Origin of the sequence: Streptomyces sp. NPDC090108, from assembly GCF_044747185.1 — a bacterium.
Classification (GTDB): Bacteria; Actinomycetota; Actinomycetes; order Streptomycetales; family Streptomycetaceae; genus Streptomyces.
In genome coordinates this window covers 259,461-317,131 of the sequence record NZ_JBIVDQ010000004.1, presented here as the reverse complement: position 1 = coordinate 317,131, position 57,671 = coordinate 259,461, and the positions used below count along the sequence as shown (strand labels likewise).

33 protein-coding genes (1 of these 33 only partly in view) are annotated in these 57,671 nt (G+C 74.8%); 12 read left to right on the top strand and 21 right to left on the bottom strand.

Annotated elements, in window-relative coordinates:
• From ACIPRD_RS16370 to ACIPRD_RS16345, 6 genes are all read right to left on the bottom strand, one after another.
• Window positions 1–1,002 carry the 5' portion of a hypothetical protein gene (locus ACIPRD_RS16370; RefSeq protein WP_401563558.1) on the bottom strand. It extends 348 nt beyond the left edge of the window, so the window shows 1,002 of its 1,350 coding nt (coding positions 1–1,002); its start codon is at window positions 1,000–1,002; the stop codon falls past the left edge of the window.
• Between the two features lie 169 nt (window positions 1,003–1,171).
• Window positions 1,172–3,460: a lantibiotic dehydratase gene (locus ACIPRD_RS16365; RefSeq protein ID WP_401563556.1), complete on the bottom strand. Its 2,289-nt coding sequence runs from the start codon at window positions 3,458–3,460 to the stop codon at window positions 1,172–1,174.
• A 102-nt stretch (window positions 3,461–3,562) separates the two neighbouring features.
• The gene (locus ACIPRD_RS16360; protein ID WP_401563553.1) at window positions 3,563–3,847 is read right to left on the bottom strand and encodes an acyl carrier protein; all 285 of its coding nucleotides are present in this window, start codon (window positions 3,845–3,847) and stop codon (window positions 3,563–3,565) included.
• A gap of 190 nt (window positions 3,848–4,037) precedes the next feature.
• The gene (locus ACIPRD_RS16355; protein ID WP_401563550.1) at window positions 4,038–5,039 is read right to left on the bottom strand and encodes a threonine/serine dehydratase; all 1,002 of its coding nucleotides are present in this window, start codon (window positions 5,037–5,039) and stop codon (window positions 4,038–4,040) included.
• Complete coding sequence (locus tag ACIPRD_RS16350; RefSeq protein WP_401563547.1) at window positions 5,036–6,595, bottom strand: amino acid adenylation domain-containing protein; 1,560 nt, start codon at window positions 6,593–6,595, stop codon at window positions 5,036–5,038. The genes ACIPRD_RS16355 and ACIPRD_RS16350 overlap by 4 nt, the downstream gene beginning before the upstream one ends.
• On the bottom strand, window positions 6,595–9,045 hold the full coding sequence (locus ACIPRD_RS16345; RefSeq protein WP_401563544.1) for a lantibiotic dehydratase: 2,451 nt from the start codon (window positions 9,043–9,045) through the stop codon (window positions 6,595–6,597). The genes ACIPRD_RS16350 and ACIPRD_RS16345 overlap by 1 nt, the downstream gene beginning before the upstream one ends.
• Before the next feature lie 269 nt (window positions 9,046–9,314).
• On the opposite strand from ACIPRD_RS16345, the gene ACIPRD_RS16340 reads away from it, so the two are divergent.
• The 3 genes from ACIPRD_RS16340 (at window position 9,315) to ACIPRD_RS16330 (ending at window position 11,550) form a co-directional block, all read left to right on the top strand.
• Window positions 9,315–9,566, top strand: coding sequence for an MbtH family NRPS accessory protein (locus ACIPRD_RS16340; protein WP_356405931.1), 252 nt, complete (start codon window positions 9,315–9,317; stop codon window positions 9,564–9,566).
• Window positions 9,559–10,335 (top strand): 4'-phosphopantetheinyl transferase family protein, encoded by a 777-nt coding sequence (locus ACIPRD_RS16335; RefSeq protein ID WP_401563541.1) that lies wholly within the window; start codon window positions 9,559–9,561, stop codon window positions 10,333–10,335. Before ACIPRD_RS16340 ends, ACIPRD_RS16335 begins: the two co-directional genes overlap by 8 nt.
• Window positions 10,336–10,809: 474 nt before the next feature.
• On the top strand, window positions 10,810–11,550 hold the full coding sequence (locus tag ACIPRD_RS16330) for a Type 1 glutamine amidotransferase-like domain-containing protein (protein WP_401563538.1): 741 nt from the start codon (window positions 10,810–10,812) through the stop codon (window positions 11,548–11,550).
• Window positions 11,551–11,587: 37 nt separating this feature from the next.
• Here ACIPRD_RS16330 and ACIPRD_RS16325 read toward each other — a convergent pair whose 3' ends face one another.
• Window positions 11,588–12,325 carry a LuxR C-terminal-related transcriptional regulator gene (locus ACIPRD_RS16325; RefSeq protein ID WP_401563535.1) on the bottom strand — a complete coding sequence of 246 codons (738 nt, stop codon included), beginning with the start codon at window positions 12,323–12,325 and terminating at the stop codon, window positions 11,588–11,590.
• Window positions 12,322–12,933: a LuxR C-terminal-related transcriptional regulator gene (locus ACIPRD_RS16320; protein ID WP_401563532.1), complete on the bottom strand. Its 612-nt coding sequence runs from the start codon at window positions 12,931–12,933 to the stop codon at window positions 12,322–12,324. The genes ACIPRD_RS16325 and ACIPRD_RS16320 overlap by 4 nt, the downstream gene beginning before the upstream one ends.
• Window positions 12,934–13,552: 619 nt before the next feature.
• Here ACIPRD_RS16320 and ACIPRD_RS16315 point away from each other — a divergent pair.
• The 3 genes from ACIPRD_RS16315 (at window position 13,553) to ACIPRD_RS16305 (ending at window position 20,379) form a co-directional block, all read left to right on the top strand.
• Window positions 13,553–16,789 carry a type 2 lanthipeptide synthetase LanM family protein gene (locus tag ACIPRD_RS16315; RefSeq protein WP_401563529.1) on the top strand — a complete coding sequence of 1,079 codons (3,237 nt, stop codon included), beginning with the start codon at window positions 13,553–13,555 and terminating at the stop codon, window positions 16,787–16,789.
• A gap of 181 nt (window positions 16,790–16,970) precedes the next feature.
• The gene (locus ACIPRD_RS16310) at window positions 16,971–17,186 is read left to right on the top strand and encodes a hypothetical protein (protein ID WP_401563526.1); all 216 of its coding nucleotides are present in this window, start codon (window positions 16,971–16,973) and stop codon (window positions 17,184–17,186) included.
• A 277-nt stretch (window positions 17,187–17,463) separates the two neighbouring features.
• A complete protein-coding gene (locus ACIPRD_RS16305) occupies window positions 17,464–20,379 on the top strand; it encodes an AAA family ATPase (protein WP_401563523.1) in 2,916 nt (971 codons plus the stop codon).
• 34 nt (window positions 20,380–20,413) lie between these two features.
• Here ACIPRD_RS16305 and ACIPRD_RS16300 read toward each other — a convergent pair whose 3' ends face one another.
• From ACIPRD_RS16300 to ACIPRD_RS16280, 5 genes are all read right to left on the bottom strand, one after another.
• Window positions 20,414–21,688 carry an MFS transporter gene (locus ACIPRD_RS16300; protein WP_401563521.1) on the bottom strand — a complete coding sequence of 425 codons (1,275 nt, stop codon included), beginning with the start codon at window positions 21,686–21,688 and terminating at the stop codon, window positions 20,414–20,416.
• A 74-nt stretch (window positions 21,689–21,762) separates the two neighbouring features.
• Window positions 21,763–23,319, bottom strand: a complete 1,557-nt coding sequence (locus tag ACIPRD_RS16295) for a cytochrome P450 (RefSeq protein ID WP_401563518.1) — start codon at window positions 23,317–23,319, stop codon at window positions 21,763–21,765.
• The gene (locus ACIPRD_RS16290) at window positions 23,316–30,785 is read right to left on the bottom strand and encodes an amino acid adenylation domain-containing protein (protein ID WP_401563516.1); all 7,470 of its coding nucleotides are present in this window, start codon (window positions 30,783–30,785) and stop codon (window positions 23,316–23,318) included. Before ACIPRD_RS16290 ends, ACIPRD_RS16295 begins: the two co-directional genes overlap by 4 nt.
• Before the next feature lie 176 nt (window positions 30,786–30,961).
• Entirely contained in the window at window positions 30,962–37,315 is a 6,354-nt protein-coding gene (locus tag ACIPRD_RS16285; protein ID WP_401563515.1) for an amino acid adenylation domain-containing protein, read from the bottom strand.
• Window positions 37,316–37,649: 334 nt separating this feature from the next.
• Window positions 37,650–38,807, bottom strand: coding sequence for an agmatine deiminase family protein (locus tag ACIPRD_RS16280; RefSeq protein ID WP_401563512.1), 1,158 nt, complete (start codon window positions 38,805–38,807; stop codon window positions 37,650–37,652).
• Window positions 38,808–39,241: 434 nt separating this feature from the next.
• Here ACIPRD_RS16280 and ACIPRD_RS16275 point away from each other — a divergent pair, with 434 nt between their 5' ends.
• Window positions 39,242–39,823 carry a helix-turn-helix domain-containing protein gene (locus ACIPRD_RS16275; protein WP_356405960.1) on the top strand — a complete coding sequence of 194 codons (582 nt, stop codon included), beginning with the start codon at window positions 39,242–39,244 and terminating at the stop codon, window positions 39,821–39,823.
• A gap of 69 nt (window positions 39,824–39,892) precedes the next feature.
• Here ACIPRD_RS16275 and ACIPRD_RS16270 read toward each other — a convergent pair whose 3' ends face one another.
• Window positions 39,893–40,510: a TOPRIM nucleotidyl transferase/hydrolase domain-containing protein gene (locus ACIPRD_RS16270; RefSeq protein WP_356405962.1), complete on the bottom strand. Its 618-nt coding sequence runs from the start codon at window positions 40,508–40,510 to the stop codon at window positions 39,893–39,895.
• A 277-nt stretch (window positions 40,511–40,787) separates the two neighbouring features.
• Here ACIPRD_RS16270 and ACIPRD_RS16265 point away from each other — a divergent pair, with 277 nt between their 5' ends.
• Both ACIPRD_RS16265 and ACIPRD_RS16260 read left to right on the top strand, forming a co-directional pair.
• On the top strand, window positions 40,788–41,528 hold the full coding sequence (locus tag ACIPRD_RS16265; RefSeq protein ID WP_401563509.1) for a DUF3293 domain-containing protein: 741 nt from the start codon (window positions 40,788–40,790) through the stop codon (window positions 41,526–41,528).
• A gap of 91 nt (window positions 41,529–41,619) precedes the next feature.
• Window positions 41,620–43,464, top strand: a complete 1,845-nt coding sequence (locus ACIPRD_RS16260) for a glycoside hydrolase family 76 protein (RefSeq protein WP_401563506.1) — start codon at window positions 41,620–41,622, stop codon at window positions 43,462–43,464.
• An 83-nt stretch (window positions 43,465–43,547) separates the two neighbouring features.
• Here ACIPRD_RS16260 and ACIPRD_RS16255 read toward each other — a convergent pair whose 3' ends face one another.
• The 5 genes from ACIPRD_RS16255 to ACIPRD_RS16235 all read right to left on the bottom strand — a co-directional run bounded on the left by ACIPRD_RS16255 (window position 43,548) and on the right by ACIPRD_RS16235 (window position 49,429).
• Window positions 43,548–44,489 carry an ABC transporter permease gene (locus ACIPRD_RS16255; protein ID WP_356406046.1) on the bottom strand — a complete coding sequence of 314 codons (942 nt, stop codon included), beginning with the start codon at window positions 44,487–44,489 and terminating at the stop codon, window positions 43,548–43,550.
• 77 nt (window positions 44,490–44,566) lie between these two features.
• Entirely contained in the window at window positions 44,567–45,532 is a 966-nt protein-coding gene (locus tag ACIPRD_RS16250) for an ABC transporter permease (protein WP_401563503.1), read from the bottom strand.
• The gene (locus ACIPRD_RS16245) at window positions 45,525–47,087 is read right to left on the bottom strand and encodes a sugar ABC transporter ATP-binding protein (protein ID WP_401563500.1); all 1,563 of its coding nucleotides are present in this window, start codon (window positions 47,085–47,087) and stop codon (window positions 45,525–45,527) included. The genes ACIPRD_RS16250 and ACIPRD_RS16245 overlap by 8 nt, the downstream gene beginning before the upstream one ends.
• 62 nt (window positions 47,088–47,149) lie before the next feature.
• Window positions 47,150–48,232: an ABC transporter substrate-binding protein gene (locus ACIPRD_RS16240; protein ID WP_401563498.1), complete on the bottom strand. Its 1,083-nt coding sequence runs from the start codon at window positions 48,230–48,232 to the stop codon at window positions 47,150–47,152.
• Window positions 48,233–48,391: 159 nt separating this feature from the next.
• On the bottom strand, window positions 48,392–49,429 hold the full coding sequence (locus ACIPRD_RS16235; protein WP_401563495.1) for a LacI family DNA-binding transcriptional regulator: 1,038 nt from the start codon (window positions 49,427–49,429) through the stop codon (window positions 48,392–48,394).
• Between the two features lie 205 nt (window positions 49,430–49,634).
• On the opposite strand from ACIPRD_RS16235, the gene ACIPRD_RS16230 reads away from it, so the two are divergent.
• Window positions 49,635–52,232, top strand: coding sequence for a PA14 domain-containing protein (locus tag ACIPRD_RS16230; protein ID WP_401564178.1), 2,598 nt, complete (start codon window positions 49,635–49,637; stop codon window positions 52,230–52,232).
• Between the two features lie 105 nt (window positions 52,233–52,337).
• Entirely contained in the window at window positions 52,338–54,746 is a 2,409-nt protein-coding gene (locus ACIPRD_RS16225) for a beta-L-arabinofuranosidase domain-containing protein (RefSeq protein WP_401563493.1), read from the top strand.
• A 72-nt stretch (window positions 54,747–54,818) separates the two neighbouring features.
• Here the strand turns inward: ACIPRD_RS16225 and ACIPRD_RS16220 are convergent, their stop codons facing one another.
• Both ACIPRD_RS16220 and ACIPRD_RS16215 read right to left on the bottom strand, forming a co-directional pair.
• Window positions 54,819–55,991, bottom strand: a complete 1,173-nt coding sequence (locus ACIPRD_RS16220) for an alpha-lytic protease prodomain-containing protein (RefSeq protein WP_401563490.1) — start codon at window positions 55,989–55,991, stop codon at window positions 54,819–54,821.
• Between the two features lie 819 nt (window positions 55,992–56,810).
• Window positions 56,811–57,236 carry a DUF6299 family protein gene (locus tag ACIPRD_RS16215; protein WP_401563487.1) on the bottom strand — a complete coding sequence of 142 codons (426 nt, stop codon included), beginning with the start codon at window positions 57,234–57,236 and terminating at the stop codon, window positions 56,811–56,813.
• A 236-nt stretch (window positions 57,237–57,472) separates the two neighbouring features.
• Between ACIPRD_RS16215 and ACIPRD_RS16210 the strand changes: the two genes are divergently transcribed.
• Window positions 57,473–57,667, top strand: a complete 195-nt coding sequence (locus tag ACIPRD_RS16210; RefSeq protein WP_401563485.1) for a DUF5999 family protein — start codon at window positions 57,473–57,475, stop codon at window positions 57,665–57,667.
• The last annotated feature ends 4 nt before the right edge of the window (window positions 57,668–57,671 follow it).

Here is a 57,671-nt window from a genome sequence, read left to right as displayed (position 1 = left end):
CTGGAAGGCGGCGGTGACGGTGTCGCCGGCCGCGCCGCTCACCTCGGTGCCGGTCACGGCGAAGTCCGCGGTGTTGTCGGCGTCGATGTGCCAGGAGCCGCCGTTGTCCGAGCTGTCGAGGTCGGTGGTGTCACCGCCGGGCTCGACCTCGTAGTCGAACCGCTCGTACAGCGCGTGGCCGGTGACGGCGAGCCGCAGCGGCTCCGGCAGCTCCACGGTCGCACCGGGAGCCACGTCGGTGTCGAAGGAGCAGGTCACGTACGTCATGGGCGAGTACTCGCCGCTCTCGTCCGGCCCCCGGTAGGTGCACTCGGGGTAGCGGGTGGTGACGTCGAGGCCGTACGTCGCCCACATCTTCACGCTGAAGCCGTGGGCGGTCCGGTCGCCGGTGTTGGTGACGGAGAACGGCATGGTGAGGTCGCTGCCGGGCGCGATGCCGTCGACGTCGTGCGAAGGGGCGATGCCGAGGTCCGGACCGGAGCCGACGGTGACGGAGGTCGCCCAGGAGTCCTTCGGTGCGACGAGCGTCCCGTCGGGGCCGCCGGTCGCCTCGGCGGAGTACGCGATCGTCCCCTGCTCCCCCACGGCGGCGCCGGCGACCGCCCGCACCTTCAGCAGCACCTGCGCGCTGTAGCGGGTCGGCACGTCCCCGGTGTCGCACACGGCGACGGTGCCGGCGGCGTCCGGGGCGCAGTTGTCGGGCCACGCCACCTCGGCGACCCCGGCCAGCCCGGAGACGTCGACGGTCAGCCGCCCGCCCGTCACGGTGAAGTTGCCGTTGTCGTGGTAGAGGCCGAGCGCCAGCGACCGGTACTGCGCCGCGCCGCCGTCCGGGGCGACGGTGACCGTCCGGTCGTACGGCGCCTGGATCCACAGCTGGTCGGTCTGTGCCGGGTCGTCGGCGAAGGCGACTCCGCTCCCGAGACCGGCGACGGCCAGCGCGCCCACGACTCCGGCACGGGCCCCGCGCCGCAGCAGATGTCCGACAGGGACAGAACTCATGAACTCTCCAGATGGGACGGCAGACACCCTGGCGCATGATCGACACCAGGCCCGGGTTGGACGCCCCGCCGTGACGGAAGGTTGTAGAGGGACGCGCGGTACTTCACGCCCGCCCGTGCGCGAACGAGCTTGCCTGTCAGGTGAGTTGAGTGAGCGGCGGCTGACGTCGTCAGGACGGGGAGGACGTGTCGAAGGCGACGAACCTCAGCTCCGAGGTGTAGCGCCGGCCTTCCTCGTCCGTGAGCCAGGTCTGCTCCGGGGTGGGCAGCATCTCGGTGAAGGTGACCCGGCCCTCGGGGTCCTTGCGGGCGAGGCGGCGCAGCGCCTTGGCGAGGATGGTGACGTAGACGGGGCTGTCGAAGTCCACGTAGAACGGCCGGGACTCGGCCGGGGAGACGACGAACACGAAGCGGGGCAGGCCGAGTCCGTCTCTCCAGTGCCGGGACCGGACGAAGCGGCGGGCCTCGTCCTTGTCGTCGGCGAAGGCGGCACCGGCGGCCGGGACGCGCCAGGTCTCGCGGGCGATCACCAGGCGGTCCACGGTGACCCGGGGAGAGTGGTCCGCCTCGGGCAGGATCTGGAACAGGTCCATCGCCAGGGTCGTCAGGACGTGGGAGAAGACGTCGACGGCCGGGAGGACCGAGCCGTCCGGGAGCAGGACGACGAGTTCGCCGTCGCGTTCCTCGACGGTGGCGTCGGCGCTGCGGACGGTGCGGGGGCGGGCGGGGTCCGCGGTGAAGTCGGCCAGGGCCACCTGGTGGTCCTCAGGGCGTACCAGGGTCTGGCGGACGCGGGCCGAGAGACGGGAGCGGTGCTCCTTGGGGATGAGCGGCAGCAGGCGCGGGCCGGGGTGGTCGCGGTCGGTGAGGCGGAGCAGTTCGTCCGGGTCGGGATGCTGGTGGGTGAAGAGGGACGCGCCCAACGTGTTGGCGGCGAGGTGGAGTTCACCGAGCACGAGGGTGAAGTCGCCGCGCGCGATCGCGTCCGTGCCGTCGGCGCCGATCATGATGTCCGGGCTCAGATAGCGCGCCGCCGTCCAGCCGCCGCCCGCGGTGCCGAACTCCTTCCGTACCCCCTCCTCCACGGCGTCCGCCCCGGCCTCGACGCGGCGCGCCCCGGCCGGCACCGCGAGGACGCGCTGCCAGCGCCGGGCGAACTCCGCTTGGAGTTCGGCCGCCGCGGTCCGGGCGGGCCCGTGCAGCACCGGCAGGCAGGCGAACCAGAAGGAGGCCAGATCGACCGGCCCCTGAGCGGCCAGCCGGGCGTACACCTGCCGGGACTCGGCCAGCACCGTCGCGGCCAGGCGGGAGGTGAGCCAGCCCGCGCTGTCCATGAGGGGCCGCAGCGGCCGCAGCGCGTCGAGGACGGCCGGACCGATGCGGGCGGTGGCGGCCCGCCGCGCGTCGGAGTACACCAGCGCCCGGCAGGGAGCGGTGGAGGCGGACTTCTCCCGTACGGCCGCGGTGTCGGTCAGCTCGGTGAAGGTGCGCTCCAGGCCGGCCATGGCCGCGACCAGTTCCTCGTCGCCGCGGGCCGCCGCGACCTGGGCCCGGCCCGCCTCCAGCCGGTCCAGCGTGGCCAGTCCGCGCCGCCGCGGCCCGGGCGCCTCGACGGTGTGGAGCCAGGCGCGCAGGGCGCGGTCGGGGTGGGTGCCGGCGGGGACCTCCAGCCGCCACACCACCCAGCGGCGGGCGATCAGGTCGTCCAGTACGGCGGGCACGTCGGTGCCGGGCAGTTCGGCGGCGATCCGCCGGGCCGCGCGGACGCCGTCGCAGCGGGCGAGCACGGCGGCCGCCTCGGCGGACACCGTCACCGGCCGCCGGCCGGGCACCCGGACCGTGTCGCCGTCGAGGACGACGAAGGGCACGCGCCGGGGCGCGGTCCACTCGCGGAGTTCCGGGTCGGCGTCCAGCGTCTTCGCCAGCGCGTCGATGCCCCAACTGGCCCAGTAGACGGTCGAGTCGGCGATGAGACCGGAGCCGGTGTCGACGGTGGCACCGGTGGTGTCCCGGTCCCAGCGGCCCCAGCCGACCGGGCCGAAGAAGCCGATGGTGTCGTTCTTCACGCAGAACCGCTGCCAGTAGTGCGCCACCAGCTCCTCACGCTGACGCGGCATGCTGCTGCGGCTGTCCGCGCTCGGCGTCCAGCGCAGGAACGGCGCGATGCCGGAGGTGAGCACGGGCCGGTTCTGCCAGGCGACCGCCTCGCGGAAGGCGGGGGTGCGGGCGATGTCCTGGAGGGTGTGGGCGTTCTCCACGGCGGCGTCGGCGACGAGGGCGGCGAACTCGGCCCAGCCGGGGCCGTCGAGGGGCTCGTCGGCGGTGAACTTGTCGGCGGCCTCGGCCAGTCCGGCCGGGGCGAGCCGCAGGACGCCGTCGGCGGGGAAACCCGGCCCGCGCAGGGCGAACTGCTCCCACAGGCGCCAGCGGCCGAGGGACGGTACGAGGTCTTCGGTCATGGCACGGCTCTCCTTGCGGCGCACGGGTGGACGTTCCTTGCGGACAGGACGGGTCGGGACGGGGCGGGGCTGGCTGGGCTGGGCTGGGCTGGGCGGCGTCCGTCAGGCGGTGCCGTAGTCCGCGTCCACGACCTCGGCCAGGTCGCCGGGCGTCGGGTAGGCGAAGACGAGGGAGACGGGGACGTCCACGCCCCGCGCCTCCTGGAGGCGGCCGGTGATCTGGAAGGCGGTGAGCGAGTCGCCGCCGGCCTCGTAGAAGTCGGTCCCGGCGGTGACGTCGGCGAGCCCCAGGACGTCCTGGAAGATCCCGACGAGCAGGTCGAGGGTGCTGGTCGCGGCGGCGGCGGCGGTGGCGGGAACGGCGGTGGCGGCGGTGTCGATGCTCATGACGTGTGCTCCTTGTCGAAAGTGCGGGCGGGTTGCCTGGCGGTACGGCGGTGCGAGTGCGGTGCTCGTCGGTACGGGTGCGGTGCTCGGTGGTACGGGTGCCGTGCTCGGCGGTGCGGACCGTTCGCTCGGCGTACGGGCGACGCGGTCCGCCGTACCGGTGATGCGCCCGGCGGTGCCGTGCGGGCGCTCAGGGGCCGGCGAGGCTCCCGGCGGTGCGGGTGAGCCGGTCGGCGGAGTGGACGAGGTGCCCGGCGGTGCGGACGGAGCCCAGGGCGCCGAGCCGGGCGGGGGTGTTGCCGCCGGAGACGACGGCCACGGCACGTTCGCGGCGGCCGGCGCGCAGGGCTCCGGCGAGGGCGACGGCTCCGCTCGGTTCGGCGTCGATGCCGTACCGGCGCAGCGTCGCGGCGGCGGCCAGGATCTCGGCGTCGCCGACGGCGATCAGGTCGTCGACGCGGTCCCGGACGATCGGGTAGGGGACGACTCCCGGGTACTGGCCGCGCAGTCCGTCCGCCACGGTCGTGCTGGGCGGCAGGCGGACCGGGTGGCCGGCGGCCAGGGAGCGGGCGTAGCGCGGGGTGGTGGCGGGTTCGACGCCGACCACGCGCACCGGGTGGTGGGCGGCCGCGAGGCAGATCCCGGCGAGGAGGCCTCCGCCGCCGGTGGGGACGTAGACGGTCTCGGTGGCCGGGGCGTCGGCGAGGATCTCGGCGCCGACAGTGCCCTGCCCGGCGACCACCAGGGGGTGGTCGGAGGAGGGGACGAAGGCGGCGCCGGTCTCGGCCGCCAGGGCGCGGGCACGTTCCTCCCGCTCGGCCACCCCGCCTCCGACGCTCAGGGTCCGCGCGCCCAGCGCCCGGATGGCCGCGGCCTTCGCGGGGGCGGCGCCCGCCGCCAGCACCACGGTCAGCCGGATGCCGAGGGTGCGGGCGAGCCGGGCGAGGGCGATGCCGTGGTTGCCGGAGGAGCCGGTGACGACCCGCTCGGCGCCCAGGGCGAGGACGGCGTTGGCGGCGCCGCGCGTCTTGAACGAGCCGCCCGCCTGGAGGTGTTCGGCCTTCAGCAGCAGACTCGTGCCGTGCGCCGTGCGCGGTCCGGGCAGCAGGGGCGTGCGGACCACGTGGGGCGCGATGCGGGCCGCAGCGGCACGCAGGTCGGCGGGGCCGAGGGCCGACCCTGCGGCGCTCACGCGGGGCTCCCCGCGGCCAGCACGCGCCGGTCGGCCTTGCCGCTGCGGGTGGTGGGCAGGGCGTCGAGGCGTGCGAAGGTGCGGGGCATCAGGTGCGGGGGCAGGGAGCGGGCGAGGTGGCGGCGCAGGTCGCCGTCGGCGGTGCCGGCGAGGTCGCCGGTGACGTGGGCGACGAGGTGGACGCGTCCCCGGTCGTCGGTCCGGGGGGTCACCACGGCGCCGGTGACGTGCGGATGGGACAGCAGCGCGCCCTCGACCTCGGCGGGGTCGACGCGGTAGCCGCGGATCTTCACCTGCCGGTCGGTGCGGCCGACGTAGTGCAGGCCCTCCGGCCCCAACCGGCCGAGGTCGCCGGTGCGGTAGAGGCGGGCGCCGGGCGGCCCGCAGGGGTCGGGGACGAAGCACTCCGCCGTCCGGGCCGGCCGCCCGCCGTAGCCGCGGGCCACGCCGGTGCCGCCGATGTACACCTCGCCCACGGTTCCGTCGGGTACGGGGGCGAGGCCGGCGTCGAGGACGCGGATCACGGCTCCCGCGCGGGGCGTGCCCACCGGGTCCGCGGTCAGGCCGGGTTCGGCGGGCACCGCGTACCGGGTGGTCGTCATGGTGCACTCGGTCGGGCCGTACTGGTTGACCAGCGTGCCCGGGACGAGCGGGCGGCCGCCGGCCGCGAGGAAGGGCCGCAGCGACTCGCCGCTGCAGGCCACCAGGGAGACCCCGGCCAGCGGCTCGCCCAGTCCTGGCTGTCCGGCCAGGTGGGCGAGGAAGGACGGGGTGGTGCTCAGGAGCGCGGTGATCCGGTGCTCGCGGACGGTGCGGACGAAGTCCTCGGGGCGCAGCAGCGTGGCCCGGTCCACGATGACCAGCCGGGCTCCGGCCAGCAGGGGGACGAGGGTGTCGCGCAGGGAGGCGTCGTAGCCGAGGGGTGCCGTCTGGAGGACCACGGCGTCCGGGCCGAGTCCGAAGGCGCCGAGGGCGCGGGCGGTGTCGCGCAGATAGGCGTCGAGGCTGTGGTGTTCGACGAGGACGGGGCTGGGTTCGCCGGTGCTGCCGGAGGTGTGGCTGACGTAGGCGAGGGCGTGCGGCCGGACCGGGGCGGGCGGCGGCAGGGCGCCTGCGGCTACGGCGGCCGTAGCGGCTCCGTGGCCGCCGGTTCCTCCCGTATCTCCGGCGCCCGTGGCGGACGGCTGGTCGAGGAGGACCTCCGGCAGGCCGAGACCGAGGGCGGGGGCGAGCCGGGAGGTGGTCAGCAGCAGCGTGGCGCCGGCGCTGCGGGCGAAGGCGGCCAGGCGCTCGCGGGGCTGGGTGACGTCGAGGGCGACGAAGGCCGCTCCGCGGCGCAGGACCGCGGCGATCGCGGCCACGGCCTCGGCGCCGTGCTCGACGGCGACGGCGCAGACCGTCTCCGGCCCGGCGCCCCGGGTGTGCAGCACGCGGGCCAACTCGTCGATGCGCGAGGCGAGTCGGGCGTACGTCACGTCACCGGCCGGGGTGGTGAGCGCGACCCGGTGCGGGTGCCGGTCCGCGTGGGCGGCGATGTCGTCGGCGACCGTGCGCATCACGCCTCCCCCGCGGCCGGGCCGGTGGTGCCGTCGGCGGAGGCGGCGCCGCGCCGGCCGGAGTCCGTGCCGGAGCCGGCGCCCGAGCCGGCTCCGGAGTCCGCACCGGCCTCCGAACGGGAGCCCGTGCCGGAGTCCGCGCCCGTCACCGTCCGGTCCACGGCGACGAAGCGGAGCTCGGAGGTGTAGCGCCGGCCCTCGTCGTCGGTGAGCCACGCCTGTTCGGGGGTCGGCAGCATCTCGCTGACCTTCAGCCGCGCCCCGGGGTCCTTGCGGGCGAGCCGGCGGGCCGCCTTGGCGAGGATGGTGAGGTAGACCGGGCTGTCGAAGTCCACGTAGAACGGGCGGGGTTCGGTCGGGGAGACCACGAAGACGTACCGGGGCAGGTCGTTGCGGCGCTGCCAGTGCCGGGCGCGGACGAAGCGGGCGGCCTCCGTCTTCTCGTCGGCGAAATCCATGTCGGCGACGGGCAGTTGCCAGGTCTCGCGGGCCACGGTCACGCGGTCCACGGTGATGCGCGGGGTGTGCTCGCCCTCCGGACGCAGGGTGAAACGGTCCATGACGCGCTGGGTGAGGGTGTTGGCGTACGCGTCGAGGACGTCGTGGACCGTGCCGTCGGGCAGGACGACGACGAGCCGGCCGTCGCGGTCCTCGACGGTGACGTCCGCGCTCGCCACGGTGCGCGGGCGGTGCGGGTCGCCGGTCTGGTCGACCAGGGCCACGTAGTGGTCCTCGGGCCGGTCCAGGGAGGGGCGGCTGCGCGCGGACCACTTCAGCGGCAGCTCCTTGGGCAGCATCGGGAGCAGGCGGGGGCCGGGGAAGTCCCGGGTGGTCTCGGCGATCAGCTCGTCCCGGTCGGGGTGCTGGTGCACGAAGAGCGAGGCACCCATGGTGTTCAGCGCGCAGTGCATCTCGCCCAGGACCAGTTCCACGTCGCCGCGGGCCAGCGCCGCGTCGTCCTCGGCGACGACCAGGAGGTCGGGGCTGATGTAGCGGGCGAGCGACCAGCCGTCGCCGGGCTCGTCGAACTCCTCGCGCACCCGCTGGGCCAGTTCCGCGGTGGACAGCCGGACCCGTCGCACCCCCTCGGGCAGGTCCAGGATGCTCGCCCACTTGGCGCGCAGTTCGTCCTGCACGGCGTCGATGAGGGCGCCGGCCTCCGGGTGCGGGGAGGGCAGGGTGTGCAGCCACAGGCTCGCGAGGTCCACCGGTCCGCCGTTCGCGGCCAGCCGGTCGTACACGGTGCGCAGCCGGGCGCGGACGGCTTCGGCGAACCGGTTCGTCATCCAGCGGGCGGCGGTCAGGCACAGGTCGAGCGGTTCCAGGTGTTCGAGGAGTCCGGCGCCCGCGGTGGCGGTCGCCGCCCGGCGGGCGTCGGAGTACACGAGCCCGCGGCAGGGTGCGGTGCGCTCGCCCTTGGCGCGCTGGGCCTCGCTGTCGGTCAGCGTGGCGAACTCCGCCTCCAGGGAGGAGATCGCGGAGGTCAGCGCGGCGGCGTCGGTGCCGGCGGCGCGTACGGCGCCGCGGCCGCGTTCCAACACCGCCAGCTTCTCCAGGGCCCGTTCGCGGGCGGCCTCGTCGGGGACGCGTTCCAGGACGGCCCGCAGGGCGCGGTCGGGGTGGGTGGCCGCGGGGACGTCCAGGCGCCACTGCACCCAGCGACGGGTGACCAGTTCACCGACGGTGCGGGTCACCTCGTCCTCCGTGAGGCCCAGTTCGGCGGCGATCGCCGCCATGTGCCGGGTGCCGTCGCACCGTTCGAGCACGGCCTGCTCGCTCGCGCCGACCGGCCGCGCCGGGCGGCCCGGGACCCGTACCGTGCCGTCGGCGCACCGTACGAAGGACACCCGGCGCGGCGGGATCCAGCGCATCAGGGCGGGGTCCTCGGCCAGGACCTTCGCGAGGGCGTCGACCGCCCAGGCGGAGAAGTACACCTCGGACGCGGCGAGGAAGCCGTGTCCGGGGTCGAGGCGGACCGCCGCGGGCGCGCCGGGGTCCCAGCGGCCCCAGCCGACCGGGCCGAAGAAGCCGATGGTGTCGTTCTTCACGCAGAACCGCTGCCAGTAGTGCGCCACCAGCTCCTCACGCTGACGCGGCATGCTGCTGCGGCTGTCCGCGCTCGGCGTCCAGCGCAGGAACGGCGCGATGCCGGTGCGCAGCACGGCCGGGTTCTGCCAGGCCAGGGCCGCCTGGAAGCGGGGCTGGGCGGCGATCTCCTGGAGGTGGCGGGCGGTGTTCACGGCGGCCCGGGAGAGCTCCTCGGCGAAGGCCTGCCACTCGGCGCCGGCGAGCTCGGCCTCCGGGCCGAACTTGTCGGCGGCCTCGGCCAGTCCGGGCGGGGCGAGCCGTAGCACGCCGTCGGCGGGAAAACCGGGGCCGCGGAGCGCGAACTGCTCCCACAGCCGCCAGCCTCCGCCCGGCAGCAGGACAGGTGCGTGCTCGTCCGACATCGCGTGGCTCCTTCCGAAAGGGGGTGCACGGGGATCGCGTGGCCCGGCCGGTGCGGCGGGCGCCGCCGCCTGCCGGCCGGGGCGCCGGGTCCTCCGCGGCCGGTCAGCACCGTCCCGCGGCGGGGCCGTCCGCCACCAGAGAAGATCCGGCAGCAACACGCGCCACCGGCTCAGCGCGTTCGTCCCTGCCCCCGGGCGGGCGGACCCGGGCACGCTGACCCCGTCGGCCCCCCATCCGCGGCCGACTCGACACCTGCGGGAGGTTCACCGTGACGCACGACAAGCTGGTGACCGGGACGGACGGCGCGGAGGCCGGTCCCGGCGCCGAGGACCTGTACCTGGTGGTGCGCAACGACGAGGAGCAGTACTCGATCTGGCGGGCCGACCGGGAGGTGCCGGCGGGCTGGCACCCAGAGGGCACGCGGGCCGGCCGGCAGGAGTGCCTGGACCACATCGGCGTGATCTGGACGGACATGCGCCCGCTCAGCCTGCGCCGCCGGCCGGTCGGGGCTGATGTCTGAGCCCGGCCCGGGCCCGCTCCTGACCCGGCCGGCCCACGCCCCGCCGGACACCCCGCACCTGCTGTGCCCCGCCGTCCTGGACCTGGCCGGTCCGCGCGGCCCCGCGCCGGCACCGGGACCCCGCCCGCTGAAGGGGCCCCTGGAGCTGTATCTGGCGCGGGTCGGCGCCCCCGACGCGGAGACGCTGCGCCGCGCGCGGGAGTTGCTGGACGCGGAGGAACAGGCGCGGGCGCGGGCGTTCCGGCACACCCGGGACCGGGACGCGTACGTCGTCGCGCACGCGGCGCTGCGCAGTGTGCTCGGTGTGCTGCTGGGGGTCCCGGCGGACGCCCTGCCGCTGGTGCGCGAGCCGTGCGCGGGCTGCGGCGGTCCGCACGGGCGTCCCGCGCTGCGGACGGCGGGGGTGCACTTCTCCCTGTCGCACAGCGGGGACCTGGTGATGGTGGCGCTGGCGCCGGCTCCGGTCGGCGTGGACGTGGAGGGGCTGGCGACGGAACGGGCGGTGCTGGGCGCGCAGTCGGCGCTGCACGTGGCGGAGGCGCGGGAACTGGCGCTGGTGCCGGCGCACGAGCGGTCCGCAGCGTTCACCCGGACGTGGGTGAGGAAGGAGGCTTATCTGAAGGGGCTGGGCACGGGTCTGGTCCGCGATCCGGCGCTGGACTACGTGGGCACCGGACCGGCGCCCGCCGCTCCGGCACCGCGCTGGACCCTGCGGGACGTCCTCGTCCCGGCGGGGTACGCGGCGGCGGTGGCCCTGCACACGCCGTAGAGCACGGGCGCGCGAAGGCCCGGAGGGGGCCGGTGTCCGGACACCGGCCCCCTCCGGGCCTTCCGCATGCCGTACGGCGTCCGCCGCCCGCGCCGGGGCCTGCCGCGTCCCGTGCGGCGCCCGTCACCCCCAGGGGCCTACCGCGTCCCGTACGGCGTCCGCCGCCTCTGGGGGCCTGCCGCATCCCGTACGGGTCCGCCGCCCCTCGGGGCCTGCCGCATCCCGTACGGCGTCCGTCACCCCCAGGGGCTTACCGCGTCCCGTACGGCGTCCGCCGCCCCTAGGGGCCTGGCACCCCCCTAAGGGCCCGTCACCCCTTAGGGGGCCGAAACCCCTTAGGGGCCTGGCACCCCCTAGGGGCCAGCCGCCCGCCGTCGTCGCCCTGCCGCGTGCCGGGGTAACAGGAGACCCACTGGCCTCTCACGTCACAACAACCCGCTACGGCACAGGGGTTGAGGGCGTTACCATCGCGGCGTGACGGCTCCGGAACCCACCATTCTCGCCACGTCCGGGGGGCACCGCGTCGGCGGCCGCACCCGGCTGCTCTTCGACGCCCTGGTCCATCACGCGGTGGACCTGTCCGGGGTGCACGGCAGGCGCCCGCGGATCCTCTACGTCGGAACGGCCACCGGCGACGCCGAGATCGCCACGGCCAGGGTCTCCGAGGCGGCCCGGGTGGCGGGCTTCGACCTCACCCCGCTCCAGCTGTTCCCGATGCCGAACGTCGACGACGTCGAGGGCACCGTGCTGGGCCACGACGTGGTCTGGGTGATGGGCGGTTCGGTGGCCAACCTGCTCGCGGTGTGGCGGGTGCACGGGCTGGACGCCGTGATGCGCCGGGCCTGGCGGGCGGGGGTGGTCCTGGCCGGGATCAGCGCCGGTTCCCTGTGCTGGTTCGAGGGCGGTGCCACCGATTCCTTCGGCCCCGAGCTGCGCCCGGTGACCGACGGCCTCGGCCTGCTGCCGTACGGCAACGGGGTCCACTACGACTCCGACGCCGGCCGGCGCCCCCTGATCCACCGCCTGGTCGCGGACGGCACCCTGCCCACGAGCCACTGCTCCGACGACGGGGTGGGCCTGGTGTACCGGGGCACCGATCTGGTCGAGGCGGTCACGGAACTGCCCGGCAAGGGTGCCTACGTGGTGCGCCGGGAGGACGGGCGGGCCGTGGAGGAACGCCTGGAGCCGCGGCGGCTGCCGGCGCCCGGGTACTGATCCGGGCACGGGGCGCGTCCGTCGCGGCGGCGCGGGTTCAGATGAGGCCGTGGCGCACCGCGTGGGCCACCGCGTGGGCACGGTTGCGGGCGTTCAGACGGGACATGACCTCGTAGATCACGTTCTTGACGGTGTGCTCGGAGCAGGACAGCAGCCGGGCGATGTCGGCGTTGTGGTGTCCGTCGGCCATCAGCCTGAGGACGGAGGTCTGCCGGGCCGTCAGCGCGGGCCCCTCCTCGGCCGACGGCTCCCGGGGGTGCCGCGGGCCGCCGGTCAGCAGCCGGGAGAGCACCGGGTACGGGATGCTCTGGTGCGGGTGGCCGGCCCGGCGCACGGCGGCGGCCAGGGACTCCTCGCCGAGGTCCGCGGCCCTCAGGACGACGGCTCCGGCGCGTACGGCCAGCATCAGCCCCGTACGCGTGACGGTGTCGCACACGATCAGCAGCGGTCCGGCGTCCGGCGCACCGCCCGACGTCTCGTCCGGCGCACCGCCCGACGCCTCGTCCGGCGCACCGCCCCGCGTCTCGTCCGGCGTCCTGTGCGGCGCACAGCGGAGCGCCTGTTCGACGTCGTCGGCCACGACCACCGTGACGGCGCCCGGGTGGTGCGGGGCCGGGCCGGGACCGTCCGCGCCGTCCGCCCAGGCCAGTCCGGCGCGGTGGGCGAGGGAGCGGACGCGCTCGGCGTGGCGCGGGGCGAGGACCAGCAGCCCGAGCGCCGGGGGCGCGGCCGGGTCCGCCGGGGCGGTGGGGACTTCGGTCAGGGTGAGGGTCACAGGAGCCCCGCTCGCAGTGCGTAGGCGACGGCGTGGGCGCGGTTGCGCAGCCGGAACCGCTGGGTGATGTCGTGGACGACGCTGGTGACCGTGCGCGGCGAGTAGGCGAGACGCTGGGCGATCTCCGCGATCTCGTGCCCGTCCGCGACCAGCCGCAGCACGGAACGCTCGCGGTCGGACAGCGCGCTGTCCGCCCAGCCGCCGGTGCCGTGTCCTTCGGCGGCGGGCCGGTCGAGGACCTGTTCGAGCAGCTCGGGCGGCAGGGTGCAGTCGTCGCGTGCGGCGGCCAGCACCGCGTGGGCGAGCCGGGCGGCGTCCGCCTCGCGGCGCAGCAGCAGGCCGCGGGCGCCGGCCGCGAGGGCGTGCAGGGCGTCGCCCGGGGCGAGGGCGCCCGCCACGAGGACGACGGCGGGGCGGTTCGGCTGGGCGCGGGTCGTACGCACCATGTCGAGTTCGGCGGAACCGAGCCGGTCCACGGTGAGGACCGCGACACGCGCCTCGCCGTCCTCACACACGGTCAGCTCCGGGAAGCCGAGGAGGGTGCTGCGGATACCGGCCTCCAGCACGGGGTCGAGGGCGACCACACCGACGGGTACGGGTGCTCCCATCTGCTGCTCCTTGGAAGGTCGTCCGCCCTGTCGTACGGCGGGCTGTCTGGGCTACTGGACAGGACCTTGCCGTCGCGGCCCGGCCGGGGGCATCCGTAGTGGTCCCCCACCTTTCCCGGCCCGCGGTGTCAGGGGGGCGGTGCGGGTGTCCCCGGTGCCGGCGCGGGTGGGTCTGCGAGGGTGCGGGGCGGGCCGGGCGGGGCCGTCAGGGGCGGCCCGGGCGGGGGTCGGGGCGGGTACGGAGGGGCCCGGGGCGGGGTCTCCGGGGGCGGGGGCGGGCGCCATGGGGGTGGGGCGGGTGCGGGATGGGGGCGGGGGCGCCGGTGCGTGGGGGCCGGGAAGCGCGCGAGGGGCCGGGACATGGGGGCGCGGGCCGCCGGGGTGGGGTCCGGAGGGGCGGGAAGGGCGTGCGGGGACCGTACGACCGGCCGCACGGCGGGGCGGGAGCGACCTCGCGCGGCCATCCCCCGGCAGGGGGGTACGCAGCCGCTGAGCTGCGGTTTCATTCTGTGGGGCAGGGTCTCTCCCCCATGCCGTACGGGGTGGGGTGGGGGGCCGGGGAGAATATGGGGGCTGGTTCCCCATGTGGGGGGTGCGGGGGACCTGCGACCTTCATCTCGTGACTTCGACCGCCATCCTCCCGACTCCCCGGAGCGCCGGACTGCCGACCGCCTGGTGGGCCCCGGCGCTGTCCCTCGCGGAACGGCTCGCCGCCCCGGACCTGCCCGCGGCGCCGGCCCGGACCGCCGCCGGCCCCGTTCCGTGGGCGGTCGGCGACGTGGAGGGTTTCGCCGCCCGGCTCGCCCACCTGGGGGTGGACGCGGACACCGCGGCGGCTCTCGCCGCGGAGCCCGCCGAACGGCTGGCGGCCAGGACCGTACGTCCCGGATGGGCCGCGTACGTCGAACAGGCCCTGGAGGCGCAGGACTTCGCCGGAAACGGCGGGACCGCCGACGCCGTCCGCCTCGCGGGTGCCGCCGAAGCGGGCGGGGACCACGGGGCCGAGACCGCGGGGCCGGACGCGTTCGCCCCGGTCGTGGGTCCGCTCGTCGCGCCGGCCGTCGTACGGCTGGACGGCGCGCTGGCCGGGCTGCCGGTGGCCGAACAGGCCGTGTGGCGGGCCGCGTTGGCGGAGCGGCTGACGCGGCAGCTGACCGGGCAGGCCGCGCGGACCCTGGTGTGCGAGCTGGACTCCGCCCGGCGGGCCGGGCGGCTCACCGGCGCCGGACCGCGCGAACGGTTCGCCTCGTTCGTCGCCACGACGGGCACCCGGCAGGGTCTCGCCCGACTCTTCACCTCCTACCCGGTACTGGCCCGGATGCTGGGGCAGACCGCCCTGGACGCCGCCGACGCCGCGGCCGAGCTCGTCACGCGGCTGCGGTCGGACCGGGACGCGCTGACGGCCGGACTCCTCGGCGGACGCGACCCCGGCCCGCTGGTCCGGGCCGACCTCGGCCTCGGGGACGCCCACCAGGGCAACCGGTCGGTCGCGGTCCTGCACTTCGCGCACGGCGACCGGCTGGTCTACAAGCCGCGCCCGCTGGAGCAGCACGCGCTCCTGGACGACCTGACGGGCTGGCTCGACGCCAAGGTCCCCGGGCTGCGGCTGCGCACCGCGCGGACCCTGCGCCGCGACGGTTACGGCTGGCTGGAGTTCGTGGCACACCGCTGGTGCCGCTCGGTGGGCGAGACCGACGCCTTCTACCGGCGTCAGGGCGCCCTGCTGGCGCTGCTGTACGCGGTGGACGGCGCGGACATGCACTACGAGAACGTCATCGCCTGCGGCGACCAGCCGGTGCTGGTGGACGCCGAGACGCTGCTGCACACCGGGCTCCCCCAGGCCATGACCGCCGGCACCGACCCGGCGGCCGACGCCCTCCAGGCCTCGGTGCACCGCACCTGCCTGCTGCCCCATCTGCTCATCGGCGAGCACGGCGCGCTGGACATCTCGGCGCTCGGCCGCTCCACCGACGGCACCTACCCGAGCGAGGGGCTGCGCTGGGAGGACAGCGGCACCGACACCATGCGGGCCGTCCGCGGCCCGGTCGTCAGCCCGGCCGCGCAGAACCACCCGCTGCCCGGCGGCAGTCCTCTGGACGGCGCCGACCACCGCGCCGCCCTGCTGGAGGGTTTCCGCACCGCCTACGCGGCCATCGCCACGCACGGCGATGAACTCCGCGCGGACGACGGGCCGCTGGCGGCGCAGGCCGGCAACCCGGCCCGGCTGATCGCCCGTTCGACCCGGCTGTACTCCACCCTGCTGGAGGAGTCCGCCCATCCGTCCCTGCTCGGCGACGCGCTGGCCAGGGAGAGCGTGTTCGCGGTGCTGTGGACCGAGTCCGAGGACGACGCGGTGCGCAGCCGGATCGTCGAGCACGAGATCGCCGACCTGTGGCGCGGAGACGTGCCCCTCTTCGTCCATCGGCCGTCCGGCACGGGGGTCCGGGCGGCCGATGGGACCTGGCTGCCGGGCCTGCTGCCGGTCGCCGCGCTGACCGCGGTCCGGGAGAAGATCGCCCGGATGGACGAGGTCGGCTGCCACGACCAGGAGTGGATCGTCTCCGCCACGCTCGCCGCCCGCGGCGCCTGCGCCCCGGGGGACCGTCCCCGGTCCGAGCTGGCGGTGGCCCCGGTCCCCGCGGTCGTCCCCGAGCCCTCCCGGCTGCTCGCCGCGGCCTGCGGGATCGCCGACGAGATCGCCGCCCGGGCGGTGCGCTCCGGGGGCCGGACCAACTGGCTGGGCATCGAGCGGGTCTCCGGACCGCACTGGGCGGTGCTGCCCATGGGGGCCGGCCTCGCGCAGGGCTACTGCGGGGTCGCGCTGTTCCTGGCGCACCTCGACGCGCTGACCGGGTCGGGCCGGTACGCCGGCCTCGCCCGTGAGGCCGTACAGCCGCTGCCCGCGCTGCTGAAGGCGCTGGCCGCGGACCCCGAGCTGAGCGCGGCGGCGGGTCCCGGGGCGTACGACGGGCTCGGGGGCATCGTCCACGCCCTGGTGCGGCTGTCCGCGCTGCTGGACGAGGACCTGCTCGCCTGTGTGCCGGACGCGCTCACCGCACTCGGCCACGCCGTGGCCGCCTGCCCCGACCCGGGGCTGGCCGGCGGGGCGGCCGGGGCACTGGCCGCCGCCGTCGCGGTGCACGAGGCGACCGGGTCACCGGAGGCGCTGCGGCTGGCGGACACCGTCGCGGACCGCCTCACCGCCGCCGTGACCGGCCGGGCGGACGGCGCGAGGACCGACGCGTCCCTGGACACCACGGGTACCGGCACCTCGTCGCACACCGGCACGGAGGGCCCGGACCTCGCGGGGACGGCGGGCACGGGGACGGCTCCCGGATTCGCCGACGGGGCCGCCGGCATCGGCTGGGCGCTGCTGCGGTACGCGGCCCTCGCGCCGGAGCGCGCCACCGCGCACACCGAGGCCGCCCACGCGCTGCTGCGCGGTGCGCTCCGGGACGCGGCCGCGACGCCGTCCGACCTGTCCTGGTCCTCCGGGCTCGCCGGGATCGCGGCCGCGGCCGCCCGGCTGCCCGAGGGCGCGGCCATGGCCGCGGAGCGGCTGGCGGACGCCGATGTGTGCCCCGACCTGAGCCTCGGGCACGGCGCCCTCGGCACGCTGGAGGCGCTGGCCGTGCTCGCCGAACAGGGCGACCGGGCACCGGCCGCGAAGCTGACCCACCGGGCCGGCCAGGCGCTCGCCCTGGTCGAGGCGCAGGCCCACCGCTGCGCCACCCCGCACCACGTGCCCTCCCCCGGACTGCTGACCGGACTCTCCGGCATCGGCTACGGCCTGCTCCGCCTGGCCCGCCCCGACGCCGTGCCGTCCCTCACCCTGCTGGGGCATCCCGCCCCCTGACCGGCCCGCCGGCCGCACCGGCCGCACCGGCCGACCCACGGACCGCACCACCACCGCACCGACCGCACCACCACCGGACTTCTCGACCACGCGCCACCGATGAACCGCTCGACCGCACCACGGCCTTGCTCCACCTCCGCCCCGTGCTCGCCGCACGGGACCCAAGAAGGGGACCACCGTCATGGACAAGCACCTCGCCACCGCCGACGTGACCGCCACCACCGACGCCGCCGTCACCGACACCGCGGCCGCCGCTCAGGACGCGGCGGGCGGCATCACGCTCAAGGGCCGCAACCGCGCCTGCGCCCGGGCCCGGGTGCTGGCGGGCATGGTGCTGACCAGCGGCCTCGTGATCACGCTCAGCACGATCGACACCTCGGTGTCCGCCCCTCGGTGACACCTCGGCGACAGGACGACCTCGTGGTGGCGCGGGCCCGCTCGGCGGGACCCGCGCCGCCGCGTTCCCCCGGGCGGCGCCGGTGTCCACGTCAGCAGCCCCGCGCCCGCCGGACGGGCACGGCCCGGGGCCCCCGGCGTGCCGGGTTCGCCGGACATGCCCTCCCGTTCGCCGATAAGCCGTCACGTTCCGCGGAAAGCAGCCGAGTCGGCGGGAAAAGCGGTGCCTGTTCTGTCACCTGCCGCAGTTCCCGATATTCCGATTATCATCTGCGTTCATGCGTTCCCATGCGCCTTCCCTGGTCGGACGGGACTCCCAACTGGACGTCCTGGAGCGGGCCTTGTCCGACGCCCGGCAGGGGCGCGGCGGTGTCGTCTTCCTGGTCGGTGAGGCCGGGGTGGGCAAGTCACGGCTCGCGGCGGAGGCCGTGGGCGGCGCGCTGGGCGCCGGCATGCGCGTCCTGCGGGGCCGCAGCAGCACCACCGGTCCGGCCGTGCCGTTCCGGCCGCTGACCGAGGCCCTGATGTCCCTGTTCCGCAGCGGCGAGCCCCTCGACGACCTGGTCCTCGGCCCCTACCGCCCGGTCCTCGGACGGCTGATCCCCGACTGGGACACCGGCGAGCGCGAGAGCAGCTCCATGGTGATCCTGGGCGAGGCGGTGCTGCGCCTGCTCATCGCCGCCGCCCGCGGCCAGGGCCAGCTCCTGCTGCTGGAGGACCTGGACGACGCCGACCCCGAGACGCTCGGCGTCCTCGAGTACCTGATCGACAACCTGGAGTACACGCCGGTCCTGCTGCTGGCCACCGTGCGCACCGACTTCAGCGACGCGCTCGACCTCGCCCAGTCCGCCCGCCGGCGCGGCGCCGCCACCCTGCTCGAACTGCCACCGCTGACGCGCCCCCAGGTCCACGGCATGATCGCCGCCCAGCTCGGCGCCGGCTCCCCCGAGGAGGTGCCCGCGGAGGTCCTGCTGCGGCTGTGGGAGGACAGCGCCGGCAGCCCCTATCTGGTCGAGGAGCTGCTCCAGTCCATGATCGGGGCCGGCACCCTGGTGCAGGGCCCGGAGGGCTGGCGCGCGGTCGGCGACCTGCGCAGCGACGTCTCCTCCACGCTGGCCCGCGGCATCCTGCGCCGCATCGACCGCCTCGGCACCCAGGGCCTGACCCTGCTGTCGGCCGCCGCCGTCCTCGGCAAACGCTTCCCGCTGACCGTGCTCCAGCGCATGACCGGCATCGACGACCGGGCGCTGCTCAGCCATCTGCACGCCGGCGTGGCCGCCCGCCTCGTCCTGCCCGACGAGCCCGCGCCCGACTGGTACTCCTTCCGGCACTCCCTCACCGTCGAGGCGCTGTTCACGCAGATGACGCCCGGCCAGCGGGCCGACCTGGCCCGCCGGGGCGCGACGGCCGTCGAGGAGCTGCATCCCGAACTCACCGGTGACTGGTGCGCGCTGGCCGCCGGGCTGCGCCGCGAGGCCGGGGACCACGCGGAGGCCGGACGGCTGTTCGCCGAGGCGGGCGGCCGGGCGCTGGCGGCGGGCGCGCTGGGCTCGGCGGTGACGCTGCTCAGCCGGGCCGAGGACCTGCTCGCGTCCGGCAGCGACCCGGCGGCCCGGGCCGAGGTGCTCGAACATCTGCTGCCCGCGCTGGCCGAGTCGGGGGACTTCGCCCGCGCCCTGGACCTGGCCGAGCACCTGCACGCGCTGGACGGTTCGGAACTGGGCCCGGCCAGGCTCGCGACCCTGCACACCCGGCTGGCCAAGGTCGCCCACACGGCGGGCCGCTGGTCCGACGGCAACCGGCAGATCGTGCGCGCCCGTGAGGTGCTCGCGGCCGCGCCGGACGAGGCCGTCGCCGCGGCGGTCGACGTCACCGCGGCCTATCTGGCGCTGGACACCCCCGGCTCCGACCGCACCCAGCACGCCGAGAAGCTGGCCCGCTCGGCCGCCGACACCGCCGAGCGGTACGGGCTGCCCGTGGTCGCCTGCCAGGCCCAGGAACTGCTGGCCACGGTGGCCCGGGAGCGGGACCCGGAGGAGTCCGCGGCGATGCTGGAGCAGGCGCTCGCCACGGCCGAACGGCACCGGCTGCCCCTGCAGCGCATGTACGCGGCCACCCGCATGGGCGGCAACGCGTGGCTCGCCGAGGGCGACACCACCGGTCTCCTCGCGGCGCGGGAGGAGGCGCTGCGGCTCGGCTCGGTCAGCATCGTGCACACCGTGGACGGCATCCTCGTCCTCGACGCGGTGCTGCGCGGGGACTACGACGGCGCCCGGACCGCGGCCGGCGAGTGCCTGGCCGTCGTCCGCAGGCTGCGGCTCGCCCCCGCCGTGCGGTACGTGCTGATGTCCCAGGCCACGCTGGCGGCGCACCTCGGTGACCGTACGGCGATGGAGGCGGCGCTGGCGGCGTTCGCGGAGTGGGACGGGGCCGGCGCGCAGGAGGAGCCGCTGGGCTTCGGTCTGGCGCGCGCGTTCTGCGCGCTGCTGGAGGAGGACCGGGACCTGGCGCGGGCCGAACTGGGGGCGGTGCTGGCGCTGGAGGAGGACAACCCCTCCACCTACCACCTCAGCGGCACCCACGGCCTGGTGCTGCTGCTGGACGTGCTGGCCGGGACCGCGGACCGCGTCCGGCACGAGGAGATCACCGCGACGGCCGTCGCGCGGATGCGCTGGAACCGCCAGTTCGTACTGCTCGCCGACGCCGTCCTGCTCGGCCGGGAGGGCGCGGGTCCTCGCGCGGCCGGCCAGGTGGAGGCGGCCCTCGCGGTGGCGGAGCCGTATCCGATGGCCATGCACCTCGGGCTGCGGCTGGTCGCCGACGCGGCGCACCAGGACGGCTGGGGCGACCCGGTGGCCTGGCTGCGGCGGGCGGAGCACTACTTCCACGAGCGGGACACCGCGGCCGTCGCCAACGCCTGCCGGGCCGGGCTGCGCCGGCTCGGCGCGCCCGTGCACCAGCACCGCAGCGGCACCAGCGGCATCCCCGAGGAACTGCGCGCGCAGGGGGTCACGGTCCGGGAGTTCGAGGTGTTCCAGCTGCTCGCGGAGCGGCTCGGCAACAAGGACATCGCCGACCGCCTGTTCATCTCGCCCCGCACGGCCGAGAAGCACATCGCGAGCCTGATGACCAAGACGGGGGCGGCCAACCGCGCCGACCTGTGCGCGAGGTCGGCCGCCCTGCGAGCGCTCTGAACGGTGTCCCCCGGCGCGCCCCGGGTGCCGGACGTCAGCGCATCTCGCGGACCGCGCGAGAGGCGAGCACCGCCACCGCGGTCACGGCGAGGACGGCGGCCACCGTGGCGAACAGCGCGAACGTGCTCGTGCGGGCGAGGGCGCCGCACACCACGAGGGACAGCGGGGCGGCGGCGTAGCCGAGGACCATGTCGACGGAGACGACCCGGCTGAGCACGTCCGAGGGGATGTTGCGCTGGATCCAGCTGAGCCCGAACACGCCCTGGAAGCCGATGGCGAAGCCCATCGCGAGCACGGTCGCCACCACCGCCGGGGTGCTGTGGACCAGTCCCAGTACGGCCATTCCGGCGCCGAGCCAGCCCGCGAGACCGGCCACCATCAGGCCCACCCGGGGCCGGCCGCCGAGCGCGCCGCCGGCGAGGGTGCCGAGCATCGCGCCGCCCGCGAGGGAGCCGTTGAGGACGCCCAGGGTGGCCGAACCGCCGCGCAGCACCTGGTCGGCGAGGGTGGCGAAGCCGACGGTGAAGGGCCCGGCATAACAGAAGTTGACGGCGGTGTCGAGGGCGACGACGGTCCGCAGCCGGGGGTCGCGCCAGGTGAAGGCCACCCCTTCGCGGATGCGCGCGCCGAGCGACTTGGGGACCTCGGCGACGGCGCCGGCGCCGGTCTCGTCGGCGGCCGGGGCGGCGGGCTTCGGGGCGCGGGGCCGGGTCCGCACGCCGAGGACGCACCAGCCGCACAGGGCGAAGCAGACGGCGTCGACGAGGAAGGCGACCGGGGCGCGGGTGACCGCGATGACCAGGCCGCCGACGGCCGGGCCGAGGACCGCGGCGGTCCGGGTGCCCGCGCCGAGCAGGGCGTTGGCCGGGGTGAGCAGGGTCTCGTCCACCACCGAGGGCAGGATCGACATGCGGGCGGGCTGGAAGAAGGCGTCCACGGCGCCGAAGGCCGCGGCCGCCGCGCACAGCATCCACACCGTCAGATGCCCGGTGAGGCCGCCGATCCCGACCGCCGCCATGAGTCCGGCCCGGGTCCAGCTGGAGGCGATCATCAGGGTGCGGGTGGACCAGGAGTCGCTGAGGGTGCCGCCCACCAGCGTGAGCAGGGCCCGGGGCACCGCCTGGAAGGCGAGGACGTAGCCGAGGGTGAGGGTGGAGCCGGTCAGGCCGAGGGTGATCCAGGAGAACGCGACGACGCTGAAGCCGTCGCCGAGCAGGGACAGCGACTGTCCGAGCCACAGCAGCCGGAAGGGGCGGTGGCGGGCGGGTGCCCACAGCCGGGGTCCGGCGCCGGCGAGGGTGGTGGCCATGGTGGAGCCTTTCGGGTTCGGTGCCGCGCGGCGCCCGGGGTTCGGCCGGGCGCCGCGCGGCGTGGGGTCGCCGGTCAGTAGCGGACGGGCAGGGCGGTCAGGGCGCGGTTGAGCAGGGAGGGCTGCCAGGTGAGTCCGGCGGGGTCGTCCAGGGCGAGGCCGGGGTGGTCGCGGACCAGGGTGTCCACGGCGGCCACGGCCACCAGCCGGGCGAGGGCGGCGCCGATGCAGAAGTGGGCGCCGAAGCCGAAGCCGAGGTGGGTGGCGCCGGTGCGGTGGAGGTCGAAGCGGCCGGGGTCGGGGAAGCGGGCGGGGTCGCGGTTGGCGGCGGCGGTCACCAGGAAGATCCGGTCGCCGGCGCGCAGGGTGTGGCCGTCGAGTTCCAGGTCGCGGGCGGCGGTGCGGATGGACATCTTCGACGGCCCGTCCAGGCGCAGCGTCTCCTCGACGGCCGCCCGCACCAGCTCGGGGTCCTCGCGGACGGCGTCCAGCAGGCCTTCCCGGTGCAGGGCGAGGACGGTGTTGGCGATGAGGTTGCTGGTGGTCTCGCCGCCGGCGAACGCCATCTGGGTGAGCATCCCGACGAACTCCGTCTCGGTGACCGAGTCCCCCACCCGGCCCTCCCGCAGCACCTGGCTGATCAGGTCGTCGGCGGGTTCGGCCCGGCGCCTGGCCACGAGGTCGGCGAGGTAGTCCTCCAGGCTCACCAGGGCCTGGAGGGAGGCCCGGTACTCGCTCTCCTCCTGCGCGGTGCCGAGGACGAGGTCGGCGACGCGGGCGTTCCAGTACCAGAAGGAGGGGGCGTCGGTGCGGGGGATGCCGAGCCAGCGGGCGAAGACCAGCGCGGGCAGCGGCTTGGCGACGTCGGCGAGCAGGTCGCCGGCGCGGCCGGGGGCGGCCCGGCGGGCGAGGACGGCCTTGGTGGCCTTGCCGGTGAAGGTCCGGTAGCGGTTGACGGCCCGGGCGGCGAAGGACTCCTGGAAGACCTGGCGCAGCCTGCGGTGCTGGGGCGGGTCGTTGAAGACCATCCAGCGCGACAGGATCGCGAAGGCCCGCTCGGCGTCCTCGCGGGCGCCCTGCGGTACGGCGTCCATCAGCGGCCGGACCCGGTCGGCGGAGACCGCGGGGTCGCGCAGGCACCGCATGACCTGGTCGTATCCCGTGACGAGCCAGGCGTGGTGCAGGGGACTCCAGTGCACCGGCGCGTGCTCGCGCAGCGCGTCCAGGTGACCGTAGGGGTCGGCGACCATGTCCGGCGACAGCAGATACCGCTCGGCGAAGGCCGGGACGGAGCCGGGGCCGCCCGACGGGTTGGCGGTGCCGGTGCCGGTGCCGGGGGCAGTAGCGGCTCGGGCGATGCCGGGAGCGGCGGGGGCGGATGCGGATGCGGATGCCGCCGGGCAGGTGCCGGAGGACACGGGAGCCGCACCCGCCGGGGTGACGGCGGGGGCCGCGGGGGCAGGGGCGGATGCCACCGGGCAGGTGCCGGAGGGCGCGGGAGCCGTACCCGCCGGGGCGACGGCGGGGGCCGCGGGGGCGGTGGTTGCCGGGGCGGTGGGGGTCCCGGGGGCCGCCGGGCAGGTGCCGGGGGGCGCGGGGGCGATCGTGGGGGCGATCGTGGGGGCGGTCATCGTGCGGTCTCCGTCCCGATGCCGGCGACCAGTTCGGCGATGCCGGCCACCCGCGGCTCGGCCATCATCGACATGTGGTCGCCGTCGCTGATGTGCAGGGTCAGGCCGCCCTCGGCGACCTCGCGCCAGCGTTCGACGTAGGTCTCGTAGTCCACGTCGAGTCCGGGCATGGTCCGTCCGCGCGGCAGTCCGGCGGCCTCGCTGCCCACCACCAGGTGGACGTGGCCGGGGTAGGGGCGGACCTCGTAGCCGGCGAGCGCGGCGAGCAGCGAGTGCCACACCTCGATGGGCGCGCCCTCGACGAGCGCGGCCTCGGCGGGGCTCATCCCGGCGCCGAGCAGGGCGGCGGTGAGTTCGGCGGTGAGCCGGTCGCGGTGCGCGGAGGGCGGCAGTTCCCGCAGCCGGTCGCGCATCCGCAGGGCCTCGCGCAGGTCCTGGGTGACGCCGTTCAGCCGGGCGCGGGCGGCGGGGTTGGGCAGGTACGGCTCGATGAGGACGAGCGGCGAGACGCGGTGGCCCGCGCGGTGCAGCTGGGTGGCCATCTCCAGCGCGATGTTGGCGCCCATGGACCAGCCGAGCAGCGCGTGCGGTCCCGCGTCGCCCCGGTCGGTCATCTCGGCGACGTAGTTGGCGGCGATGCCGGTCACCGTGGAGGGGTCCACCCCGCCGAGCAGACCGCGCGCCTGGAAGGCGTGCACGGGCCGGCCCTGCGGGAGCGCGCGGGCCAACGGCACGAACCAGGCGGCGCTGCCGCCGGTGGGGTGCACGCACCACAGCGGTTCGCCCTCCCCCTCGCGCAGCCGGACCTCGGAGGTGACGGCCGCGGGCACCCCGCCGGCGGCGGCGCGGGTGGCGTGCTCGGCGAGCCGGGCGATCGTGGGGTGCTCGATCAGGTCGCCGACGGACACGGTCAGTCCGCGGGCGGCGGCCATCAGGGAGACCCGGACGGTGGACAGGGAGCTGCCGCCGATGCGGAAGAAGTCGTCGTGGACGCCGATGCGGGCGAGGCCCAGGACCTCGCGCCACACCTCGGCGAGCACCTTCTCGGCCGGTGTGGCCGGGGCGGCGTACGTGGTGTCGTCGCGGTCGGACTCGGCCGGGGGCAGCGGCAGGGCCCGCTTGTCGATCTTGCCGCTGCGGTTGACGGGCAGTTCGTCGAGGACGACGAACCGGGCGGGCACCATGTAGGGCGGCAGGAACGCGCGCAGGGCGCGGCGCAGTTCCTCCGCGGCCGGCCGGCCGGGCCCGTGGACGACGAGGTAGGCGACGAGGGCCGGTTCGCCGGGCAGGTCGGTGCGGTGCAGGACGACCGCCTGGCGCACCTCGGGCAGCTTGCGCAGCGCGTGCTCGATCTCGCCGAGTTCGATGCGGAAGCCGCGCAGCTTGACCTGGCTGTCGCGGCGGCCGAGCCACACCACCGAGCCGTCGGGCCGGTGGGTGCCGAGGTCGCCGGTGCGGCACAGGCGGTCGCCGGGGGCGCCGTAGGGGTCGGGGACGTAGGTGGCGGCGGTCAGCGCGGGGCGGCCCAGGTAGCCGCGGCCCACGGCGTCGCCGCCGAGGTGGATCTCGCCGGGCACCCCGGCGGGGACGGGCTGGAGGTCCTCGTCCAGGACGTGGACGCGGGTGTTGCGCATCGGGGTGCCGATGGGCGGGCGCCCCTGGCCGGGCCGGAGTTCGGCGGCGAGGGACCACACGGAGGTCTCGGTGAGGCCGTAGACGTTGTGGAAGCGGCGGCCGCGGGCCCAGACGTCGGCGAGTTCGGCCGGGCAGGCCTCGCCGGCGACCTGGAGCACGCGCAGTCCGGGGAATTCGTCCTCGCCGAGGACCGCGAGGGCGCTGGGCGGCAGCATGGCGCAGGTGACACGGGCCTCGCGCAGGGTGCGGGCCAGGTCGGGACCGGGGCGCAGCGCCTCCTTCGACGCGGTGACCAGGCGGCCGCCGTTGGCGAGGGACCAGGTGAGTTCCAGGATCGAGGCGTCGAAGCCGAAGGAGGCGAACTGCAGCACGCGGTCCTGGGCGGTGGGGCGGACCAGGTCCCGCTGGCCCTCCAGCATGTTGGACAGGCCGCGGTGCGGGATGGCGACGCCCTTGGGGCGGCCGGTGGAGCCGGAGGTGTAGATGATGTAGGCGAGGGTGTCGGCACAGGGGCGCGCGACGGCGTACGGCGTGCCGGCGGCCGCGTCCGTCCCGGCCGGCGTGCGGGTGGCGTCGGACGCGCGGGCCATGCGCTGCGTGCGGGCGCCGTCCGGCGTGCGGGCCACACCCTGCGTGCGCTCGGATTCCGGCGTGCGGGCCACGCTCTGCGTGCGCGCGGCTTCCGGAGCGGATCCGGTGTCCGCGGCGGCGGCCGTGTCGTCGTCCAGGAGCAGGACCGGTCCGTCGAAGGGCACGGTCCCGGCGAGCGCCCGCTGGGTGAGCAGGACACGCATGCCGCTGTCCTCGGCCATGAACGCCAGCCGGTCGGTGGGGTGTTGCGGGTCGAGCGGGAGGAAGGCGCCGCCCGAGCGCAGCACGCCGACGGCGGCGCGCACGAGGTCGGGGCCACGGTCCGCGCAGATGCCGACCACCGTCTCGGGGCCCACCCCGAGCCCGTTCAGCCGGGCCGCCAACGCCTCGGCCCCGGACTGGAGTTCCGCGTAGGTGACTTGGTCGTCGCCGTGCTCGACGGCGACCGCGTCCGGGGTGCGGGCGGCGTGCGCGGCGATGTGCTCGTGGAACAGCAGCGGGGAGGCGGGGGTCAGCGGGCCCCGGCCCCAGACCTCCAGGGCGGTGGTGCGGGCGGCGCCGGTGAGCGCGGGACGCCGCACCGGCGCGTGCGGGTCGGCGGTCATGGCCTCCAGCTGGGCGCACAGCACGTCGGCCAGCTGTTCCGCGGTGGCGGGGGCGACGAACTCCGGGTCGGCGTCGAGGGTGAAGGCGTTGACGCTCGCGTTCACCAGCAGCGGGAACATGGTCCGGGCGATCTCCAGGGAGTCGTCCCAGGACTCGTGCGAGAGCCGGTGGAAGTTGACGTAGTTGAAGACGGCGTCGGTCAGGCTCGGTTCGGTGGGCCGCAGCCGGGCGATGTGGACGAGCGGGACCCTGCGGTGCGGCAGCATCTCCTGCTCGGCCGCGAACACGTCGCGCAGATAGGCGAGCCAGCTGCCGCGCGGCCGGGTGACCCCGAACGGGACGGTGTTGAGGAAGAGTCCGCGCATCCGGTCCGCGTCGGGCAGTTCGGGCCGGCCGTTGGTGACCAGTCCGATGCCGTGGCCGAGCGCGCTGTCGTCGGCCTGCGCGAACAGCCCCATGGTGTGGTGGAACGCCGTGAGCAGCACGGTACGGCGGGGCACTCCGGCCTCCTTGGCCAGCCTGCCGATGCGCTCGGCGAGGTGGGCGTAGGAGCGCCGTACCTCGTGCACGGGCGGCTGTCCGGCGTCCGCCGCGGCCGGCGGCCCGTCCGGGAGGCGGTCCAGGCGCACCGGCCGCAGGTCGGCCAGGCGTCCGCGCCAGTACTCCCGTGACTCCTCGCTGCCGGTCGCGGCCCGCTCCAGGGCGACGTACTCGGCGAAGGCGGGGGCGCTCGGCGGCCGGGGCGCGGTGCGGTGGGCGACCGCCTCGCGGTGCAGGGCGAGCAGATCGGCGACGAGGGAGGTGAGGCTCCAGCCGTCCAGCACGACGTGGCAGTCGGTGAGGACGAGCCGCAGCTCGTGGTCGGTGACGTGGTGCAGGTGGATGCGGACCAGGGGGGCGGCGGCGAGGTCGAAGCGGCGCGCGAACTCCTCGTCCACGAACCGGCCGAGCCGGGCCCGCTGTTCCTCGCGGGGCAGTCCGCGCAGGTCGGTGTAGCCGACGGGGAGGCGGGCGCCGCGGTGGACGAGCTGGAGGGGCTCGCGGTAGGAGACGAGGTCGACGGAGGTGCGCAGGATGGGCTGCCCGGCGACGACCGCGTCCACCGCCGCCTGGAAGGCCTCGCGGTCGAAGCCCTCGGGCACGCTGATCTTGAGGTCGGTGACGTTGTGATAGGCGCCGCGCCGGGGGTCGGCGAGCATCTCGTGCAGCATGCCGGCCTGCAGCATGGTCAGCGGGTAGGCGTCGGCGAGCCCGTCGGGCAGGCGGTCCCGGTCCGCCGGGTCGAGCTGGGAGAACGGGGCGACGGGGGCGGGCGCGTCCACGGCCTCGGTGGCGAGGGCGGCCAGGTCGGCGAGGGTGCGGGCGCGGAAGACGTCGGCCACGGTGAGGCCGAGCCCGGCCTGCCGGGCGAGGCCCACCAGGCGCAGGGCGAGGATGGAGTCGCCGCCCAGGTCGAAGAAGTTGTCGGTGCGGCCCACGTGTTCGGCGGCCAGCACCTGGGTCCACACACCGGCCAGGGCCTCCTCCCGCGGCCCCTCGGGCGGCACATGGGCGCCGTGTCCGGCGGAGGCGGGGGCGACGGCGGTCAGCGCGGCGCGGTCCACCTTGCCGTTGGCGGTGAGCGGCAGCCGCTCGTGGCGGACGAACAGGGCCGGGACCATGTAGTCGGGCAGCGTCAGACGCAGTCCCTCGCGCAGCGCGGGCGGGTCCAGCGGGCGGCCCTCGGGGGTGACCACGTGGGCGACGAGGCGGGCCGCCGCGTCCTCGCCGCGGCGGGCGACGACGGCCACGTCCGCGACGCCGGGCAGGGTGCGCAGCGCGGTCTCGATCTCGCCCGGCTCGATGCGGTAGCCGCGGATCTTCACCTGGTGGTCGGCGCGTCCGACGTACCCCAACTGGCCGTCGGGGAGCACCCGTACGAGGTCACCGGTGCGGTACATGCGGGCGCCGTTCCCGGCGAACGGGTCGTCGAGGAAGCGTTCGGCGGTCAGTTCGGGGCGGTTGCGGTAGCCGCGGGCCACGCCGCCGCCGGAGACGTACAGTTCGCCGACGCCGCCGTGCGGCACCAGCCGGCCCCGGGCGTCGAGGACGTAGCCGTGCTGGCCGGAGAGCGGGCGGCCGACGGGCGAGCGGACCGCTCCGCTCACGTCGGCCTCGGTGATCGTGCGGAGGGTGACGTGCACGGTGGTCTCGGTGATGCCGTACATGTTGACCAGGGCGGGGCGGGGGCCCGGGGCGGCGAACCAGTCGCGGTAGTCGCGGACGTCGAAGGCGTCGCCGCCGAAGACGACGGTGCGCAGGGCCAGGTCGCCGAAGCCGGCTGCCGCGTCGGCGAGATGGGCGCGCAGGCCCTTGAAGGCGGCGGGCGTCTGGTTGAGGACGGTGACCCCTTCCTCGCGCAGCACGCGGTGCACGGCCGCCGGGTCGCGCACCTCGTCGGCGCCGAGCACGACGACGCGTCCGCCGGAGGCGAGCGGCGCCCACAGCTCCCACACGGAGAAGTCGAACGCCGGCGAGTGCATCAGCGTCCACACGTCGTCCGGGCCGAAGCCGAAGTGCCGGTCGGCGGCGCCGAGCAGCCAGGCGAGGTTGCCGTGGGTGACCTCCACGCCCTTGGGGCGGCCGGTGGAGCCGGAGGTGTAGATGACGTAGGCGAGGTCGTCGGAGGCCGGCCGGTGGTCCTCGGCCGCCTCGGCCGTGGCGTCCGTCCGGGGGTGCTCGGTGTCGGCGGCGGGGTCGAGCGGGACCTGCCGCACGGGCAGGCCGTCCACCGCGGCGCGGGTGGCCGTGTCGGTGACGACGCACTCGATGCCGGAGTCGGTGACGGTGAACTCGCGCCGCGCCCGCGGGTGGGTGGGGTCGAGCGGGAGGTAGGCGGCACCGGCGCGCCAGACGGCGAGCAGGGCGACGGCCAGGTGGGGCGTGCGGTCCACGCAGACGCCGACGAGGGAGCCGGGGGTGACACCGTGGGCGCGCAGCCGGACGGCCAGTTCACGGGCGCGGGCGTCCAGTTCGGCGTAGGTGAGGGTCTCACCCGAGCCGGTGACGGCCACCGCGTCCGGGGTGCGGGCGATGTGCCCGGCGACCCGGTCGGGGGCGGTGCGCGGGGCCGGGCCGGACAGCGGGACGGTGTTCGCCGGGCCGTCGGGGCCGAGCAGGTGGGCGCGTTCGGCGGGGGTGAGCGGGTCGATGGAGCCGAGCGGGGTGGCCGGGTCGGTGTGGAAGGCCTCCAGCAGGGCGACCGTGTGGCGGGCGAGGGCGGAGACCGTCGTCTCCTCGAACAGGTCGGGCCGGTAGACGAAGACGAGGTCGGTGCGGCCGGCGCCGTCGCGCAGGTCGAGGGTGAGGTCGAACTTGGCGGTGGTGAGGTCGACCGGGTACGGCGTGCCGTCGGCCGTGCCGAGGGCGAAGGCCGCGGGTGAGACGTCGGTGTGCGTGAACAGGACCTGGGCGAGCGGGTTGCGGGCGAGGTCGCGCTCCGGGTGGAGGGCGTCGACGACCCGCTCGAACGGCAGCGACTGGTGGGAGAAGGCCTCCAGTACGCGTTCGCGGGTGCGCTCCAGCAGTGCCGCCGGGGTCGGGTCGTCGGACAGGTCGCCGCGCAGCACCAGGGTGTTGACGAAGAAGCCGACCAGTTGTTCCGTCTCGGCGCGCTCCCGGTTGGCGACCACGGTCGCGACGGCGATGTCGTCCTGCCCGCTGTGGAAGGCGAGCGCGGCCTGGAAGGCGGCCAGGACGGTCATGTACGGGGTGGCGCCGAGGCTCCGGCCCAGCGCGGCGAGCCCGTCGGTGAGCGCGGACGGCAGGGTGACGGTGAGGGCGGCGCCCCGGCCGCCCGGCGCGTCGGGGCGGGGGTGGTCGGTGGGCAGGTCCAGCGGGGTGAGGCCGGCCAGCCGGGAACGCCAGTGGTCCAGGGCCGCCGACTGGTCCGAGGCCCGCTGCCAGATGGCGTAGTCGGTGTAGTCCACGGGGAGTCCGGGCAGCGACGCGCTGCGGCCCTCGGTCCTGGCGCGGTACAGCTCGCCCAGGTCGCGGGTGATCAGGCCGAGGGACCAGCCGTCGGAGACGATGTGGTGCATGGCCAGGACCAGGACGTGGTCGTCGTCGGCGGCGCGGACGAGGGTGGCGCGGAAGGCGGGCTCGCGGGCGAGGTCGAAGGGGCGCAGCGCGGCGGCCTGGACGGCGGCCGTGAGGGCCCGCTCGCGGTTCCCTCGGTCGCCCGCGGCCACGGCCGGTCCGGCGGCCTCCACCACGTCGAGGACCGCGCTGTCGGTGGACAGCACGCGCTGGTACGGGACCCCTTCGTGCTCGGGGAAGACCACGCGCAACTGCTCGTGGCGGGCGGCCAGTTCGGTCACCGCCGACCGCAGGGCCGGGACGTCCAGGGGGCCGGTGAACCGCCAGGCGGCGGGGAGCAGATAGGTGGCCGCTCCGGGGTCCAGCCGGTCCAGGAAGTACAGGCGCTGCTGGGCGGCGGACAGCGGGATCCGGTCCGGCAGGGGCCGGACCCGGACCGGGCCGTCGTCCCGGGCGGCCGCCCGGCCGCTCAGCCTCTGCTCCAGCAGACGCCGGGCCGCCGGTGACAGGCCGCCGCCCGGGGCGAGGGGGCCGGGACGCACGTCCGAGGTGGTCATGAGGGCACTCCGTTCTCACAGGAATGAAGCAGAAGTCGGAAGGGGCGGCGGTTCGCTGCCGGGGGGCCGGCCGCCGCGGGGCGGAAGTCGCTCCCCGCACCGGGGCCGGCCGCCGTGACGCTCGCGGCGTCCGCCGGGAGACACCCCAAGGGGGCTGTACCGCCGGGGCGGCAGGGTCAGAGGTCGGCCGTCAGGGAGAGGTCGATCTCGTCGTCGCTCATCTGCGAGATCAGCTCCAGCAGCCGGCGCTCCACCTCGGCGGCGAGCCGCTCCACGGTGGGGTGTTCGAAGAGGTCGCGGACCTGGAGCGGGCAGTCGAAGGCGGTCCGCAGGCGGGAGACGACGGACACCGCGCGCAGGGAGTGCCCGCCGAGGGCGAAGAAGTCGTCGTGGACGCCGACGCGGGGCAGGTCGAGCACCTCGCACCAGATCTGTGCGACGACGGTCTCGGCGGGGGTGCGCGGGGCGACGAAGACGTGCGGTTCGGGTACGGCGGGGTCGGGCAGGGCGGCGGTGTCCAGCTTGCCCTGCACGGTCAGCGGCAGCGCGTCGAGGAGGACGAACGCCGAGGGGACGAGGTAGTACGGCAGGCGGTCCCGGCAGTGCGTCTCCAGGGACTCCTCGGCCAGTCCCCCGCCCGCGGCGTAGGCGACCAGGGCCGGTTCGCCGCGCAGGGGGCGGACCACGACGGCCGCGGCCCGGACACCGGGGTGGCCGCGCAGCACCGCCTCGGCCTCGCCCGGCTCGACCCGGAACCCGCGGATCTTGACCTGGTCGTCGTTGCGGCCGAGGAACTCCAGCTCCCCGGAGGGAAGGCGTCGTACGACGTCGCCGGTCCGGTAGAGCCGGGCGCCGGGCGCGCCGAACGGGTCGGGCACGAACCGCTCGGCCGTCAGGGCGGGCCGCCCCAGGTAGCCGCGCGCCAACTCGGCCCCGCCGATGAAGAGTTCACCAGGCACCCCGTCGGGAACCGGCTCGCCGAGCGGGTCCACCACGTGGGCCCGCCGGCCGCCCAGGGCGCGTCCGATGGGCACCCGGCCGTCCGGCGCCCCCTCGACGCGGTGGGCGGTGGCCGAGACGACGGCCTCGGTGGGGCCGTAGGTGTTGACCACGGGGACGCCGGGCAGCCGGGCGAACCAGCGCTCCAGCGGGTCGGCGGGCAGCGCCTCTCCCCCGGTCACCAGGAGCCGCAGCGAGGCGAGCCGGGGCGCCAGGGTGTCCAGGCCGGCCACGACCTCGGCCCAGTAGGACGGGGTGAGTTCCATGACGGTCACCCGCTCGGCGGCCACCCGTTCGGCGAGTTCCTCGGGGGACCAGATCTCGTCCGGGCGGACGATCACCGTGGCGCCGGTGCTCAGCGCGGGCAGGATCTGCTCCAGCGAGGCGTCGAACGAGGTGGAGGCGAAGGTGAGCACGCGGTCGGCGGAGGTCAGCGCGAACTGCTCGCGGGCGGCGGCCACATGGGCGTCCAGGGCGTGGTGCTCGACGCCCACGGCCTTGGGCCGGCCGGTGGAGCCCGAGGTGAAGATGACGTAGGCGAGGTCGCCGCGCGCGGGCGTGTGGCGGGGGCCGTCGGGGGCGGGCCGCACCTGGTCCAGGCCGACCGCCACGGCGCCGAGGCCCGTGATCTTCTCGTGGGTGCCGGCGTCGGTGACGACGTGTCCGGCTCCGGCCTCCCGCAGCATGTACCGCAGCCGTTCGGCGGGGAGCCGGGTGTCGAGCGGCACGTACACGCCTCCCGCCCGCCACACGGCGAGCATGGCGGCGACCGCCCCGACGCCCCGGCCGACGCACACGCCCACCGCGTCGCCCGGGACGACGCCGGCCTCGGCCAGTGCGGCGGCCAGGCCTCCCGTCAGCGCGTCCAGTCCGGCGTAGTCGACGGTGTCCCCCTCGCACACGACGGCCGGGGCGTCCGAGGCGCCCATGACCCGGAAGGCCGGGGCGGGCGCGGCGTCCTGTCCGGCGGCGGCGACCAGGTGCTCGCGTTCGCGGGCGGAGAGCAGGGGCAGCTCGTCGACGCGGGTGCCGGGTGCGGCGAGGGCGGCTTCGAGGACCCGGCCGACGTGCCGGGCGAACCGGGCGGCGGTACCGGGCCGGAAGAGGTCGGCGGCGTACTCGACGTTGAGCGCGAAGCGGCCGGGCCGCACCAGGAAGGTGGCGGTCAGGTCGAACTTCGCCGATCCCCACGGCAGCGTGAATCCGGCGGCGTCCAGGCCGGGCAGTCCCGAGCCGTCCGTGGACGAGTCCTGGACGTCCACCATGACCTGGAACAACGGGTTGCGGGAGAGGTCGCGTTCGGGGCGCAGCCGCTCCACCACCTTCTCGAACGGCACCTCCTGGTGGCCGAACGCGCCGAGGACCACGTCCCGCACCCGGTCGACGAGGGTGTCGAAGCCGGGCCGCCCCGAGAGGTCGGTGCGCACCACGACGGTGTTGACGAAGAAGCCCACCAGGGGCTCCAGTTCGAGCCGGTCGCGGCCGGCGACGGGGGTGCCGACACAGACGTCGGTCTGTCCGGACCAGCGGGCGAGGACGGCCTGGGCGGCGGCCAGCAGCACCATGAAGCGGGTCGCGCCGCGGGCGCGGGCGTAGGCGTCGACGCGGTCGGCGAGGTCCGCGGGCAGGTCCACCTCGACGGCGCCGCCCCGCCCGCTGAACACGGCGGGCCGCGGCCGGTCGGTGGGCAGTTCCAGGGCGGGCGTACCGGCCAGGGTGTCCTGCCAGTAGGTGAGTTGGGGTTCCATCGCGCCGCTGTCGGCGCGGTCGCGCTGCCAGACGGCGAAGTCGCCGTACTGCACGGGCAGCGGTGGCAGCTGGGCCCGCTCCCCCGACAGCCGGGCCCAGTAGTGGCGGGCGAGTTCGTCGAGGAGGACGCCCTTGGACCAGCCGTCGGTGACGGCGTGGTGCAGGGCGAGGACCACCACGTGGTCGTCACCGGCGAGTTCCCAGACGCCGGAGCGCAGCAGCGGGGGCCGGGCGAGGTCGAAGCGGCGCGTGGCCAGGGTGACGGCGGCCCGCCGTACGGCCTCCAGACGGGCGGGCTCGTCCGGCGCGCCGGGGGCCGCCTCCCAGTGCAGGGGCACCGGCGCGGGGGCGCGGACCTGCTGCGCGGGGCGGCCGTCGGACTCGGTGAGGGCCGTGCGCAGCACCTCGTGCCGCTCGGCGAGGTCGTTCAGGGCGTGCTGCCAGGCGGTGCGGTCCAGGCCGCCGCTCACCCGCCAGGAGTACCAGAGGAGGTAGGAGTCGCCGCGGTCCGAGGTGCGGTCCAGGAACCACAGGCGTTCCTGGGCGAAGGACAGCGGCAGCGGGCGGCTCCGGTCCACCGGGGTCACCTCGGTGGCGCCGGACGCGCGGGCGGCGTCGACGCGCGGGGCGAAGCCGCGGACGGTGGGGTGCTCGAAGACGGTGCGCAGTTCGATCTCGCGGCCGAGCCGCTGGGCGATGCGGGAGACGGCCATGGTGGCGAGCAGGGAGTGGCCGCCCAGGTCGAAGAAGCTGTCGTCGATGCCGACGCGCTCGACGCCGAGGACGTCGGCCCACACCTCGGCGACGATCCGTTCGGTCTCGTCGCGGGGGGCCACGTAGGCGCCTTCGGCGGCGGAGCGGTCGTGCGCGGGGTCGGGCAGGGCGGTCGGGTCGAGCTTGCCGGACACCGCCACGGGCAGGGCGTCCAGGACCACGAACTCGGAGGGCACCGCGTACCGCGGCAGGAAACGCGCGCACCAGGCGCGGAGTTCGGCGCGGTCCACGGCGGCCGGGGCGACGGTCGCGTCGGTCGCGGCGGTGGGCCGGGGGCCGGTCGCGTCGGGGGAGGTCTCCGCGGACATGACCGCGGTCGTGTCGGCGGGGGCGGCGGGGGCGGCCGGTACGACGTAGCCGATCAGGCTCTGTCCGGTGGCGCGGTCGGGGCGGGCGGCGGCCGCGGCGACCAGCGGGCAGGCCCGCAACACGGCTTCCACCTCGCCCAGTTCGATGCGGAAGCCGCGGATCTTGACCTGGTCGTCGCGCCGGCCGAGGAACTCCAGGTCACCGGCCGGCCGCCAGCGCACGATGTCGCCGGTGCGGTACAGACGGCTGCCGGGCGGACCGTACGGGTCGGGCACGAAGCGCTCGGCCGTCAGGGCGGGACGGCGCAGATAGCCGCGGGCCACCTCGGTCCCGCCGATGAGGAGTTCACCGCCGACGCCCACCGGAACCGGGGTGTCGTCGGCGTCGACCACGTACACCCGGCGGTCGCCGAGGGGGCGGCCGATGGGCACGCTGCCGTCGGGCGCCTCGGAGGCGTCGTGGGTGGTGGCGGTGACGGTGGTCTCGGTGGGTCCGTAGGCGTTGCACACCCGCGCCCACGGGACGGCGGCGCGCCAGGTGGCGAGGACGTCGGCGGGGACCGCCTCGCCGCCGAGGACGAGGAGGCGCAGGGGGGCGAGGGCCGCGGCCAGGCGCCGGTCCAGGGAGAGGGTCAGTTCCGCCCAGTAGGTCGGGGGCACGTTGACGACGGTCAGGGCGTGCCGCCGGACGATCTCGGGAACCTGGGTGGGCAGCCACGGCTCGTCGGGGCGCATGACCACGGTGGCGCCGCAGCCGAGGGCGGGCAGCAGTTGGTCGAGCGAGGCGTCGAAGGCGAACGAGGCGAAGGCCAGCACCCGGTCGTCGGCGGTGATGCCGAGGCGCTCCCGGACGGCGGCCACGTGCGAGGCGAGGGAGGCGTGTTCGACGCCGACCGCCTTGGGCCGGCCGGTGGAGCCGGAGGTGAAGATGACGTGGGCCAGCTCGCGCGGGTCCGGGCGGTGCCGGGGCCCGTCCGCGGCCGTGGTGACCCGCGTGACGTCGACGACGGCGGGGGCCAGGGTCCGGGCCGTCTCCGCGGTCGCCGGGTCGGCCACGACGCAGGCGAGCCGCGCCTCCTCCGCCATGAACCGCAGCCGTTCAGCGGGGAGTTCGGGGTCGAGCGGGACGTAGGCCCCGCCTGCGCGCCACACGCCCTCGATCGCGGCCGCCGACCACAGGCCGCGGCGCAGCAGCACGCCCACCGGGCTGCCGGGACCGGCTCCGGCGGTGCGGAGCGCGGCGGCGAGCCCGCCGGTCATGGCGTCCAGTGCGGCATAGGTGACCGTGGCGTCGCCGCAGACGAGGGCGGTGGCGCCCGGGTCGCCGCGGAAGGCGAGCGGGGCCGGCTCGGCGGCGGGGCGGTCGGGGGCGTGGTGCCATTCGGCGCGCGGGGCGGCGGGCGCGCCCGGTCCCGCGGTGAGGGTGCGGGCCAGGTCGCGCACGGGCGTCTCGGTGTCGGCGAGGACGGCCCGCAGCAGCGTCACGTAGGCGTGGGCGAAGGCGCGCATGGTGGCGGCGTCGTAGAGGGCGGTCGCGTACTGGAGGATCGCGGCGACGCTGCCGTCGGCGCGCAGGGTCAGGTCGAGGAAGACGTCCAGCGGGGTCCCGGTGAGCGGGGGTTCGACCAGCGCGACGTCGACGCCGGGCATCCGCACCGGCCGGATCGGGCTGTTGAGCAGGGTGAACGAGGCCTGCGCCAGCGGGTGCCTGGACAGGTCCCGCCGGCCTCCGACGGCGCCGACGACGTGGTCGAAGGGCGCCTCGGCGTGCGAGAGGTCGGTCAGGACGCGGCCCCGCACCCGGTCGAGCAGGGCGCCGAAGCCGGGCCGGCCGGACAGGTCCGAGCGCAGGACGACCGTGTTGACGAGGGGGCCGATGAGGGCGGGGGCGCCGCGCTGGGCGCGGTCGGCGAGGGTGCTGCACACCGCGACGTCCGTACGGCCCGACCAGTGGCCGAGGAGCGCCTGGTAGGCGGTGAGGAGCACCATGTAGCGGGTGGCGCGGCGGGAGCGGGCCAGGTCGTCCACGGCGGCGACGAGGTCGGCGGGCAGGTCGAAGCGGACGACACCGCCGGAGCCGTCCCAGACGGCGGGGCGCGGCCGGTCGGTCGGCAGGTCGAGCGGCTCCAGCCCGGCCAGGCGCTCGCGCCAGTGGCCGAGCAGCCGTTCCAGCCGCGCGCCGGACAGGCGCTCGGCCTGGGCGCGGGCGAGGTCGGTGTAGCGGGTGGCGGGCGGGGCGACGGTCTCGCCGCGGTATCCGGCGGCGAGTTCGTCCAGCAGCACGCCCCACGACCAGCCGTCCACCGCGATGTGGTGGACCTCCACCAGCAGCAGGTGCTCGTCCGGGGCGACGCGGGCGAGCACGGCCCGGACCGGGTGCTCGGCGGACAGGTCCACGGGACGGCCCAGGTACCGGGCGAACAGGTCGTCCGGGCCGTCCGCCTCGGTCCGCTCCAGGGCGATGCCGACGGGGGCGTCGACCTGCGGCACGGGCTCGCCGTCCACGGCGGTGAACCGGGTGCGCAGCACCTCGTGCCGCTCCACGATCCCGGCCAGGGACCGCTCCAGCCGGTCCGCGTCGAGGTCCCCGCGCAGCCGCAGGACCAGGGGCAGCATCGACCCGGAGGACCCGCCGGACAGCTGGTCCAGGAACCACAGCCGGCGCTGCGCGAAGGATGCCGTGAGGGTGTCGCCGTCCATCGGTGCCCTGTCGGGGGCCGGGCCTGCTGTCACTGTGAGCCTCCAAGCCGTGTTTTCCAGCAGACTGCCGCCGCGGGAACGGCCCCCATAGGGAAGAAGACGCAGCACCACACGCAGACCCCCGCGCCGGAACCTCCTTCACGGGGCGGGAGCGGCCTTCCGCCTCTGTGCTGCGCGGACCCGGACTCCGGCGCTGCGGCCGGGGCTTCGGCGGGAGAGCGGGCGACGTGAAAGAGGCACCTACGCCGTGCCCGCGGTACCGGCGGTCGCCGCACTGCTGCGGCTGACCCTGCTGTCACCGGGTCTCTGACGGATCCCGGCGGAGCCGCGCGGCTCAGTCGACCGGCTTCCCCGGCTGGTCGTGGGTGGAGCAGTGGATGCCACCGCCGCCGGAGGCGATCGTGTCGATCTTGACCTGCACGATGTCGCGCTGCGGGAAGTGCTCCCGCAGGATGCCGCGTGCCCGGTCGTCGGCCTTCCTGTCGCCGAAGCGGGGCAGGAAGACCGAGTCGTTGGCGACGTAGAAGTTCGCGTAGCTCGACACGAAGTCGTCGCCCTCGCCCGTGATCCTGTCGAGGTCGGGCTGCGGGAGGTCGATGATCTCGAACCCCCGGCCCCGGGCGTCGGTCTCCTCGCTCAGCACGGCGCGCGCCTGGTCGGACGCGCGCGACCAGGAGTCCGCGGGCGTCCCGGGGAACGCCGTGTCCAGCAGGACCACACCGGGAGCGGCGAACCGTACGAGACTGTCGACGTGCGCGTCGGTGATGTCCTCGCCGCGCACCCCCTTCAGCCACACGACCTTCTCGACGCCGAGGGTCCGCCGCAGCTCCGCCTCGATCCGCTCACGGTTCTTGCCGGGGTTGCGGTTGTCGTTGACGACCGAGCTCTCGGTCACCAGGAGCGTGCCCTGCCCGTCGGTCTCGAAGGATCCTCCCTCGGCGACCAGCGGGGCCCGCGTCCCGGGGACGTGGTACCTCTTCAGCAGCTCGGCCGCCACGCGCGCGTCGTTCGCGTGCTGCTGCTTGCCGCCCCAGCCGTTGAAGTTGAAGTCGACTCCGGTGACCCGGCCGTCGTCCTCGACGAACACCGGGACGATGTCGCGGGCCCACAGGTCGTCGACCATGAGCGGGACCACCTCGACCTGTGAGCCGCACGCCCGCTGCGCGGCCTTCTGCTGGTCGGGCCTGGCCATCATGACGACGTACTCGTAGTCCGCGACGGCCCGGGCGACGCGGGCGATGTCCTGGCGGACGTAGGGCAGGTCCTCGCCCCACACCGCGTCCAGCGCCGGCCACGACATGAAGGTGCGCGCGTGGCTCTCCCACTCGGCGCCGAAGCGGCGCCCTCCGGCGGTCGCGGTGTCCTGACCGGAACGGCTCGCTCCGGCCTGCGCCACGCCGTCGGGTCCGCACGCCGTCGCACCGAAGGCCGCGGCACCGATCCCGGCGATGGCCTGGAGGACGGTGCGGCGAGAGGGGGGAAGGGGGGACACGATGTGCTCCGTTCTGGGGACGAACACGCTATCCGGCCTGGCGGAAAGGGGCGCGCGGAGGCGCGTCGCACGGCCTCGACCGCCCCGGCGGGGTGCCGGCGGCGGCCGTGCACACTGTCGCACTGACTGGATTTTCAGTCAAACGGCCCATTGAGGGGTCATTGCCGCCTCCCCGCACTCGCGCCGCGGCGGTCCCACCGCCGTCTCCGACCGCCGGGCATGAGCCTGGACCTCCGTCCGACGTTGCGCCAGAACGGTCACTTAAAAACCCTCTGGACTGCGGAAACACTGATTTCGCCACTGCCCCGACGGTCCACTCGTGACACGCGGGCCGGACGGGCAACGGTTAGACACACAGGGGTGAAGCGTGCCTGAAAATTCAGTCAGGAATACCCGGGAGTCGTACCGGGGCGGGCCGGATAAAGTTCATGGTCATGGCGTCTCGCACTACTCAGATCCTCGAAGCGGCGGCCCGGGTGATCGCCCGGCGCGGAGTCCGCGGGCTGCGCGTGGAGGAACTCGCGGCCGAGGCGGGCGTCTCCACGGGCCTGATCTACTACCACTTCAAGGACCGCACCGGGGTTCTGCGCCGCACCCTGGAGTTCATCAGCGACCGGGCGGAGCGGTACACCACCGCCCGCGACCCCGACGCGGAGCCCCTCGGCCCCCGGGAGGAACTCGAGCAGATGCTCCTGCTGGAGCTCCAGGACACCCCGGAGGTGCGGGAGAACAGCACCGCCTGGGGTGAGCTGCGCGCGAGCGCGGTGTTCGACCCCGTGCTGCGCGAGGATCTCGCCAGGGCGACGCTGGTATGGGTGCAGGAGGTCGCCGCCGCCCTGGGTCAGGTGCGGCCGATGGCGCCGGCGCCCGCTCTCGCCTCCGCCGCCGAGCGGCTCACCGCGCTCGTGGAGGGCGTGAGCATGCGCTGGCTCAGCGGCGGCATCCAGGTCGAGCACGCCCGCTCGCTGGTGCGGGACGCCGTCGAGACCGAGCTGACCGGCCTGGGACAGCCGTAGCGCGGACGCCCGCTTCCCCTGCGGGAGGCCGGTTCGCCCCGGTGGGAACGGCGTGGCGGCGCCCGGCGCTCACAGGCCCGCGAACAGGCCGTCGAGCGGAGCGGGCACATGGTCGGGGTCGAGGGCCTCGGCGAGGACGCGCCCGTAGTGGATCTTGCGGCCCTTCTTCGTGCCGAGGAAGCGCCGCAACTGCTGCCGCGGGGTGCGGTCCCGCTGCGCGGGCTGTCCGAGGAAGGTCGTCAGGGCACGCAGATCGCCCTCCGCCCGTACGAGGTCCCGCACCCGCGCGACGCCCAGCGCACGGATCAGCTCGTCCTCCAGGTCCGCCGCGCACACGTGGAACCCCTGCTGCGGCGCACCGGCCCGCTCCAGGCCGCGGACGTAGAAGCGGTACTCCGCCTCGTCGCACAGTCCGGTGAGCCGGAGATCCAGGCCGGGTGGGCCGAGGAGACGGGTGAAGTGCCCGATGTTCATCGCTCCGCCCATCGGCAGGACGCAGATGCCCTCGGCCGCCAGGTCCCGGCCGCGGCGCGCGGCCAGCGCGGTGACCGCCGCCGCGTCGCTCGGCCCTTCGAGCAGCACGACCGTCCGGACGGGCAGCCTCGCGGCCAGCTCGCGCGCGGGATCGCCGGGCCCGCCCGCCACCCACGCCGTGACCGCGTCCCGGAACGCCCCCATGTCAGCCATGCCACGAGTCTGGGCGTTCTCCGTCCGGCACGACAGGGATTTTCCGCCGGACGACCGGACGGCGGGGCGACCGGGCAGCCGAGCGGGGCGCCGACACCCCGGACCGCAGCCCGCATTGGTCCCTGGTGCCGCTTGCCGCTTGCCGCGGCGGTCCGATCATGCGATCGTTCGTCCCGGCCGGCTCCGTCGGCCGGGACCAGCCCCCTGATCGCACGGGGGCACACCTCGATCTCCCTGCACGGCGTGTAAGGGGGTCCTTCGCTCTCTGGAGGCCCCTGTGCACGTCCACGACGCACCCCGCGACCGCCGTACGTCCCCCACGCCGCCCAACTGGGACCTCTACCGGCAGGCGGTCGTCGACATCGGCTTCCCCGGCATGGACGTACGGGTGGAACCACGCGCCCGGGGCACGGTGCTGGGCGCCTTCCCGGAAGCGGCTGGCGGGAGCGCCATCCATGTGATCACCGCCTGGAATCCGCTGGGGCTCACCGCCGCGGACGAGGCCAACTCCCGTGCTCAGCGCCTGCTGCTCGACGAGGTCCGCCGGCGAGGACTCCCCCGGTGGCACGCGGTGGGGGGCGACCGCCTCGGCACCCACCGCGAGGAGAGCGTCGCCGTGGCCGGCCTGAGCGACGCCGAGGCCCGCGCGCTGGGGCGCCGCTTCGGCCAGGACGCGGTGTTCGCGTGGACGCGGACCGACTGGCGGGTCCTGGCCTGCGCCGGCGACGCCTCGGACGTGAACGGGTGGGCGGTGACCATCCGTTCCGCTCCCGGACCGGCCCGGGACACGGGCCACTTCCCGGGCACGGGCCCCTTCCCAGGCACGGGCACGGTCTCAGGCGCGGGCACGGTCTCAAGCGCGAGCGCGGGCGCGGTCTTGGGCACGACCCCGGGCTCCGCCTCCGACTCCGCCACGGGCACCGGCACCGGCACCGGCACCGGCACCGGCACCGGCACCACCCTCTCCCCCCGCCCCCTCCGGGCCGGTCCGGCCAGGTCCGGACCATGGCCTGCGTGAGGCCTGGACAAACCCCCACCCCGGTGCTGTCGTGCACATGACTGAACTTTTCAACGTGGGAAACGTGTACCGACCCCGGGACGGATACGCCATGTCAGTTCGGACGCACCGCATCCTCGGCACCCTTCTCGCCGTCGCCCTCGCCCTGGCCGGCGCGCTGGCGCTGCCCGTGCCCGCGCGCGCGGCGACGGCCGTGTGCGCGCTGGCCTGCGACACCCTCGACCCCTCGAAGGCACGGCAGGAGACCTTCCCCGTGCCCGACCGGACCGTCAACGGCCGCGTCCTCAGACTGCACGTGTCCGAGCCGGACGACATGGCCTGGGCGAGCGTCGACAACGGCACCCGGGGCGACGCGGTGTGGCTGGACCGCTCCTGGGACCGGGGCGCGACCTGGGACGGGCTGCTGGGCAAGGCGAGCGTTCCCGGCACGTGGACCGGGACGCGCACGCTGATGTACAACGTCACGGATCCGGTGGGCCACCGGCGCGGCTGGATCCGGGCCTGCGGGGACGCCGCCGCGGTCACCTGCACCGACTGGTTCCGCCCCCAGGTGTGCGACGGTCCCTCCTGCGACGGCGCCGACCCGGGCACCGCGGCCGGGGACGACCGTCCGGTACCCGCGACGACGCTGTACGGGCGGACGATCAGCCTGCACATGGACCAGCGCGACGGCATGGCGTGGGGCGTCGTCGAGAACGGCGGCGCGGGCGACGAGATCTGGCTCGACCGGTCCTGGGACGAGGGCGCGGACTGGCCCGAAGGCTCCTCGCTGGGGCGGACCTCCCTGGCGTCCGGCGCGGTGTCGGCGCGCACGGCCATGTTCGCCACCCGGGATCCGAGAGGTCTGCTGTACGGCGGCGCGGTGCGCGCCTGCGGCCGTGAGGCCGCGCACCAGCAGGGCAGTTGCACGGCGTGGGCTCGGCCCGCACCGACCCGGGCGCGGGCGGCGGCGGACGCGCTGATGGCGTCGTACCAGGTGAACGAGGGCTGGTGGCGCAGCAGTTGGTGGAACTCGGCGGTGGCGCTGACCGCGCTGATCGACTTCGGGCGGAGCAGCGGGCGGCACGACTACGACTGGGCCGTCGCGCGCACCTTCGAGCAGAACGACGGCGTCTTCCCGGCGGGCGGCCGCAGTTCGGACCCGGTGGAGGGGCACTTCGTCAGCCGGGCGATCGACGACGCGGGATGGTGGGCGGTCGCGTGGGTGGCGGCGTACGACTCCACGCACGAACAGCGCTACCTGGACGAGGCGGTCACCATCACGGACTACATCCAGCAGTACTGGGACACCGGTACGTGCGGCGGAGGCGTGTGGTGGGACCGGGAGCGCACGTACAAGAACGCGGTGACCAACGGGCTGTACCTGTGGCTGACGACCGCGCTGCACCGGCGGGTCGCGGGTGACACCCTGTGGGGCGGCCGAGCCGTGACGGCCGCGAACTGGTACCTGAACAGCGGGCTGATCGGCTCCACCGGGCTGGTCAACGACGGCCTGACCGGATCGTGCGCCAACAACGGCCAGACGGTGTGGAGTTACAACCAGGGGCTGGCGATCGGCGCGTTCACCGAGTTGTGGCGCTCGACCGGTGGGAGCAGGTATCTCGACACCGCCAGGCGCCTGGCCGACGCGGCGCTGTCGTCGCCCCAGCTGACGCGCGACGGAGTGCTGACGGAGTCCTGCGACACCGGCGGCGGCTCGTGCGACGACAACCAGAAGCAGTTCAAGGGTGTCTTCGTACGTCACCTCGCCGATCTCGCGGACGCCACGGGCTCGTCGGTCTACCGCGCCTACCTCACCCGGCAGGCCGACGTGATCTGGAGCGGTGACCGCGACTCCCTGAACCGGCTCGGCGAGCGGTGGGCCGGCGGTTCGCCGAACGTGACCGACTGGCGCACCCAGGCGAGCGCGCTGGAGGCCCTGACCGCGGCGGGGTAAGCGCCCGCCCCGCCCTGGCCGCCCCGGCGCCCGCGCCGCCTTCGTACCCCGGCGCCCGCCCCGGCGGCCCCGCCCATCCCGCCTCACCCCGCCCTGCGTCTGCGCCCCAGCCAGGTCTGGGTCACGACGACGAGCACGAGGAACGCGCCGCTGACGACCTGCTGGTAGGCGGAGTCGAGGGAGCCGATCTGGTTGATGACGTTCTGGATGACCTTCAGCAGCAGGACGCCGACGAGGGAGCCGCTGACATAGCCGAGGCCGCCGGTGAGGAGGGTGCCGCCGATGACGACGGCGGCGATGGCGTCGAGTTCCATGCCGTAGCCGAGGATCGTGACGCCGGACGCGAGATAGGCGGCGTTCAGGGCCCCGGCGAGGCCCGCGAGGAGGCCGGAGAGGGTGTAGACGCCGATCTTCGTACGGGCCACGGGGACGCCCATCAGGCCGGCGGCCTGTTCGTTGCCGCCGACGGCGTACACGCTCTGCCCGAAGCGGGTGCGGCGCAGCAGGACGGCACCGGCCGCGAAGAGAACGGCCGTGATCCACACGGGAGTTCCGATACCGAGGAGCTTGCCCTGGCCGAGGGTCGCGAAGAAGGAGCCCTTGGCGACGAGGTAGGTGTCCGCGCCCTCGTCGGTCAGAGCGAGCATGAGGCCGCGGGCGGCGAGCATCGAGGCGAGGGTGACGATGAAGGGGGCCAGTCCGGTGCGGGCCACGAGCAGGCCGTTGACCAGGCCGATGGCCCCGCAGACGGCGAGGGGCAGCAGCAGCGCGACCGCGGTGCCGTACTGCGAGCCCCAGGCGGCGAGGACGCCGCCGAGGGCGAAGACCGAGCCGACCGACAGGTCGATGCCGCCGCAGACGATGACGAAGGTCATGCCGAGCGCGATCGTGGCGAGGAACGCGGAGGAGACCGCGATGTTGCCGAGGTTGTCGGCCGTGGCGAACGACCCGAAGGACAGGGAGGCCACGGCGGCGAGGAGGACCAGCGCCACCAGGGCGCCGTGCTGCTGGGCGAGCGCGGTCAGCCGGTCCCCGCGCCGGAGGGTGGCCGCCGCGTCGGGCGCGGGCGGCGGGGCGGTCGTGACGTGCTCCTTCGTACCGGTCACCGCTTGCCCCTCTCCCGTGCCGCGTACACCGCGAGCACGATCACCACGGCCTGGGCGATCTGCGTCCACGAGGAGGGCAGATCGTGCTTGATGAGGGTGGCCGTCAGCAGCTGGATGAGAACGGCTCCGGCCACCGTGCCGCCGATCCGCACCCGGCCGCCGGTCAGCGGGGTGCCGCCGACCACGACGGCGGTGATGGCGGACAGTTCCATGAGGTTGCCGAGCGAGCTGGGGTCGCTGGCCTGGAGCCGGGCCGTGGCGAGGAACCCGGCGATCGCGGCGAGGACGCCGGAGCAGACGTACACGAGGACCAGGACCCGGCGCACCGGGAGTCCGGCGAGCTGCGCGGCGGGCCGGCTGTCGCCGATGGCGAGCAGTTGGCGCCCGAACGTCGTGCGGCGCACGGTGAATCCGGTGATCAGTGCGAGGACGGCCGCGACGATCGCCAGATAGGGCACGCCGGCCACGCCGCCGGAGCCGAGCGACTCCATGGCGGGGTCGCGGACGTCCTTGAGCTGGGGCAGCAGCACCAGGGCGATGCCGCGTCCGCCGACCATCAGCGCGAGGGTGGCGACGATGGGCTGCACGCCGACGAAGGCGACGAGCGAGCCGTTCGCGAGGCCGGCGACCGCGCCGCCGGCCATGGCGACGACCAGGGCGAGCCAGGGGCCGTAGCCGAGGTAGAGGGAGACGAGGGAGGTGGACAGGGCCATCACGGCGCCGACGGACAGGTCGATGCCCTCCGTGCCGATGGCGAGGGCCATGCCGAGGGCGACGACGAGGACCGGGGAGACCTGGACGGCCTGGGTGCGGAAGTTCTCGCCCGAGACGAAGTGGTCGGTGAACAGCACGTTGAACAGCAGCAGGACGGCGAGGCCCAGGTAGACGCCGTACCGCTGGAGCCACGCCACGAGGGCGTGCCGGTCGGCCATGATGCCCTTTCCCAGGGCGAGTTCAGTCATGCTGGAGCACCTCCTCGGCGGCCGCCGCGATGGTCTGCATCAGCCGGTCCTCCGTGACGTCGTCGCCGGTGAGCTCGCCGACCACCGCGCCGTCCCGGAGCACCACCACCCGGTCGGAGCCTTCGACGAGTTCCTCCACGTCCGAGGAGATCAGCAGGACGCCGAGGCCGTCCTCGGCGAGTTCGTCGATGAGTCTCTGCACCTCGGCCTTGGCCCCGACGTCGATGCCGCGGGTCGGTTCGTCGAGGAGGAGCACCTTGGGGTGCATGGCCAGCCAGCGGGCGAGGAGCACCTTCTGCTGGTTGCCGCCGGAGAGTTCGCCGACCTTCTGATGGGGACCGGCGGCCTTGATGCGCAGCCGCTTCATGAACGTGTCGACGACCGCGTCGATGCGGGCCTCGGAGACCAGGCCGAAGCGGGACATGCGGGGCAGCGCGGCCAGGGCGATGTTCTCCCGGACCGACAGGCCCGGCACGATCCCCTCGGACTTGCGGTCCTCCGGCAGCAGGCTGATCCCGGCGCGGATCGCGGCGGGGGTGGAGCCGGTGCGCACCGGCGTGCCCGCGACGGTCACCCGGCCGGAGCCGAGGGCGAGCGCGCCGGCGATGGCCTTCGCCGTCTCGGTGCGCCCCGAGCCGAGCAGTCCGCCGAGTCCCACGACCTCGCCGGGGCGGATGTCCAGCGACACGTCGTGCAGCACCCGCTGCCGCGTCAGGTGCTCCGCGCGCAGGACCGGTCCGCCGGACGCGTCGTGGGTGCCGGCGAACTTGGTCACGCCCTCGGCGCTGACCTCGCTCGTCTCGCGGCCGAGCATGAGGGAGACGAGCTTCAGCCGGCCCGTCTCGGCGAGCGGGCCGGTGTGCACCAGCCGTCCGTCGCGCAGCACCGTGACCGTGTCGCAGATGGCGTACAGCTCGTCCATGCGGTGGCTCACGTACAGGACGGCGATGCCCTGGGCGCGCAGCCGCCGGATGACGCCGAACAGGGTCTCCACCTCGCGCGGTTCGAGGGAGGAGGTGGGTTCGTCCATGACGACCACGTTCGCCTCGACGGAGACGGCGCGGGCCAGCGCGACCATCTGCTGGGCGCCTACGCCGAGTTCGCGCAAGGGGCGGCGCACGTCGACGTGGACGCCGTACTCCCGCATCGTCCGTTCGGCCTCGCGGTGCATGCGGGTGAAGTCGATCAGGCCGAGGCGGGTGCGCGGTTCGCGGCCGAGGAAGAGGTTGCGGGCCACGCTCATCAGGGGGACGAGGTTGACCTCCTGGTAGATCGTGGAGATCCCGGCGTCCTGGGCGGCGAGCGGGGTGGCGAAGGCGGTCCGCGCACCCCGGTGGCGCAGTTCGCCCTCGTCGGGGCGGTACACCCCGGTGAGGATCTTGATCAGGGTGGACTTCCCGGCGCCGTTCTCCCCGACGAGTGCGTGGGTCTCGCCGGCGCGGAGGGCGAACGTCACCCCGTCCAGGGCCAGTACACCGGGGAAGCGTTTGGTCAGGCCGCGGACGGCGAGGACTTCGTCGGGGGGTGCGGTCACGGCTGCTCTCCATGGAGTCATGGGCGACGTGCCTGCTGGGGGGCCGTGCCGTGGGGCCGGCCCCCCGTGCGGTCGGCGGAGGTTCAGTACGCCTTGCCCAGGTCGGCCTTGGCGTTGGCGGTCGTGTACTGGCTGTCCTGGATCACGATGTCCTCGCCCACCGGCTTGCCCTGGGTGAAGGAGTCGAGGGTGGTGAAGGCGAGCGGCCCGAAGCGCGGGTTGGACTCGATGACCGCGCTGATCCAGCCGTCGGCGATGCCCTGGACGGCGTTGCGGGTGCCGTCGATGGTGACGATCTTGACGTCGCCGGGCTTCTTGCCGGCGCCCTTCAGGGCGTTGACGGCGCCGAGGCCCATCTCGTCGTTCTCGGCGTAGACCGCCTTGATGCCGGGCTTGGACTGGATGAGCTGCTCGGTGACCGACTGGCCCTTCTCGCGGGTGAACTCACCGGTCTGCTTGAAGACGACCTTGAGACCGGGCGCCTTGGCCTTGATGCGGTCCTCGAAGCCCTTGGTGCGCTCGGTGGTGACGTTGTTGCCCGCCGCGCCGAGGAGGATGGCGATCTCGCCCTTGCCGCCGGTGGCCTCGATCAGCTGGTCGGCGGCGCGCTCGCCCTGCTTGACGAAGTCGGAGCCGATGAAGCTGACGTAGTCCTTGCAGGCGGTGGCGTTGATCTGGCGGTCGATGGTGATGATGGGGATCTTCTTGGCGGCGGCGCTCTGCAGCACCGGCTCCCAGCCGTCGGAGTTGAGCGGGGCGATGACGAGCAGTTTGGCGCCCCGCGCGATGAGGTCCTGGACGTCGCTGATCTGCTTGGAGAACTGCGACTGGGCGTTGGCGGTGAGGAGCTTGACGCCGCGCTTGGCCGCCTCGGCCTTGATGGAGGCGGTCTCGGCGATCCGGAAGGGGTTGGCTTCCTTCTCGGACTGCGAGAAGCCGACGACGGTGTTCTTCAGGTCCAGCTTGTCGGCGCCGTAGTCGCCGATCGCGCAGGTCTTGCCGTCGCCGCCCGCGGCGACCTGCTGGCCCCCGCCGTCGCTCGCGGCGCTGGCCTTGTCGGAGGCGTCGCCGTCCTCGGACTTCGTGCAGCCGGCGACGAGCGCCAGACTCGCGGCGAGGCCCACGGCGACGAGGTTTCTGGTGGTGCTGCGGGAGTGCGGCTTCATGCGGATTACCCCACTTCGGGCTTGCGGAAGGCCGGTCCGGCGGTGACCAGATCAGGATGCTTTTTACATCGTTGGAAGTGCCGTGTAAACACCTCGCGCACATACGGCCCGGACGACAGACAGCCTCAACTCCCGTACGCAGAAGCGTGTTTGCGCCGGTCAGCGCAGGGGCACCTGGCGGCCCAGGGTGCTCTCGCGTTCCACGAGTGTGAATCCCGGCTGGAGTTCACGCGAGGGCCGGGGCGTCTCCTGGTTCTGCTCGCCCTTGAGCCGGCCGACCACGGACTCCACGGCCAGCCGGGCGATGGCCTCCTTGTCCGGGGACACGGTGGTCAGCGTGACCGCCCCGTAGCGGGACTCGGTGATGTCGTCGAAGCCGACCACGGCGACGTCCTCGGGGACCCTGAGCCCCCGCTCGAACATCACCCGCATCGCCCCGAGCGCGATGAGGTCGTTGTACGCGAACACCCCGTCCGGCCGCTGCCCGGAGTCGAGCAGCGCGGCCATCGCCCGCGCCCCGTCCTCGTGCCCCCAGCCGCTGGTCGCTGCCACCAGGTGTTCGTCGGCGACCAGGCCGGAGGCCGCCAGCTCCGCCTGCCAGCCGATGAACCGCAGGTGGGCGGGCTGGTGCGAGCGGTCGTGGCGGGTGCCGAGGAAGGCGATGCGGCGCCGGCCGAGGGAGAGCAGATGGCGTACGGCGGCCCGCGCGGCGGCGATGTTGTCGATCACGATGTGGTCGTACGGCAGGTCGTAGCGGCGCTCGCCCAGGAGCACCAGCGGCATGTCGTCCCCGCGGGCGGCGAGGTCCTCGGTCTCCAGCTCCAGCGGGCTGAGGATGAGCCCGTCCATGACCCTGGCCCGGAATCCCTGGCAGACCAGGATCTCCCGCTCCCGCAGGCCCTGGGTGTGGTCGAGCAGGACGGTGTACTCGTGCCGGGCGGCCGCGTCGATGACGGCGCCGGCCAGTTCCGCGAAGTAGGAGTTGCCCAGTTCGGGCACGGCCAGGCCGATGATCCCGGTGCGGCCCTTGCGCAGATGCCGGGCGGTCAGGTTGGGACGGTAGCCGAGTTCGTCGATGGCCAGCTGCACACGGGCCCGCATCCCCGGTGTGACGTGCGGATAGTCGTTGACCACATTGGAGACGGTCTTCACCGAGACTCCCGCACGTTCGGCGACGTCCTTCAGACTCACCCGCATCTGTAGTCCTCCCACGCCTCGTGTCAGACACCTGGACAGAGCGCAGGAGGCGTGTTGTCATGCCAACTGCCCTTGTTTCTAACGTTATACAAGATGACGTGGAGCACGGGCAGAGCACGCACCCGTAACTCCGTTTCCGGAGGTTCCCGTGCATCCACCGTTCCCCCGACCCGGACAGCGCGCCCGGCGCGGCCTCACCGGCGCGCTGACCGCTTTCACCGTCCTCACCGCCCTGGTGCTCGTCCTCGCCGGCGTGGCCGGGCCGGGCACCGCCCGCGCCGCCGCCGACGACTCACCGGCGGTGGCACACGGCCTGAAGGGCGACTACTACACCCAGTCCGCCCCGGGCGCCTTCGACTTCGCCGATCTCAAGGCGACCGCCTTCGACCCCTCCCTCGACTTCGCCGACCTGGAACCGCGGCTGCTGGCCCGCACCGGCCGGCAGGACGACGTGAGCGTCCGCTGGACCGGCAGGCTCACGCCCACGGTCACGGGCGCGCACACCTTCTCCATCACCGGTGACAACGGCTTCCGCCTGTGGGTCGACGGCCGGATCGTCATCGACCACTGGGTGGACGACTGGGACCGCGAGCAGAACTCCGCGCCCGTCACCCTGGAGGCGGGCCGCGCCTACGACTTCAAGGTCGAGTACTTCGAGCACTACGGCGGCTCCAACCTGCATGTCCGCTGGACACCGCCCGGCGGCGACAAGCAGGCCGTCCCGCAGTCCGCGTTCACCCTGCCGGACGGCTTCACCTACAACGGGCCCCAGGCCTCGGCGATCCAGCCCGACGGCAAGACCCTCGTGCTGGACTTCGCCCAGCCGCTCGCCGCCGTACCGGCCGGCTTCGACGGCCACCTCGACATCGATGTCGGCGGCTCGGCGTGGCCGCGCGGCACCGCGCACCTGGACCCCTCCGACCCGCACCGGCTGGTGGTCCCGCTCAGCGAGCCGGTCGTCGGCGGCCACGGCGGCTACGCGGACCTGCGCTACGACGGCAAGGGCGGTCTCACCGGCGCCGACGGCACCGCCGTCAGCGACTTCTGGAGCACCGGCACCAACAACTCGACGTACCAGCTGCGCACCAGGTGGGCCGATCAGGTCAGCGCGAAGAACGCCCACCCCGAGTACCCGCGGCCGCAGTTGACCCGTACGGACTGGAAGAACCTCAACGGCACCTGGCAGTTCGCGGGAGCCGCGGCGGGCGAGCAGCCGCCCACGGGCCAGAGCCTCGCCGAGCGGATCCTCGTCCCCTACCCGGTCGAGTCCCAGCTGTCGGGGATCGAGCGGCACGAGGACCGCATGTGGTACCGGCGCACCTTCACCGTGCCCTCCGACTGGCGCGTGCACGGCAAGCAGCGGCTCCAGCTGAACTTCGACGCCGTCGACTGGCAGGCCGTGGTCTACGTCAACGGCCACAAGGTCGGCGAGCACAAGGGCGGTTACGACCGCTTCAGCCTCGACGTGACCGACGCGCTGAAGAAGTCCGGGAAGCAGGAGCTGATCGTCGGCGTGTACGACCCGACGGACGCCGCGGGCGGCGAGAACCCGCCCATCGGCAAGCAGCGGCTGGACCCGAGCGGCATCTGGTACACGCCCACCTCCGGCATCTGGCAGACGGTGTGGATGGAGCCGGTCGCCCGTGACCACGCGGAGGACGTGAAGACCACGCCCGACCTGGCGGGCCGTTCGGTCTCCGTCACGGTGCGCGGGGTGCGCGACGGCGTACCGGTCACGGCGGTCGCCTACGACGGCAGGCGCGAGGTGGGCCGGGCCCGCGGCACCTCCGGCGCGGCGCTGAAGGTCCCGGTGCCGCACCCGCACGCCTGGACCCCCGACGACCCGCACCTGTACAGGCTGAGGGTGACGGTCGGCAACGGCTCGGGCGCCGACCGGGTCGGCAGCTACTTCGGGATGCGCTCGATCGAGGTGAAGACGGTCGACGGCAGGCAGCGCACGCTACTCAACGGCAAGCCGGTCTTCATGATGGCCACCCTGGACCAGGGCTTCTGGCCCGACGGCCTGTACACCGCCCCCACCGACGAGGCCCTCGCCTACGACCTGAAGGTGCACAAGCGGCTGGGCTACAACTCGGTGCGCAAGCACATCAAGGTCGAGCCCGACCGCTGGTACTACTGGGCGGACCGGCTCGGTCTGCTGGTCTGGCAGGACATGCCGGCCATGAACACCGTCAATCCCTCGGCGCCGGCCCGTACCGAGTACGAGCACGAGCTGAAGGAGATGATCCTGCAGCACGACAGCCACCCCTCGGTGGTCATGTGGGTCACCTTCAACGAGGGCTGGGGCCAGTACGACCAGGCCAGGATCGCCGACTACGCCAAGTCGCTCGACCCGACCCGCCTGGAGAACAACATGAGCGGCCTGAACTGCTGCGGCGCGGTCGACGGAGGCAACGGCGACATCGCCGACGCCCACGGCTACCCGAGTCCGCAGCTGCCCGGGCCGGACGGAAAACGGGCCCTGGTCAGCGGCGAGTACGGCGGCCTCGGCCTGGGCGTGCCCGGCCACGCCTTCCCCGTCCAGATGACCTACGTGGGCGTCACCCCGCAGACCTACACCGACGTCTACCTGGACCGGCTGGCGGAGGTCGGCCGGCTGGCCGCCTGCGAGGGCGGCAACGGCGCCGTCTACACGCAGATCAGCGACGTGGAGGGCGAGCTGAACGGGCTGATGACCTACGACCGCAGGGTCCTCAAGCCCGACGCCGACCGTCTGCGCGCCGCTCACCGGGCCCTGATCAAGGGCGCCGAGGACGGCACGCTCGTGTGCGCGGCTGACTGAACAGCACCCCGGTTCCCTCCCCGCGCGCGGCCCGCCCCGTCCCTCCGAGGGGCGGGGCGGGCCGCGCGTTCCCCCCTGCCGGACTCCCTCCCCCAGGAGCATCCGATGACTCTCGACAGACGCCACTTCCTGACCGGCGGCGCCCTGGCGATCAGCGCCACGGCACTGGCCGGCCGGCTCGCCCCGGCCGCCGCCGCGGCGGGCCGCCCCTCCCCGCGGACCGCCCCGGCCCTCGCCCCGACGGCGTTCACCCGGCTGCGCCCGGGCAGCATCACCCCGCGCGGCTGGCTCGCCGGGCAGCTCCGGCTCCAGCTGGACGGACTGTTCGGACGCTACGAACAGCGCTCGCACTTCCTCGACTTCACCACCACCGGCTGGGTGCACCCCGAGAACCCCGGCTGGGAGGAACTGCCGTACTGGCTGCGCGGCTATGTGCCGCTCGCCGTCGCCACCCGTGACCAGGGCGCGCTGGCGAACGCCCGGCGCTGGATCGACGCGGTCCTCGCCACCCAGCAGAGCGACGGCTTCTTCGGCCCCCGGGCCCTGCGCACCTCGCTGGACGGCGGCCCCGACTTCTGGCCGTTCCTGCCGCTGCTGATGGCCCTGCGCACCTGGGAGGAGTACAGCGGCGACCAGCGGGTCGTACCCTTCCTGACCCGCTTCCTGACCTTCATGAACGCCCAGGGCAGGGGCGCGTTCGACCACAGCTGGATCTCCTACCGCTGGGGCGACGGCCTGGACATCGCGCTGTGGCTGCACGGCCGCACCGGGGACGCGTTCCTGCTGGACCTGGCCGACAAGATGCACTCCTGGGGCGCCGACTGGACGAACACGGTCCCGAGCCCGCACAACGTCAACATCGCACAGGGGTTCCGCGAGCCCGCCCAGTACGCGCTGCGCTCGGGCTCGGCCTCCCTCACCACCGCCGCGTACCGCCACTACGACCAGGTCATGGGCGAGTTCGGCAGATTCCCGGGCGGCGGCTTCGCCGGCGACGAGAACTACCGGCCGGGCTTCGGCGACCCCCGGCAGGGCTTCGAGACGTGCGGAATCGTGGAGTTCATGGCCAGCCACGAGTTGCTGACCCGCGTCACCGGCGACCCGGTGTGGGCGGACCGCTGCGAGGAGCTGGCGTTCAACCTGCTGCCCGCCGCCCTCGATCCGCGGGGGAAGGCGCTGCACTACATCACCAGCGCCAACAGCGTCGACCTCGCCGACAGCGTCAAGTCCCAGGGGCAGTTCCAGAACGGCTTCGCCATGCAGGCGTTCCAGCCCGGCGTCGACCAGTACCGCTGCTGCCCGCACAACTACGGCATGGGCTGGCCGTACTTCAGCGAGGAACTGTGGCTCGCCACCCCCGACCAGGGTCTGGCCGCCGCGCTGTACGCCCCCTGCCAGGTGACGGCCACCGTCGCGGGCGGCACACGGGTCACGGTCACCGAGGACACCGACTACCCGTTCGACGACACCGTCCGCCTCACCGTGTCGCCCGCGCGGTCCGTCCGGTTCCCGCTGCGGCTGCGCGTCCCGGGCTGGTGCGACGCCCCCGCGCTCGCCGTCAACGGCCTTACGGTGGCGGCGAAGCCGGGCCCGGCCTTCGTCACCGTCGACCGGGTCTGGGCGGACGGCGACGTCGTCACCCTGCGCCTGCCCCAGCGGACCGCGGTACGCACCTGGACCGGCGCCCGCGACGCGGTCAGCGTCCAGCGCGGACCGCTCACCTACGCGCTGCGGATCGGCGAGAACTACGTCCGTTACGCCGGCAGCGACGACTTCCCCGAGTACGAGGTGCACGCCACCACCCCGTGGAACTACGGGCTGCTGCTGGGCAGTACACCGGAGTTCGCGAAGACGGCCGGGCCGCTCACGGCCGACCCCTTCACGCAGGACGGCACACCGGTGCGCATGACGGCGAAGGCACGTCGCATCCCCGGGTGGGTCGCGGACGACGAGCACGTGGTCGCTCCGCTCCAGCAGAGCCCGGCGCGCTCGGACTCCCCCGTCGAGAACGTCACGCTCGTCCCGATGGGCGCCGCCCGGCTGCGCATCAGCAGTTTCCCGACCGTCTCCGCCGACGGGCGCGTCTGGGACCCGGAGCCGGCCTTCCGGCGCGTGCAGAACAAGCACAGCGGGAAGGTGCTGGCGGTCGACGGCATGTCGACGGCGAACAGCGCGCGGGTGGTGCAGTTCGACAACACCCCGACCGGCGACCACGCCTGGCAGCTGATCGACCGGGGAGACGGCTGGTTCCTGGTCCGCAACGGCCAGAGCGGCAAGGTGCTGGGCGTCGACGGGATGTCGACGGCCGACAGCGCGATCGTCGTGCAGTACGAGGACAACGGCACGGACGACCATCTGTGGCGACGGCTGGAGGACGCGGACGGCTGGTTCCGGCTCCAGAACAGGAACAGCGGCAAGGTCCTTGGCGTGTCCGGGATGTCGACCGCGAACAGCGCGCAGGTCGTGCAGTTCGCGGACAACGGCACCGACGACCACCTGTGGCGGCTGTTGTAGGCGGTCGCGGGCGGCCGTTGCGCGAAGGGGGTCCCGCCGTCGTCCGGCGAGGCCCCCTCGCGGTGCCCGGGATCAGGCGGTGTGCAGGGTCAGGCCGTAGCGGCTGAGGATCTCGTTGACCGGCTGGAACCAGGTCTCGCCGCCGCTGGTGCAGTTGCCCCAGCCGCCGGAGGTGACGCCCTGGGCCTGGTCGCCGCTGATGAAGGACCCGCCGGAGTCGCCGGGTTCGGCGCACACGTTGGTGTGGGTCAGCTGATAGACCGCGCCCTGGCTGTAGTTGACGGTCTCATTGAGGGCCACGACCGTGCCGCAGTGCCAGTGGGAGGTCGAGCCCGAACGGCAGATGGAGGAGCCGGGAGGCGCCACGGCCGAACCGCGCACGAGCTGGTCGGAGACCGTGCCCCAGCCGAGCACGACCGGTACCGTCCACCAGCCGCTGCCGACGTTGACCCAGGCGTAGTCGTTGTCGGGGAAGGACGAGCCCTGGAAGTTGCCCACGTAGGAGTGGTCCCAGCCGTAGACGGCCGCCGAGGGCTGCCCGCAGTGCCCGGCGGTGACGAACCCGCCGTACACCGAGAAGCCTATGGAGCAGCGGACGTTGCCGGTGTAGTACGGGTCGCCGCCGACGGTGCCCGCGGCGAGGGTGCCCGCGGCCCTGGAGACGGTCCGGACGGTGACGGGGGCCGTGTGCCGGGCGGCGGCCAGGAAGCTCCGGACATCGTTGTCGTCACGGCGGTCGCGGACCACGTCCACGACGACGGCGCCGGCCTTCGGATCGGCCCGCCAACTGCTGACCCAGGCAGGGGCTTTGAGCCGGTCGACACGTGCCTTGGCCGCGTCGAGGCTCCGGGCGCTGCGGCGGACGGTGCGCAGTTCGGCGCCCGCGGCCCGCAGGTCGCCGCGCGTGGCCGCCGACGCGTCCCCGGTGACGGCCACGGTCAGCTTGCCGGTGGCCGCGTCGAACCAGGAGCCGCCGTAGGCGTCCCCGGCGGTCCTGCGCGCCTTCGGGGCGAGCGCGGTGGCGGCCTGTTCGGCCTTGAGCCGGGACTCGGCCTGCGCCTTCGTGAGGCCGAAGTCCCGCTGCATGGCGGACAGCAGGCCCGCGGAGGCGGGCGCGTCCGACGCCTTCGCCGTGTGCGGGACGGGGGCGGGGCTCGCGGACGCGGGGAGGGTGCCGGCGGCGGTGAGGCCACCGAGGGTGAGGAGTGCGGCCACGCCGAGGCGGACGAATGTGGTGCGTCTCATGGGGGTTGCCCTTCGTCGTTCCATCTGGGTGGGGGTGGAACAGCCGATGCTTGAGAGCGCTCTCAATCGTGCGGGGCAGAGCCTAGTCGAGCCTGCAAGTCAGGTCCATGCCAATGCAGCGCCCGAACGGGCGGTCTCCTTCGGGGAGAAGGCTTCACCGGTCCCGGGCGACGCGTGGGCGACGCCGCCCGGGACCTTCTCCGGCGGCAGGGGAAGCGGGAGATGACCGGTCCGGCCGGGAACCGGCGCACGCACAGCCGGAGTTGGCGGCACGAAGGACGAAGCATGAGCCGGGCATGCCGCGCGGGCCGGGCGCGGGCGGTACGGAACGACGAGGCAGGGTGACCACTGAGAGTGACCGACACCCCCACCCAATCACACACCGTAGCGATTCGGGCTCATCAGCTCGACGGCTCGGCCGTTTCACCCCGATGGGCGGCAACCGGGCGCGGGCGTCCGCGCGGGGAGACCCGTGACAGCCGATCGCCCGGCGACGGCCGGCGTCCCGAGGGGGCAGGTGATCCCGCGGCGGCCGGCGTCCCGAGGGGGCAGGTGATCCCGCGGCGGCCGGCGTCCCGGAGAGGCAGGTCGTCCCACGGCAGCCGGCGTCCCGGAGAGGCAGGTCGCCCGCGTCCCGAGGGGGCCGGTCGCCCCGCGGCAGCCGGATGTCCCGCGGCGCCCGGGCGGAGAGGAGTCCGGGGCGCCGCCCGCCCACTCCCCCTCGCCTCGCGCCGAGTTGGCCCCGGTCCCCGGCGGGAAGCACCCCGCACGCCGAGGGGCCCGGCCCACCTGGGTGTGCCGGGCCCCTCCTGCCGGATGTCACTGCTGGACGAGAGTGACGTCCTGGTTCTCGGTCGCGTGGAGGACGGGCAGCGGCGCGATGCCCGCGGGGCGCAGTTCCATGAGGGTGGCCTCGACATGGGCCGTGCCCGGCGCGAGGGTCTCGGACGTGACCTTGCCGGTGTTCTCCCACCGGTGCTCGGCGCCGTCGCACCGGGCGCCGCTGCCGCCGATGCCGTGCTTGACGCGGGCGTCCGCCTGGCTCACCGAGGAGCTGATGAGTACGGGTCCGGTGCCCGGGAGGCAGCGGTAGGTGCCGGAGAGGGTGACGGTGCCGTCGGCGGCGATCCGGGCGGTCGGGGCGACGGTCACGGTCTCCGCCGGCGCGGCACCGGCGGGCGCGGCAAGAGCGGCGAGCAGCGCGGCGGCGCCGAACGCGGCGGCGAGGGCGGGGCGTACGGACATGGGAACACCTTCCGGTTCCGTGGAGCGGGGGGCTCCCACTGGTACCGGGCGGCTGTGCCGCGGCGTGTGACCGTCACTCCATCGGGGGCGCGTCATCGGGCCGTCCGGGAGCTGTCCGCAGGTTGTCACATTTCACCGCCGGGTGTTCCGGGACGCCCGCGCGCCGGGCATCTTCTGGTCATGGCCGGACGGCGAGCGGGCCACCTGCCCGCCCGCACCCGATGTGGAGGTGCGCCATGTGCTCTCACCAGACCTCGTGCCGCGCGGCGGACACCGGCGCCGCACACTCCGTCGCCGCCCACCCCGAGCAGGGCTGGACGCTGCTGTGCGACGGGTCGATCGTGTTCGACGACACCGGTGAACTGCGCCCCGACGGACGTGTGGTGCAGCCGCGCCGGATCGCCGCCGAGCGGCTGTCGGCGGCCGCGTAGGACC

What these genes read in the sequence shown, in the direction of transcription:
- ACIPRD_RS16365 (WP_401563556.1), bottom strand. Translation starts at nt 3,460, where the DNA reads ATGACCGAAGACCTCGTACCGTCCCTCGGCCGCTGGCGCCTGTGGGAG.
- ACIPRD_RS16360 (WP_401563553.1), bottom strand. Translation starts at nt 3,847, where the DNA reads ATGAGCATCGACACCGCCGCCACCGCCGTTCCCGCCACCGCCGCCGCC.
- ACIPRD_RS16350 (WP_401563547.1), bottom strand. Translation starts at nt 6,595, where the DNA reads ATGCGCACGGTCGCCGACGACATCGCCGCCCACGCGGACCGGCACCCG.
- ACIPRD_RS16345 (WP_401563544.1), bottom strand. Translation starts at nt 9,045, where the DNA reads ATGTCGGACGAGCACGCACCTGTCCTGCTGCCGGGCGGAGGCTGGCGG.
- ACIPRD_RS16335 (WP_401563541.1), top strand. Translation starts at nt 9,559, where the DNA reads ATGTCTGAGCCCGGCCCGGGCCCGCTCCTGACCCGGCCGGCCCACGCC.
- ACIPRD_RS16320 (WP_401563532.1), bottom strand. Translation starts at nt 12,933, where the DNA reads ATGGGAGCACCCGTACCCGTCGGTGTGGTCGCCCTCGACCCCGTGCTG.
- ACIPRD_RS16310 (WP_401563526.1), top strand. Translation starts at nt 16,971, where the DNA reads ATGGACAAGCACCTCGCCACCGCCGACGTGACCGCCACCACCGACGCC.
- ACIPRD_RS16305 (WP_401563523.1), top strand. Translation starts at nt 17,464, where the DNA reads ATGCGTTCCCATGCGCCTTCCCTGGTCGGACGGGACTCCCAACTGGAC.
- ACIPRD_RS16300 (WP_401563521.1), bottom strand. Translation starts at nt 21,688, where the DNA reads ATGGCCACCACCCTCGCCGGCGCCGGACCCCGGCTGTGGGCACCCGCC.
- ACIPRD_RS16295 (WP_401563518.1), bottom strand. Translation starts at nt 23,319, where the DNA reads ATGACCGCCCCCACGATCGCCCCCACGATCGCCCCCGCGCCCCCCGGC.
- ACIPRD_RS16290 (WP_401563516.1), bottom strand. Translation starts at nt 30,785, where the DNA reads ATGACCACCTCGGACGTGCGTCCCGGCCCCCTCGCCCCGGGCGGCGGC.
- ACIPRD_RS16285 (WP_401563515.1), bottom strand. Translation starts at nt 37,315, where the DNA reads ATGGACGGCGACACCCTCACGGCATCCTTCGCGCAGCGCCGGCTGTGG.
- ACIPRD_RS16275 (WP_356405960.1), top strand. Translation starts at nt 39,242, where the DNA reads ATGGCGTCTCGCACTACTCAGATCCTCGAAGCGGCGGCCCGGGTGATC.
- ACIPRD_RS16270 (WP_356405962.1), bottom strand. Translation starts at nt 40,510, where the DNA reads ATGGCTGACATGGGGGCGTTCCGGGACGCGGTCACGGCGTGGGTGGCG.
- ACIPRD_RS16260 (WP_401563506.1), top strand. Translation starts at nt 41,620, where the DNA reads ATGTCAGTTCGGACGCACCGCATCCTCGGCACCCTTCTCGCCGTCGCC.
- ACIPRD_RS16250 (WP_401563503.1), bottom strand. Translation starts at nt 45,532, where the DNA reads ATGACTGAACTCGCCCTGGGAAAGGGCATCATGGCCGACCGGCACGCC.
- ACIPRD_RS16245 (WP_401563500.1), bottom strand. Translation starts at nt 47,087, where the DNA reads ATGACTCCATGGAGAGCAGCCGTGACCGCACCCCCCGACGAAGTCCTC.
- ACIPRD_RS16240 (WP_401563498.1), bottom strand. Translation starts at nt 48,232, where the DNA reads ATGAAGCCGCACTCCCGCAGCACCACCAGAAACCTCGTCGCCGTGGGC.
- ACIPRD_RS16235 (WP_401563495.1), bottom strand. Translation starts at nt 49,429, where the DNA reads ATGCGGGTGAGTCTGAAGGACGTCGCCGAACGTGCGGGAGTCTCGGTG.
- ACIPRD_RS16225 (WP_401563493.1), top strand. Translation starts at nt 52,338, where the DNA reads ATGACTCTCGACAGACGCCACTTCCTGACCGGCGGCGCCCTGGCGATC.
- ACIPRD_RS16220 (WP_401563490.1), bottom strand. Translation starts at nt 55,991, where the DNA reads ATGAGACGCACCACATTCGTCCGCCTCGGCGTGGCCGCACTCCTCACC.
- ACIPRD_RS16215 (WP_401563487.1), bottom strand. Translation starts at nt 57,236, where the DNA reads ATGTCCGTACGCCCCGCCCTCGCCGCCGCGTTCGGCGCCGCCGCGCTG.
- ACIPRD_RS16210 (WP_401563485.1), top strand. Translation starts at nt 57,473, where the DNA reads ATGTGCTCTCACCAGACCTCGTGCCGCGCGGCGGACACCGGCGCCGCA.